The organism is Tenacibaculum sp. AWR4_210, from assembly GCF_056160945.1.
Genome location: NZ_JBSWYF010000005.1, coordinates 286,855 through 344,525 on the forward strand (window position 1 = coordinate 286,855; position 57,671 = coordinate 344,525).

Annotated in this window: 50 protein-coding genes and 1 pseudogene (2 of these 51 only partly in view); 36 read left to right on the top strand and 15 right to left on the bottom strand. The window is 40.1% G+C overall.

The genetic code is table 11. From position 1 onward, the window contains the following. On the bottom strand, positions 1-795 hold the 5' end (the start) of the coding sequence (locus tag ACXAG7_RS11295; protein ID WP_408045437.1) for a ferritin-like domain-containing protein. 1,242 nt of this gene lie to the left of the window's left edge; only the first 795 of its 2,037 coding nucleotides appear in the window; it begins with the start codon at positions 793-795; the stop codon falls past the left edge of the window. A gap of 1,133 nt (positions 796-1,928) precedes the next feature. On the opposite strand from ACXAG7_RS11295, the pseudogene ACXAG7_RS11300 reads away from it, so the two are divergent. The 6 genes and pseudogenes from ACXAG7_RS11300 (at position 1,929) to ACXAG7_RS11325 (ending at position 7,037) form a co-directional block, all read left to right on the top strand. Beyond that, positions 1,929-3,319: pseudogene (locus ACXAG7_RS11300) on the top strand (RtcB family protein). A gap of 93 nt (positions 3,320-3,412) precedes the next feature. After that, complete coding sequence (locus ACXAG7_RS11305; RefSeq protein ID WP_476666849.1) at positions 3,413-3,955, top strand: hypothetical protein; 543 nt, start codon at positions 3,413-3,415, stop codon at positions 3,953-3,955. A gap of 5 nt (positions 3,956-3,960) precedes the next feature. Further along, positions 3,961-4,650 (top strand): peptide chain release factor H, encoded by a 690-nt coding sequence (gene prfH, locus ACXAG7_RS11310; protein WP_476666850.1) that lies wholly within the window; start codon positions 3,961-3,963, stop codon positions 4,648-4,650. A 39-nt stretch (positions 4,651-4,689) separates the two neighbouring features. Continuing rightward, positions 4,690-5,220, top strand: a complete 531-nt coding sequence (locus ACXAG7_RS11315) for a tetratricopeptide repeat protein (RefSeq protein ID WP_408045433.1) — start codon at positions 4,690-4,692, stop codon at positions 5,218-5,220. A gap of 577 nt (positions 5,221-5,797) precedes the next feature. Then, positions 5,798-5,932: a hypothetical protein gene (locus ACXAG7_RS11320; protein WP_408045432.1), complete on the top strand. Its 135-nt coding sequence runs from the start codon at positions 5,798-5,800 to the stop codon at positions 5,930-5,932. A gap of 4 nt (positions 5,933-5,936) precedes the next feature. Next, a complete protein-coding gene (locus ACXAG7_RS11325) occupies positions 5,937-7,037 on the top strand; it encodes a slipin family protein (RefSeq protein ID WP_476666851.1) in 1,101 nt (366 codons plus the stop codon). A gap of 20 nt (positions 7,038-7,057) precedes the next feature. Here ACXAG7_RS11325 and ACXAG7_RS11330 read toward each other — a convergent pair whose 3' ends face one another. The 5 genes from ACXAG7_RS11330 to metG all read right to left on the bottom strand — a co-directional run bounded on the left by ACXAG7_RS11330 (position 7,058) and on the right by metG (position 15,998). After that, entirely contained in the window at positions 7,058-9,145 is a 2,088-nt protein-coding gene (locus ACXAG7_RS11330) for a PAS domain-containing sensor histidine kinase (protein WP_476666852.1), read from the bottom strand. Between the two features lie 131 nt (positions 9,146-9,276). Next, positions 9,277-11,403 (bottom strand): Tex family protein, encoded by a 2,127-nt coding sequence (locus ACXAG7_RS11335; protein WP_476666853.1) that lies wholly within the window; start codon positions 11,401-11,403, stop codon positions 9,277-9,279. Positions 11,404-11,476: 73 nt separating this feature from the next. After that, positions 11,477-12,925, bottom strand: a complete 1,449-nt coding sequence (locus ACXAG7_RS11340) for a hypothetical protein (RefSeq protein ID WP_476666854.1) — start codon at positions 12,923-12,925, stop codon at positions 11,477-11,479. Positions 12,926-12,981: 56 nt separating this feature from the next. Next, a complete protein-coding gene (locus ACXAG7_RS11345; RefSeq protein ID WP_408045695.1) occupies positions 12,982-13,884 on the bottom strand; it encodes a histone deacetylase family protein in 903 nt (300 codons plus the stop codon). A 59-nt stretch (positions 13,885-13,943) separates the two neighbouring features. After that, entirely contained in the window at positions 13,944-15,998 is a 2,055-nt protein-coding gene (gene metG, locus ACXAG7_RS11350; RefSeq protein ID WP_476666855.1) for a methionine--tRNA ligase, read from the bottom strand. 176 nt (positions 15,999-16,174) lie between these two features. Here metG and ACXAG7_RS11355 point away from each other — a divergent pair, with 176 nt between their 5' ends. Together ACXAG7_RS11355 and ACXAG7_RS11360 are read left to right on the top strand one after the other, a co-directional pair. Beyond that, positions 16,175-17,263 (top strand): S66 peptidase family protein, encoded by a 1,089-nt coding sequence (locus tag ACXAG7_RS11355; RefSeq protein WP_476666856.1) that lies wholly within the window; start codon positions 16,175-16,177, stop codon positions 17,261-17,263. Positions 17,264-17,266: 3 nt separating this feature from the next. Continuing rightward, positions 17,267-17,629: a YraN family protein gene (locus tag ACXAG7_RS11360; protein ID WP_476666857.1), complete on the top strand. Its 363-nt coding sequence runs from the start codon at positions 17,267-17,269 to the stop codon at positions 17,627-17,629. Positions 17,630-17,673: 44 nt separating this feature from the next. On the opposite strand, the gene ACXAG7_RS11365 is transcribed toward ACXAG7_RS11360, so the two are convergent. Together ACXAG7_RS11365 and ACXAG7_RS11370 are read right to left on the bottom strand one after the other, a co-directional pair. Next, positions 17,674-19,062, bottom strand: coding sequence for a TlpA family protein disulfide reductase (locus ACXAG7_RS11365; protein WP_408045425.1), 1,389 nt, complete (start codon positions 19,060-19,062; stop codon positions 17,674-17,676). Positions 19,063-19,258: 196 nt separating this feature from the next. Beyond that, a complete protein-coding gene (locus ACXAG7_RS11370; RefSeq protein ID WP_408045424.1) occupies positions 19,259-19,618 on the bottom strand; it encodes a hypothetical protein in 360 nt (119 codons plus the stop codon). 81 nt (positions 19,619-19,699) lie between these two features. Between ACXAG7_RS11370 and ACXAG7_RS11375 the strand changes: the two genes are divergently transcribed. Beyond that, positions 19,700-20,218 (top strand): CvpA family protein, encoded by a 519-nt coding sequence (locus tag ACXAG7_RS11375; RefSeq protein ID WP_408045423.1) that lies wholly within the window; start codon positions 19,700-19,702, stop codon positions 20,216-20,218. 27 nt (positions 20,219-20,245) lie between these two features. Here ACXAG7_RS11375 and ACXAG7_RS11380 read toward each other — a convergent pair whose 3' ends face one another. Then, positions 20,246-20,611 carry an SPOR domain-containing protein gene (locus ACXAG7_RS11380; RefSeq protein WP_408045422.1) on the bottom strand — a complete coding sequence of 122 codons (366 nt, stop codon included), beginning with the start codon at positions 20,609-20,611 and terminating at the stop codon, positions 20,246-20,248. A 215-nt stretch (positions 20,612-20,826) separates the two neighbouring features. Here ACXAG7_RS11380 and ACXAG7_RS11385 point away from each other — a divergent pair, with 215 nt between their 5' ends. From ACXAG7_RS11385 to ACXAG7_RS11455, 15 genes are all read left to right on the top strand, one after another. Then, positions 20,827-22,122, top strand: a complete 1,296-nt coding sequence (locus ACXAG7_RS11385) for a c-type cytochrome (protein WP_476666858.1) — start codon at positions 20,827-20,829, stop codon at positions 22,120-22,122. 31 nt (positions 22,123-22,153) lie between these two features. After that, positions 22,154-25,372 carry a TAT-variant-translocated molybdopterin oxidoreductase gene (locus tag ACXAG7_RS11390; RefSeq protein ID WP_476666859.1) on the top strand — a complete coding sequence of 1,073 codons (3,219 nt, stop codon included), beginning with the start codon at positions 22,154-22,156 and terminating at the stop codon, positions 25,370-25,372. A gap of 26 nt (positions 25,373-25,398) precedes the next feature. After that, on the top strand, positions 25,399-26,799 hold the full coding sequence (nrfD, locus tag ACXAG7_RS11395) for an NrfD/PsrC family molybdoenzyme membrane anchor subunit (protein WP_408045419.1): 1,401 nt from the start codon (positions 25,399-25,401) through the stop codon (positions 26,797-26,799). Beyond that, complete coding sequence (locus ACXAG7_RS11400; RefSeq protein WP_408045418.1) at positions 26,789-27,316, top strand: DUF3341 domain-containing protein; 528 nt, start codon at positions 26,789-26,791, stop codon at positions 27,314-27,316. The genes nrfD and ACXAG7_RS11400 overlap by 11 nt, the downstream gene beginning before the upstream one ends. 10 nt (positions 27,317-27,326) lie before the next feature. Further along, complete coding sequence (locus tag ACXAG7_RS11405; protein ID WP_408045417.1) at positions 27,327-27,872, top strand: c-type cytochrome; 546 nt, start codon at positions 27,327-27,329, stop codon at positions 27,870-27,872. Positions 27,873-27,896: 24 nt separating this feature from the next. After that, positions 27,897-29,522, top strand: a complete 1,626-nt coding sequence (locus ACXAG7_RS11410; RefSeq protein ID WP_408045416.1) for a quinol:cytochrome C oxidoreductase — start codon at positions 27,897-27,899, stop codon at positions 29,520-29,522. Positions 29,523-29,555: 33 nt separating this feature from the next. Beyond that, on the top strand, positions 29,556-30,566 hold the full coding sequence (locus tag ACXAG7_RS11415; protein ID WP_408045415.1) for a cytochrome c oxidase subunit II: 1,011 nt from the start codon (positions 29,556-29,558) through the stop codon (positions 30,564-30,566). Positions 30,567-30,596: 30 nt separating this feature from the next. Beyond that, on the top strand, positions 30,597-32,366 hold the full coding sequence (locus ACXAG7_RS11420) for a cytochrome c oxidase subunit I (protein WP_408045414.1): 1,770 nt from the start codon (positions 30,597-30,599) through the stop codon (positions 32,364-32,366). A 150-nt stretch (positions 32,367-32,516) separates the two neighbouring features. Further along, on the top strand, positions 32,517-33,548 hold the full coding sequence (gene ruvB, locus ACXAG7_RS11425) for a Holliday junction branch migration DNA helicase RuvB (RefSeq protein ID WP_408045413.1): 1,032 nt from the start codon (positions 32,517-32,519) through the stop codon (positions 33,546-33,548). A 15-nt stretch (positions 33,549-33,563) separates the two neighbouring features. Beyond that, positions 33,564-35,294, top strand: a complete 1,731-nt coding sequence (locus ACXAG7_RS11430) for a SulP family inorganic anion transporter (protein WP_476666860.1) — start codon at positions 33,564-33,566, stop codon at positions 35,292-35,294. Positions 35,295-35,308: 14 nt separating this feature from the next. Continuing rightward, positions 35,309-36,712: an MBL fold metallo-hydrolase gene (locus tag ACXAG7_RS11435; RefSeq protein WP_476666861.1), complete on the top strand. Its 1,404-nt coding sequence runs from the start codon at positions 35,309-35,311 to the stop codon at positions 36,710-36,712. A gap of 8 nt (positions 36,713-36,720) precedes the next feature. Further along, entirely contained in the window at positions 36,721-37,110 is a 390-nt protein-coding gene (locus ACXAG7_RS11440) for a rhodanese-like domain-containing protein (RefSeq protein WP_476666862.1), read from the top strand. Next, positions 37,103-37,369, top strand: a complete 267-nt coding sequence (locus ACXAG7_RS11445; protein ID WP_476666863.1) for a heavy-metal-associated domain-containing protein — start codon at positions 37,103-37,105, stop codon at positions 37,367-37,369. Before ACXAG7_RS11440 ends, ACXAG7_RS11445 begins: the two co-directional genes overlap by 8 nt. A gap of 175 nt (positions 37,370-37,544) precedes the next feature. After that, positions 37,545-38,027: an RNA polymerase sigma factor gene (locus ACXAG7_RS11450; protein WP_408045408.1), complete on the top strand. Its 483-nt coding sequence runs from the start codon at positions 37,545-37,547 to the stop codon at positions 38,025-38,027. Then, positions 38,011-38,634: a hypothetical protein gene (locus ACXAG7_RS11455; protein ID WP_408045407.1), complete on the top strand. Its 624-nt coding sequence runs from the start codon at positions 38,011-38,013 to the stop codon at positions 38,632-38,634. The genes ACXAG7_RS11450 and ACXAG7_RS11455 overlap by 17 nt, the downstream gene beginning before the upstream one ends. A gap of 54 nt (positions 38,635-38,688) precedes the next feature. Here ACXAG7_RS11455 and ACXAG7_RS11460 read toward each other — a convergent pair whose 3' ends face one another. After that, positions 38,689-39,876, bottom strand: coding sequence for a pyridoxal phosphate-dependent aminotransferase (locus ACXAG7_RS11460; RefSeq protein ID WP_476666864.1), 1,188 nt, complete (start codon positions 39,874-39,876; stop codon positions 38,689-38,691). 26 nt (positions 39,877-39,902) lie between these two features. Continuing rightward, a complete protein-coding gene (locus ACXAG7_RS11465) occupies positions 39,903-40,994 on the bottom strand; it encodes a fatty acid desaturase family protein (RefSeq protein WP_408045405.1) in 1,092 nt (363 codons plus the stop codon). Positions 40,995-41,138: 144 nt separating this feature from the next. Here ACXAG7_RS11465 and rsmG point away from each other — a divergent pair, with 144 nt between their 5' ends. Beyond that, a complete protein-coding gene (gene rsmG / locus ACXAG7_RS11470) occupies positions 41,139-41,768 on the top strand; it encodes a 16S rRNA (guanine(527)-N(7))-methyltransferase RsmG (RefSeq protein WP_408045404.1) in 630 nt (209 codons plus the stop codon). Between the two features lie 3 nt (positions 41,769-41,771). Then, a complete protein-coding gene (gene trhA, locus ACXAG7_RS11475; protein ID WP_408045403.1) occupies positions 41,772-42,395 on the top strand; it encodes a PAQR family membrane homeostasis protein TrhA in 624 nt (207 codons plus the stop codon). A gap of 51 nt (positions 42,396-42,446) precedes the next feature. On the opposite strand, the gene pruA is transcribed toward trhA, so the two are convergent. Continuing rightward, positions 42,447-44,072, bottom strand: a complete 1,626-nt coding sequence (gene pruA, locus ACXAG7_RS11480; RefSeq protein ID WP_408045402.1) for an L-glutamate gamma-semialdehyde dehydrogenase — start codon at positions 44,070-44,072, stop codon at positions 42,447-42,449. A gap of 141 nt (positions 44,073-44,213) precedes the next feature. Between pruA and ACXAG7_RS11485 the strand changes: the two genes are divergently transcribed. Genes ACXAG7_RS11485 through ACXAG7_RS11500 form a run of 4 tightly spaced genes read left to right on the top strand, consistent with a single transcriptional unit; the run spans position 44,214 to position 48,714 of the window. Then, the gene (locus tag ACXAG7_RS11485) at positions 44,214-44,912 is read left to right on the top strand and encodes an NRDE family protein (protein WP_476666865.1); all 699 of its coding nucleotides are present in this window, start codon (positions 44,214-44,216) and stop codon (positions 44,910-44,912) included. A 57-nt stretch (positions 44,913-44,969) separates the two neighbouring features. Further along, positions 44,970-45,641: a hypothetical protein gene (locus ACXAG7_RS11490; RefSeq protein WP_408045400.1), complete on the top strand. Its 672-nt coding sequence runs from the start codon at positions 44,970-44,972 to the stop codon at positions 45,639-45,641. A gap of 7 nt (positions 45,642-45,648) precedes the next feature. Continuing rightward, positions 45,649-47,367, top strand: coding sequence for a hypothetical protein (locus ACXAG7_RS11495; protein WP_476666866.1), 1,719 nt, complete (start codon positions 45,649-45,651; stop codon positions 47,365-47,367). Positions 47,368-47,370: 3 nt separating this feature from the next. Beyond that, positions 47,371-48,714, top strand: coding sequence for a hypothetical protein (locus ACXAG7_RS11500; RefSeq protein WP_476666867.1), 1,344 nt, complete (start codon positions 47,371-47,373; stop codon positions 48,712-48,714). On the opposite strand, the gene ACXAG7_RS11505 is transcribed toward ACXAG7_RS11500, so the two are convergent. From ACXAG7_RS11505 to ACXAG7_RS11515, 3 genes are read right to left on the bottom strand one after another with little or no spacing between them, the layout of a single operon-like run. Beyond that, positions 48,711-49,838, bottom strand: coding sequence for a DUF3667 domain-containing protein (locus ACXAG7_RS11505; protein ID WP_408045397.1), 1,128 nt, complete (start codon positions 49,836-49,838; stop codon positions 48,711-48,713). The two genes, ACXAG7_RS11500 and ACXAG7_RS11505, sit on opposite strands and share 4 nt — an antisense overlap. 2 nt (positions 49,839-49,840) lie before the next feature. Next, a complete protein-coding gene (gene apaG / locus ACXAG7_RS11510) occupies positions 49,841-50,227 on the bottom strand; it encodes a Co2+/Mg2+ efflux protein ApaG (protein ID WP_408045396.1) in 387 nt (128 codons plus the stop codon). Positions 50,228-50,278: 51 nt separating this feature from the next. Further along, positions 50,279-51,493: a type IX secretion system plug protein gene (locus ACXAG7_RS11515; RefSeq protein ID WP_476666868.1), complete on the bottom strand. Its 1,215-nt coding sequence runs from the start codon at positions 51,491-51,493 to the stop codon at positions 50,279-50,281. Positions 51,494-51,654: 161 nt separating this feature from the next. Here ACXAG7_RS11515 and ACXAG7_RS11520 point away from each other — a divergent pair, with 161 nt between their 5' ends. The 6 genes in view from ACXAG7_RS11520 to nqrF are tightly spaced (at most 50 nt apart) and all read left to right on the top strand, a layout consistent with a single transcriptional unit that may run on beyond the window. After that, on the top strand, positions 51,655-53,007 hold the full coding sequence (locus ACXAG7_RS11520; protein ID WP_476666869.1) for a Na(+)-translocating NADH-quinone reductase subunit A: 1,353 nt from the start codon (positions 51,655-51,657) through the stop codon (positions 53,005-53,007). 3 nt (positions 53,008-53,010) lie between these two features. Next, positions 53,011-54,207 (top strand): NADH:ubiquinone reductase (Na(+)-transporting) subunit B, encoded by a 1,197-nt coding sequence (locus tag ACXAG7_RS11525; RefSeq protein ID WP_408045393.1) that lies wholly within the window; start codon positions 53,011-53,013, stop codon positions 54,205-54,207. A 2-nt stretch (positions 54,208-54,209) separates the two neighbouring features. Next, positions 54,210-54,950 carry a Na(+)-translocating NADH-quinone reductase subunit C gene (locus ACXAG7_RS11530; RefSeq protein ID WP_408045392.1) on the top strand — a complete coding sequence of 247 codons (741 nt, stop codon included), beginning with the start codon at positions 54,210-54,212 and terminating at the stop codon, positions 54,948-54,950. A gap of 2 nt (positions 54,951-54,952) precedes the next feature. Continuing rightward, positions 54,953-55,597, top strand: coding sequence for an NADH:ubiquinone reductase (Na(+)-transporting) subunit D (locus ACXAG7_RS11535; RefSeq protein WP_408045391.1), 645 nt, complete (start codon positions 54,953-54,955; stop codon positions 55,595-55,597). A 50-nt stretch (positions 55,598-55,647) separates the two neighbouring features. Beyond that, positions 55,648-56,385: an NADH:ubiquinone reductase (Na(+)-transporting) subunit E gene (nqrE, locus tag ACXAG7_RS11540; RefSeq protein WP_408045390.1), complete on the top strand. Its 738-nt coding sequence runs from the start codon at positions 55,648-55,650 to the stop codon at positions 56,383-56,385. A 2-nt stretch (positions 56,386-56,387) separates the two neighbouring features. Then, positions 56,388-57,671: the 5' portion of an NADH:ubiquinone reductase (Na(+)-transporting) subunit F gene (nqrF, locus tag ACXAG7_RS11545; protein WP_408045694.1), read on the top strand. The gene runs 24 nt beyond the window's last position; the window shows 1,284 of its 1,308 coding nt (coding positions 1-1,284); its start codon is at positions 56,388-56,390; the stop codon falls past the right edge of the window.

Here is a 57,671-nt window from a genome sequence, read left to right on the forward strand (position 1 = left end):
TTGTTGTGCCTGCTTTTTTTCGTTCATCAAGATTCCCAGAAGCGAACTACCATCGTCATAGGTGATTTCCAAGTAACTCCAATAACAGAGGTACATATGACCTATTGACCCAAATAGAGGAAGGTCTTTTTCGGAGTATGCTGGTTGCCACCAGTCAAAGGGAGCTTCTTCGAAATACTTTGCTTCGGCACCTCCTGGGAGGTATTTTGGGTCGATGTGCTTTGCTGCTTCCGTTTCCGTTTCTTCAATCGCTAAAAACAATTCTATTTGTTCCCGATTCATGGCGGCGAGTTGTACGCTAAGCTTACTGTAAGCACCGTTACAGTCTTTAAAATCTAAGATGTGAGGTATTTGTGTGCCTTGGTAGCAGGTCCAGCCATAATGGTCACTTTGTAATGCAGGACTGGTGAAATTGGGAGTAAAACTCAGCATTGCTGACATATTAGCGGCCAATTGTAGGTGTAGCATTTCTTCGATGAAAACACTAAAAATTAAATTAAAAGCGCGAGCGTTGTAATCGCTGTCATCGGGGTTTGCCACCGGAGCAGCACCAGGCCAATAGCGGCCTTCATAAAAGTTACTGTCTTTGGAGGTAATTTGATGCATGCCCTGAATGGAATACATAGAGCACATGTACAAAGGGATGGTAAATAATTCGACGTTTAGAGCAGCCTGAGCAATGGCTCGTATACAAGAGAGATCTGCAGCTTTATAGGCCGAAGCTCTCTTTTTTATACGTTCTTTTTGAAACTGGAAGGAACGTAGTGATGTATGCAGTTTTTTTTCAGTAATCATAAGGAATTTGTTAGGTTTTTGTTCATTGTAGTGTTGAGGTATGGCTGTGAAACTGCCGGACTTTTTCCAGTTTTTTATGTAAAATAGTACTGAATAGAGATGGGGAATGTGGATAATGAAAGAAGGGTTTCATATTCTGGGGGGATTTTAATTGCGGTAAAATTTATTGTATTCGTACCCTAAAGGAAGTGGTGTGAGCAGTGGATTTTTTGTAAATCCATAAGGGGTCTTTCGTACTTCTGGGGAGGGCCTCTATGCAATTTACTGGAATTCCACGCACGGCGCAATAAGGAAAAACCCTTGATTCTGAAAAGGGGTTTTGCCTGAGAAACTTCGTTCTGTACTCCCTCGAATAAACAAAAGTTTTCAGTATTAGGAACTTATTAGAATTTTGTGCATCTTTGCCCCATTCATTAACCAAAGAAAGAATTTATACCAATGATCATACTAAAATATACATATCAGGACGCCATCATGCGATTTGATGAAGCATATTTTAGGTAGAATTTCATCATATAAAAGTCTTAAAGCGTCCAAATTTTTAATTTGGACGCTTTTTTTTTAAGAAATTTTTGAAACCTAATTGAAGGCTTACATCAGTTATAAAAGAAGAGAGTTGCCCTTAGGTCAACACTTTAGAGTTTCTGCAGTTTGCGGGGTGGGAGCGTATATGCTATTTTCAAAGTATAACTATTTGTAAATCAATAAAATAAGTGGATTTAAATTTGCGAATTATAAAAAAACAGGTCATCTTTGCACCGCAATAATGCAACAAAACAATTTAAAAACGAAGTACCTATGTTTCAAATGAATACAACTATTGGCATCTGTAGAAAAGATCTAGGATCGATAGCTCAGATACTTCGCGATTACTTTACTCATCAATAAGATAGCTACTATGCAAAGTAATCCGAAGAACTAAGGTTTCGGATTTTTGTATAGACACTACTGAGGTATCTTACCATTTTTCGAAACAATTTTTTGTTAATGTACGAGCAGTATATACCTGCAAAGGACAAGGCATGGCTAATAGTTTAGCAGGGTCGCATACGTCGGGGACTAGTCTAACTCGTACAGTATTGTAATGTATAACAGCAGCGCTATGAACTGCTGTGGAAAAACACGCCTATACCATGGGAAAAAGATTAAAAGGGAGAGACCTCATTCAGTTGGGGTTTCCACAAAACAACACGATTAATATAGCCTTAGGGCAACTAAACAGATATAAGAAAAAGGAAAAGAAAGCGCGCATTTTGGAAGAAGCGAAGGAAGTGCTTCTTGAGCCCGAACGATTTATGGGCGATGCGATATGGGGGAAAATTGCGGAAGGTTTGATAAAGCCTATCGAATTGCAGATGCACAAGTTAAACAGTACGAGAGCGCCGTTTAGCATCTACGGAGAGAATGAAATTGATGAACAGGCGAAGTTCCAGTTGTACGATGCCTTAAAACTGCCGATAGCAAAAGCAGGAGCGCTTATGCCCGATGCCCACGTCGGATACGGATTGCCTATTGGTGGTGTGTTGGCCACAGAGAATGCAGTAATTCCGTATGGTGTTGGCTTGGATATTGGCTGTCGCATGAGCTTGAGTGTTTTTCCGATGAAGGCGAGCTATTTGAAAGGGAAACAAGGACAATTTGAACACATTTTAAAAGAGCATACCAAATTTGGGATGTACGAGACCCATCGTAAAAAAATGGATCACGAATTGTTCGATCGCCCTGAGTTTCGAGAGGTTCCCTTATTAAAAAAGCTAAAGATGAAGGCCTATAACCAGTTGGGAACTTCTGGAGGTGGTAATCACTTTGTAGAGTTCGGTGTAGTGACCATTAGCGATTACGATGAACGCTTTGCTTTAGAACCGGGAGAATACGTCGGTTTGCTGAGTCACAGTGGTAGTAGAGGACTCGGGGCTAATATCGCTAAGCACTATAGCTATTTGGCAACGAAACAATGTCCATTGCCCAAACATGTACAGCATTTGGCGTGGTTGGACTTGGATTCGCACGACGGACAAGAGTATTGGATGGCTATGAATTTAGCAGGAGACTACGCAACCGCTTGCCATGAAAATATCCATACCAGAATTGAGAAATTACTGGGTTGCAGAGCCGTATCACGCATTGAAAACCATCACAATTTTGCGTGGAAAGAAATGCATAAGGGGTCGGAATTGATTGTGCACAGAAAGGGAGCAACACCGGCAGGGAAAGGCGTGCTGGGGATTATTCCCGGCTCTATGACTAGCCCTGGGTATATCGTACGCGGTTTGGGAAACAGCGAAAGTTTGTACTCGGCTTCTCACGGAGCTGGCCGTAAACACTCGCGTAGGAAGTGTAAAGAAACGTTTACAAAGAGCAGTGTAAAACAGCAGGTGACGCAACACGGAGTATCGGTAATCGGTGGAAGTGTTGAAGAACTCCGATGGCCTATAAAAACATTAAAAAAGTAATGAACAATCAGCGGGAATTAGTGGAGGTTCTCGGAACGTTTACACCAAAGATTGTTCGAATGGATGGCTAGTTGGGCGTTCCCTTTGGGGCGGGCTATTGGTAGTCGCTCTCGCTGAGGAGCTCCACAAAACCGCTATCCCTAACGCATAAAAAAGTAAAAATTATGGAAGAAATACAGATAAATACGAGACAAAGAGCTCTTTGGCCTGCTCACTTTATAGAAAAAGGCCTCGAAATTTTAAACGTTTTACAACAATGGGTCATAGTATCAGGAGGTTGGGCCTGGCATTTTATGTCTGCCGAAGATCACCCAGAATACAAACAGGCTCACGATCATAAAGACATCGACATTTTTGTCACTCCTGACAACCGAGCACTCGTTACACAGCTTTTGTGCGCTGCAGATTTTGAAAAGGTAATGACACCGTATGACCGCCTAGTGACAGACAGTAAATACAGGCGTTATGAAAAACGAGATTGGTTGGCAGACGGTACCCAGTATACTTTGGTCATTGACTTTTTTGAAATCGATGCAATACCAACGGTTCAAGTTGGTAATTGGACCTTGGTACACCCTGAAACGCTGCTAAACCTGTACCAAAGCGTACAGAGTAGCCATCAATGTTGGGCAGTGAGAAATGCGAGAGCGTTACAGGAAAATGATGAAATGATCGTTGGAAACCCGTTGTTAACACAATTGCCATAGTAATAATGGAATCAACAATAATTCAATTGACAGCCGCCCGTGGCCCTGTAGAGTGCATGTGGGTAGTTGCAAAAGTGTTAAAAGAACTCCTAAAAGAGCTAGGGACAAATGCTATCCGCTATGAGATAGTACAAAAACAAAATGGTATAGAGAACGGTACTGTGAAGTCAGTAATCCTTCGTTTAGAGGGAAATCAAGTCAAAAAAGTGGTTGCCCAATGGAAGGGAACTATTTGTTGGATTGGAAAGTCGACCTATAGAAAACACCATAAGAGAAAAAACTGGTACATCGCTTGTTTGGAACTCGAAACAACTCGTGTAGTTGCATGGAATGAACGGGAAGTGACGTTTCAAGCAACGCGTAGTTCGGGTCCTGGAGGACAACACGTAAACAAGGTAAGCTCGGCCGTTAGAGCTACCCATGGACCTACGGGAATCCAAGTGCTGGCCAGCGATAGCCGTTCCCAACACCAGAATAAGAAAATTGCACTGGAACGCCTTCGAAATAAGGTACAGTGTTACCTCAGTGAGCAACTGGAAAGTAGTTTGCAAACACAGTGGAAAAATCAAATTGATCTCCAACGAGGAAATCCGGTAAAGACCTTTACAGGAGGTGATTTTAAGTGCAAAAAAACAAACAAGTCTTTCAAACAACAGCGCGCTAAGCTGAAGAGAGATTTAAGAAATGAATTTTAATTAAAAAAGTACTCGTTGTGGTACATAAAGAGTAGTAGTATGTCAACCTTAGTAAATAATTATATCTATAAAGCATTAGATGCCTATCCTTACGATCTAGAAGCAGCAATGGAGGCCTTGGAGTACGCACTGGCGTATGACGACAAAAACTGGATGGCGCTCTTGCTAATGGGGCGCATTCAATTTGAGGTATTTCAGGATGCTGAGAAAGCCATCTCTTATTATCGAGAAGCCTTGGCAGTAAATATACATGCCGTACAGGTATATCCCTACTTTTTTAAGGTTTTGTTGCGACAGGAAGATTTCCAAGCCCTGGCTAGCTTGATCGATTTTGCCATGGGTATCAAAGGAATCGATAAGGCTGAAGTGTATAAGACAAAAGCCTTGGCATTTGAACGCCAACAGCGTTTTAAAAAGGCTTTAGCCGAATTAAAGCAGGCAAAGCTCCATTGTTATGACGAAGATAGTACCGAAGCAATAGCTCGTGAAATTTCGAGAGTAAAGGGGAAGCTGCCCAAGAAAAAGAAGAAGAAAAGTTTGGAAAAGAAAAAAAACACCAAGAAAAAGTAAACTATTTTCTACTGCGCATAATGATTGCGCAGTAGGGTGTGAAGTTTGCATAGAATTTGAAAAAGAAATAGCGTCGTAAGGGGAGAATTGCTAGAAAAAGAACCGTGACCCGTAAGTCACAAAATTATTAAAAAGAAAAACAGTTATTGAAAACTGTGAAAAATACTAAGGAAGTCCTGTTGAGTGTTTCTGTAAGGCACCATTGCATACTCGCATGCCGAGAGGTATTTGCGTTGTGTGTTCAGCTTGACTTAGAGGTTTGTTGTTTTCCAAAAAACAAACTCCACCAATTACGTAGGTTCAAATCCTACCCTCGAGCAATCGAGGTGGCAGAGCGGCTATGCAACGAATAGGAGATTCGTGATAACGGTGCAGGTTCGAGTCCTGCCTAGGCAAGGCCTAGTAACTCAATTGGAAGAGTCCTACTTTTTTATAGTAGTAGTGGAAAAAGGGCATCAACTTTTAAAACTGATGATTTCAAAAGGAAGGCGTGTTTCGTGAGTTTTTCGAAACACTAAACAAGAAGCCTTGAATATTGTAGCTAACGGTATGACAGGCAAAGAAGGAAAGCAAGTCAATGGCAGGAGCCTTAGGGAGCGTTGTTCACTTGCCAGAAAACGGAGTCCCTCGTATGGTTACCGCACTGTTCCGCTTGTTGTTTAGCACGAATGCGCATTTCTTTAGTAAAAGTAGAGAAGAAAAGAAAAAATAGAAGTATGAAAAGAATTAGGGTAAACAAAGGGTTTGTAGGTTTGGTATTTAAAAATGATGATTACCAACGCATAGTAACTGCAGGAAAACATTGGCTTAATTTTGGAGAAGAGGTGCGCTACTGTAACAAAGCTAAGCTTTTTGGGAGCGAAGTGGCCTTAGAGGTGTTTTTGGAAGATGAACACTTTCGAGCTCAAATAGAGTTGATAGAAGTTCCTGATGGATGTTTGACTTTAGTCTTCCAAAATGGAAACTACTGGTTAGCCTTGGATGCCGGGCGTCATGTGTTTTGGAAGGGCTTGGTACATAGAACCTATGTTACCTACGATATGAATAGCACCGCTAAGATTACCGAGGTAACAGGGAGTTTGTTAAAAACTATAGATATACAATACAGAATGCGAGTGTTTGAAGTTGCGAGTTACGAAAGGGGATTGTTGTTTATCAATGATGAATTCTGTGAGGAATTGGAGCCTGGAATACATCGGTTTTGGCAAAATGAAGCGGGAATTCGCGTACTGAAAACCGATGTGAGAACCCAGCAAATGGAAGTTTCAGGTCAGGAGTTGTTAACCAAAGACAAGGCGATGATTCGCGTAAACTTTTTTGTGAACTACCAAGTAGTCGCGCTCAAAACAGCCTTGTTGAAAAACAAAGAATTTGAACGTCAGTTATACGTGGCAGCCCAGTTGAAATTGAGAAGTTTTTTAGGGGGGTATACACTTGATGAGGTGCTCGAAAAGAAAGAAGAGTTGGGAGCCGAAGTTTTTGAAGCCCTTCGCGAAGTTGGCGATGCCTTAGGCGTGGAAATCATAGATACGGGTATCAGAGACGTTATTTTAACGGATGAAATGAAAGAAATCATGAATCAAGTGTTGGTGGCACAGAAAGCCGCTCAGGCTAACAGTATTACCCGACATGAAGAAACGGCGGCTACGAGGAGCTTGTTAAATACTGCCAAGCTTATGGAGGAGAATAGTATGTTGTTTGCCTTAAAAGAAATGGAGTACGTAGAAAAAATTGCCAGTAAGATTGGAGCTATTTCTGTAGCCGGAAACAGCAATGTACTCGCTCAATTAAAAGACGTGTTCACCGTAACGAAATAGCTCAGAAATGGGCTGTTTTTTTACTGTTTAGGAAGGGTGAAATAGAAGGTCGTTCCTTGTTGTGGTGTGGAGTCGAGCCAAATTTTTCCCTGATAACGGTCGATGATTTTTTTTACGATGGAGAGTCCTACACCGGTAGAGTCTTTGTGGTTTTCCAGCTGTTGGAAAATCTCAAAGATTTTCTTGTGGTATTTCGGAGCGATACCAATTCCGTTATCGGCAATACTAAACTGCCAATGCGCACCCATGTCTTGACAGTCTATTTCAACTTTTCCTTCTTGTTTATCACAGTATTTTATGGCATTGCTCAACAAATTTTGAAAGAGCTGATGCAGTCTAAAGCGATCTAGTTTTACTTGTGGTAGTTGGCTTTTGATTTCAATGTTTATATGGTCAGGAACATAGGCTGTTTTGATCACTTCGCGGACGAGTTTATCGAGATGGATATTTCTCGACTGTGTGTTGATTTGGTCGATACTGGCATATTGTAAGATTCCGCTAATGAGTTGATCCATTTTATCGGCCTGAGCAACGAGTAAAGCACTGTGTTCGCTAATTTGTTCGTTAGGATTACCTTCGTTTTCTTCCTGAATCCAGTGTGCGAGTGCATTGATGCTTCTCAAGGGCGATTTCAAATCGTGTGAAACAATATGGGCAAAATCTTTAAGTTCTTTATTACTCTTGGTTAAATCTTCCAACAACGCTCTGTTCTTTTCATCAGCCTCCTTGCGAAGAGCGATGTTTAAGGCACTTTTTAACTGGGTAGCAGCTAAACTGGCAATTGTTTCGAGTGTTTTTAAATGGTAGGCATTAAAATAATCTTTAGCGGGGTGTTCCGAATCGATGATTCCGATAACGGTACCATCGGCAATAATAGGAACAGCGATTTCCGAATAACGAATTTTATCGTCTACGATATACCGCGAATCTAATGTGGTGTCTGCGATGATTTCAGGAGTTCCTGATTTGGCAACTGATCCTACAATTCCATTGCCTATAGGTATTTCAAGTTCATTAGCAATTGTACGTACATCGCTTAACTTTTCACCATAGGCGGCAATTTGTTTGAGCGTTCCTTTTTCTTGGTCTACCAAATAGATTACAAAATCTTCAAAACCTAAGAGTTCGGTGGTATTGGTGGTAATTTCCCAAGCTATTTCGTATATGTTGGTCTTACCTAAAATTGAGCGCATTAAGGTGTTTAGCGCTTTGAGGAGATTTTGGTTTTGTAACTCCTCAGTAATATCTTCAATGACAGATACCTGAAAATGTTCTTTTTGGTAATTGTTTTTTACTATCGAACGGTTTGTTTTGGTCCAAAGTGATTTTCCTGAGGAGGTTCTATAACGCTGTAATTGCGTTGATTGGTCAATGGCACCTAAATTCAGTAATTGTGTTTGATAGTGGTTGGAGGCATCTTCTTCAATAACCAGCTCACTTAACGTAAGCTCAGAAAGTACAGCTTTAGAATATCCTAACAACTTTTCAAAGGCCTTGTTGGTTTGAATAATGCGATCGTCCTGGGTAAGTACTATTCCTAAGGAGCTGTTCTCAACGATGGCGTTGAGGTGGTCTCGTTGTTCTTGTATCAAGTATTGCTGTTTCATAGAAGGAGTGATATCCCTTATGATTCCTTGTGCAAGTGTGGCCTGTCCGTCGTCATCGTAGAGGATGTTGCTGTTGAGGTCAATCCAGCGCAGTTCTTTTTTGTAGTTGTATACGCGAGCACGGAAGTTTTTGAGTTTACCTTTTCGTTTAAACTTCTCAAAGGTCTTGATAGCAAAGGGAACATCATCAGGATGGATAGATCGCAAAACGTTAAATGAGGCTTGTAGGGTGGGTTGACCAAAAAAATGCTGGGCAGCCTCGTTCATTCGAATGACATTTCCTCTGAGATCTATGAGAACGTAGGGATCGATAATCGTTTCAAACAGGGTATCTAACTGCAGGTGCTGTTGCTGCACAATAGTGTTGAGTTTGTGCTTGGCCCTGTTGAGTTGCTTTTGTTTGTTGTCGAGCTCTGTGGCTTGATGCTGTAACAAAAGCAAAGCCTCCTCACGCGAAAGGTGTTCAAACCCGTTTGATGATTTTAATTCTACATATTCCATAATCCCCCGATTTAGTACAATTTGTAGTTTGTAGTAGCTAATAGACGTTAAAAGTACGACAATTTAATACAGTTCTCCGATACGTTAGCTTGGTTGCTTTTCAGTATCGTCGAACTGTAAATAAGTGTCGTTTATTGGAAATTCATACTCAGTTGGATGCGTTTACGTCCCAAATCAACTTCCAAAACTTTCACTTGAACGGTTTGATGTAGCTGGACGTGTTCGTTGATATCTTGTACAAAGGTGTTGGCCAAATTGGATACGTGTACCAAACCACTTTCTTTAATTCCGATATCCACAAAACAACCAAAGTTGGTGATGTTGTTTACGATTCCGGGCAATACCATGCCCGCTTTAAGATCTTCTATGGTTTTGATGTCATCGCTAAAACTAAAGGCTTTGGCTTTCTCTCGCGGATCCAGTCCTGGTTTTTCTAATTCCTTGACAATATCTTGTAGTGTAGGCAAGCCGTAACTCTCAGTTACGTACGATGATAATTTTAACTGCTTTAACAAGCTGCTGTTGCCGATTAGGTTTTTAACGTCTGTACCTAAATCTTTAGCCATTTGTTTGACTAAGGCGTAGCGTTCTGGATGGACAGCCGAATTGTCAAGCGGGTTAGTACCGTTTTTAATTCGTAAAAACCCAGCTGATTGTTCGAAGGCTTTACCTCCTAATCGAGGAACTTTTTTAATGGCTGTTCGGTTTAAAAAGGCCCCGTTTTCCGTTCGGTAGTTGACGATGTTTTCTGCGAGTTTAGGACCAATACCCGATACGTAACTCAAGAGTGAGGCACTGGCTGTATTGATATTCACCCCAACCTTGTTTACGCAATGTGCAACGACACTGTCCAGTGATTTTTGCAGGTTAGACTGATCGACGTCGTGCTGGTATTGCCCAACTCCAATAGACTTTGCTTCAATTTTTACCAACTCAGCTAAAGGATCTGCCAAACGCCTTCCAATAGAAACGGCACCGCGAACGGTAACGTCGTGGTCTGGAAATTCGTCGCGGGCAATTTTTGAGGCTGAATAAATTGAGGCTCCAGCTTCGCTCACGACAAAAATTTCGACTTCTTTAGGCAATTTGAGCCCTCTAACTAAGCGCTCGGTTTCTCTAGAGGCCGTACCATTTCCAATGGCGATGGCTGCAATCTCGAATTTTTTAACGAGGTGTTCTATGGTGTAGCCCGCTTCCGCGCTATTTTTTTGTGGTGGATGTGGAAATATGGTGGTGTTGTAGAGCAGGGCACCTTGCTCATTTAAGCAAACAACTTTACATCCCGTGCGAAATCCTGGATCAATAGCTAAAATGCGCTTTTCTCCGAGGGGAGCTCCTAGGAGCAGTTGTTTTAAGTTTTTTGCAAAGACTAAAATGGCTGCTTCATCGGCCTTTTCTTTGGCTAATTTTATAGCTTCCGTACTCAGTGAAGGAAGTAGCAATCGCTTGTAGGCATCATCGATAGCGAGTTGCACCTCGGCACCTGCTTCATTGTTTCCACGAATTATTTTTCGATCTAGTTTTTCCAATAAACGATCATCGTCAAGTGCTATCTTCACGCGAAGATATCCTTCTTTTTCGGCGCGCATTAAGGCGAGCATGCGATGCGAAGGAATGCGCTTTAAAGGTTCTGACCAATCGAAGTAATCTTTGTATTTCTGAGCGTTTTCATCGTCCTTTTGTTTCGCGATCACTTTTGTTGCAATTCCTGAAAACCTAGACAATTCAGTTCTAACCACTTCACGGACGTCACTGCGTTCATTGATCCACTCTGCAATAATATGTCTAGCCCCTTCTAGAGCTTGCTCAGTGCTGCTAATCGCACCTTTTACAAACCCTCCTGCAAGACTTTCAACATGGTCGTTTCGCTGTGCCATGAGTTGTTTTGCCAAGGGTTCTAAACCGTTGTTTCTCGCAGTTTCTGCTTTGGTTTTACGTTTTTTCTTAAATGGTAAATACAGGTCTTCCAAAGAACTTAAGCTGGTGGTTTCCGTGATCTTTTTCAGAAGTTCAGGACTGAGCTTTTCTTGTTCTTCAATGGCCTTTAAAATGGTTTGTTTTCGTTTTTCGAGCGCTTCAAATTGCTCTTTTAGTTGTACGATTAAACCAATTTCCACTTCGTCGAGATTTCCGGTGCGTTCTTTTCGATAACGGGCGATAAAAGGAACCGTACAATCTTCCTGTAGCAGTTCAACGGTATTTGCTATTGCTGTTTTCGCAATAGAACATTGTGAGCTTATATAACTGATAAGTTGCATACGTATGATAGGTATTTAGCCAAAAAAACTCACCTGATAGGAGGTGAGTTTGCTAAGATACTAAAACCGAAGTTTAGTAAGTGAACTTTTTAAGCATGTAGGTTTTTCGAGAGCTACGGTAGTCGCCTTTGATATAAAAATCTTGATATTTGAATATCGTTTTGGCTTTACTCGTGTACGTTGGCTGTTTTTTGATTTTTTCAAAAACGTTTTCCATGGGCTTGTCTTGGGCCAAATGCTCAAAGTTTTGATCAAATACACATTCTATACGTGTTGATTTAGTTTGTGTATAACGGTGGTAGGCCATAATGGTTGGGTTAAAGATAACCGTAGTAGCTCCGAATTGTCCTATCGGCATTCCAAAACCTGCCATCGGTACCCCAAAACCGCCACCTCTTTGTATCTTTTGAGCGCCTCCGATAGTAAACTGATAATTTCCTCTGATTTTAATTATGGAAACACCGATTTTTTCAGCCGTAATTTTACGCAAAAACTTTTTAGTTTTCTCAAACTCACGGTGACTGGCATAGGTTCCTCCTTTCTGGATAATTGGGCCATTTTTGAAAGGGATCTTATCTTTTTTAGTAAAGGAGTAGGTTTTGATGATGTTTTTTGTTTTTACATCTCTCAATTGCAACGTGAAAACTTCTTTATCGGCAGCTATCTGAGCGAGTAGATTGTCGTATAAAAACGAGTTGGTTTTTTTACGATTGGTTTTTATATTTTGGAGTGGAAGGTCAAAGCTCGTTTTACTCAGTTTCTTTGTAAGTAGGTCGAGTGTTATCATTTGTGTCTCCTTTTTATAGGTGTCAAAGGTGATGATGAGCTTGTCTCCTTGTACATACATTTTTACGGGTTCAGAGGCTGTTTCTATAGCATTCGGGGTATCCTTTTCAAATTTCGAAATAAATATGGACCCTTTATGTGAAATTGTATACAGTGTTTTAGCGATAGAAGTGGGTCTGCCCTTGTAGTTTAAAATGGACGTTCCTTGAAGGTTAATTTCTTTTTTTGAGGGAATTCCTTGGTTGTTGAACTCCGTTAAATAGAGTGCTCCAGTAGTTTTATTTCCAGTTAAGAAATAGAGCTTTTCGTTGTGGTTAAACGTTTGGAACAAGAGCTCTTTTTTAGCGAGCTCAAATTCATTCGCACTCGTTTTTTGGGTGTCGAAAGAGAACAAGATACTGCTAAATTCATCTCGATCCTTGTTGGATAAAAATATACGGTAATTATTGCCTTCGATTTGCGAGCCAATAAGCACCTTATACTTTCGTTGCTTGGTATTCGATTTTAATTGATCGATGCATTTAAAATTTTTGTCTAGCTTGTAGGCATAGGCATTTTTTGCATCCGCAATAATCATTCCTATTGCACCGGTTTTTTTGTGGACAATAGGCATGACGTCTTTGATGTTTGTACCGTTGGTTTTTAAAGAGTTTTTGAATTCTGCTAAGGTTGCTTGAGCAAAAAGTTGTGAGCAGCACAATAAGCCCAGTAGGCTGAGGAAAATAGTTTTTTTCATATTCAATTATTAATGTTTTTCTTTTTGTAATTACGAAAATACAATTTTTTTAACCGTTAGAAAAATAGCTCTTGGGCTACACGGTAGGTGTTGGCATGTGCATTGACGATGGTGTTGATGTTTTCTGAATACCCACCCCCCATGCTACACACCACGGGAATTTGGTGTTGTCGGCACAGTTCCAGTACAAAGTGATCTCGCTCTTTACATCCTTCTATGCTGAGGTTGAGCTTTCCAAGTTTGTCACTAGCGAGTACATCTACTCCTGACTGGTAGAAGATGAAATCGGGTTGCTGCTCTTGGAGTAAGCGGGGCAGTGTATTTTTTAAGGTAGTGAGATAGCTGTGGTCTTCCGTACCCGTAGCTAAGGCAATATCTAAATCCGATTGTTCTTTATGGAAGGGATAGTTGCTTTTGCCGTGCATGGAAAAGGTGAAGACACTGGGATCGTCTTGAAAAATTTCAGCAGTTCCATTACCTTGATGGACGTCTAAATCCACGATGAGTATCTTTTTTGCTTGGCCTTGAGCTTGTAAATAACGAGCTCCTATGGCTTGGTCGTTGAGCATGCAAAAGCCTTCTCCGCGATCGCTAAAGGCATGATGAGTTCCGCCTGCGATGTTCATGGCAATTCCGTATTCCAGGGCGTATTGCGTGGCTTTCATGGTACCATCTGCAATGACCATTTCACGCGCTACCAATTGTTCCGTCAAAGGAAAACCAATTTTGCGTTCTTCTTTTTTGGAGAGGGTAATGTTTAGTAGGTCATAAAAATATTCCGGTGTATGTACACTAAAAAAGTGTTTGGTATTCGGTATTTCGGGAACAAAGAAATTATCAGGGGCACAGGTACCTTCAAAAAGCAATTGCTGTGGCAGCAAATCGTACTTGTCCATCGGAAATCGATGTTTGGGAGGTAAGGGGTGTTTGTAAATTTCGTGATAGGCTATTTTTAACATGTGCTCGGTAGGGATAAAATTAAAAAAAGCCTCCATAATAGAGGCTTTTGCTAATGTGTTTAGGATACGATAGATCCGTTAATGACCTTGCCTGTTGGCTCCATAAAGGCGAGTTTTCCTTCAGGAGTATCCGTCATTAAAATCATACCTTGGCTTTCTACGCCTCGTAATTTTCTCGGCGCCAAGTTGCACAATACTGTTACTTGTTGGCCAATAATGTCTTCGGGTTTAAAGCTTTCGGCAATTCCCGAAACTATGGTGCGGGTGTCTATGCCAACATCTACCGTTAATTTGAGTAGTTTTTTTGTCTTTGCTACTTTTTCGGCTTCAATAATGGTTCCAACACGGAGGTCCATTTTGGTGAAGTCGTCAAACTCAATAGTATCCTTTTGGGGTTCTACTTGTTTGTTTGCCGCCTCATTGGCCTTTTTAGTGGCTTCTAGCTTATCTAACTGTGCTTGAATAGCGTTGTCTTCTATTTTTGAGAAAAGCAATTCTGATTTGTTAATTTGATGACCAGCAGCTAATAGTACTGATTTGTCAGCAACGTCGTTCCACGTCAAGCTCGGATCAAGAGCCAACATGTTTTTGAGCTTCGTTGAAGTAAATGGTAAAAACGGTTCTGATAACACAGCAAGTCCAGCTGCGATCTGCGAGGCTACATACATAATGGTTTGTACGCGTGCTTCATCAGTTTTAATGACCTTCCACGGCTCTTCGTCTGCAAGGTATTTGTTACCCAAACGGGCTAAGTTCATCATTTCTTGCGAAGCTTCTCTGAAGCGATAGCGCTGAATAGATTTAGCGATGCTGTGTGGGAATTCTTTGAGTTGTGCTAATACGTCTTCGTCCAATTCAGTGAATTCATTCGGTGTCGGAATTACCCCTTTGTAGTATTTGTTTGACAATACCACGATGCGGTTGATAAAGTTACCGAAAACAGCTACTAGCTCATTGTTGTTCTTCGCTTGGAAATCTTTCCAAGTAAAATCGTTGTCCTTGCTTTCTGGTGCATTTGCCGTTAAGGTATAACGCAAAACATCTTGTTGATTCGGGAAGTCTTGTAGGTATTCGTGTAACCATACAGCCCAATTTTTAGAAGTTGAAAGCTTGTTTCCTTCTAGGTTTAAAAACTCATTGGCAGGAACGTTTTCTGGTAGTATATATTCTCCATGAGCTTTGAGCATGGCAGGGAAAATGATACAGTGGAATACGATATTGTCTTTACCGATAAAGTGTACCAGCTGGGTATCTTCACTTTTCCAGTAATCTTCCCAGTTTTTACCTTCACGTGCTGCCCATTCTTTGGTTGCAGAAATATAGCCGATAGGAGCGTCAAACCATACGTATAATACTTTTCCGTCAGCACCCTCAACAGGTACAGGAATTCCCCAGTCCAAATCACGAGTTACGGCGCGCGGGCGCAATCCGTCATCTATCCATGATTTTACCTGACCGAGTACATTGGGTTTCCAGTCATTTTTATGACCTTCTAAAATCCACTCCTTTAAAAAAGCTTCGTGCTTGTCTAAGGGTAAGAACCAGTGTTTGGTTTCTTTGAGTGTTGGTACGTTGCCGGTAATTGCAGATTTTGGATTAATCAAATCAGTGGCATTGTGGCTCGTTCCACATTTCTCACACTGATCACCGTAACTTTCTTCGTTCCCACATTTAGGACAGGTACCGATAACAAAACGATCTGCCAAATATTGATTGGCTTCTTCGTCGTATAATTGTGCTGTTACCTCTTCGATAAATTCACCGTCCTCGTAAAGTTTTTTAAAGAAATCAGAGGCAGTATCATGGTGAATTGGTGCAGAAGTTCTAGAATAATTGTCAAATGAAATTCCGAAGTCCTGAAAAGAATCTTTGATAATAGCGTGGTATTTATCAATGATGTCCTGCGGACTTACACCTTCTTTTTTAGCGCGCATGGGAATAGCAACTCCGTGCTCGTCAGAGCCACAAATATAAGCTACGTCATTTCCAGTGGCTCTCAAAAAACGAGCATAGATGTCACCAGGAACGTAAACTCCGGCTAAATGACCAATATGTATAGGACCGTTGGTGTACGGTAAAGCTGCTGTTATTGTATATCTTTTAGGTGTGTTCATGTATTTTACGCTAAAAATTAAAGCGCAAAAGTACGAAAAACCAATTTTTTATACTCAGAGTTTTTAGATACATTTACTTTGGTGCACTGAACACCTTTCGAGACGTGTAGTCGAAAAGGGGAGCAGTTCGTATATTTGGTGTACAAACCCGTTATTAACATAATTTGAAGACTCCCATGAAATACTTGTTGTTTTTTTCACTTTTAGGATTTATTTTTTCTGCCCCCAATCCACAAAAACAAATGGAGTTTGAAGCCGATCAACTGTCCGCGACCAGTGAGACTTCAATGGAGACGCTCGTAATGACGAAACACAAAAAACAAAAAATGGGAATATTGACAGATACTACTGCGGTTATACCACCGTATTTAAAACAAGGAGATACCATAGCTTTAGTAGCACCTGCTGGAATTTTGAAAAATAGGAAAGCTGTCATTGACAAAGCTGTAAAGCTCGCGAATTCATGGGGCTTGGAAGTGCAGTTGGGAAAACACCTATTTGATCAAGGCAATCATTTTGCCGGGACCGACGAGGCGAGAGCTCAGGATTTCCAAGCCGCTTTAGACAATCCGAATATCAAAGCCATATGGTGTGCAAGAGGAGGGTATGGTTCCGTGCGAATTTTGGACCTACTCGATTATTCGACCTTTAAAAAACATCCGAAATGGATTATTGGATATTCCGACATTACAGCGTTCCACAATCATATTCACAACATGGATATTGCTAGTTTACACGCAATGATGGGAACCAGTTTGCAGGATGCTCCAGAAACTATTCAAGAAACCATTCAAAGTTGTAAAGACGCCCTGTTCGGAAACTCGATATCGTATCAAATTCCATCGTCTCCCTATAACAGAACAGGAACCGCCCAAGGAGTACTCGTGGGGGGAAACATCGCTATTTTAGCTTCGATGCTCGGTTCGTCAAGTCAACTTGATACAGAGGGCAAAATTCTCTTTATAGAAGAGATTGGCGAGTACAAGTACGCCATAGATCGCATGTTGCAAAGTTTAAAACGAGCTGGATATTTTAAAGGATTGAAAGCGGTTGTCGTAGGAGGTATGACGAAAATCAAGAAGAATTCTACACCCTGGGGGAGCCGTATTGAACGGTTGATTTTGGAGGTAGTTCCTGCTGATATTCCAGTACTCTTCGATTTTCCAGCAGGTCATGATAAGGATAACCGAGCTTTGTATTTTGGAAAGCGCATGTCACTAACGGTAGCAGCATCAGGGAAATTATCAACACTTAAATTTGAGTAAGGGATGTATACTGCAAATATTCTAGGTAAAGAAGGAGAAGATTTTGCCTTGCAGTATTTGCTAGCTAAAGGATTTACACTACGCGTAAAAAATTATCGATTTCGAAAAGCAGAAGTTGACTTATTGATGATGGACGGAGAGGAACTGGTGGCCGTTGAAGTGAAAACTAGGTCGTCTGAACTTTTTGGGGCTCCACAAAATTTTTTATCCGCACAGCAGCAACGACGAATTGGACAAGCAGTGAATGCTTATGTCGAGGAGCACGACTTGTGCTATGAGGTGCGTTTCGATATCGTAGCACTGTGTAAAGAAGCTACGGACTGGACCGTTGAACACATAAGGAATGCCTTTTACTATATAGACTAAAAGAAAAAAAGCCGGTACTGATGTACCGGCTTTTTAGTGAGTTATTATTTTTCCTCTTCTTTACCGAGGTTTTCAATAAACTTTTTCAAGTCTTCGATTTTGTTTGGAACACCGATGATTTTTTTGTCTTTATCTAAAACGAAATAAGTTGGTGTCGCATCGATTTTGTAGGTTTTGATTACCGGGTGCTCTAAGGGACCATCTGCGTGAGTTCCCATAATATTGTGCCATCCGTCTAATCGCTTTGCAAAGGCAGGGAAGTTTTTATCGTTTTCTTCCATGGCAAAAGAGATTACCGATAGTTTGTCAATTCCTTTAGAGAAGCTGTGTACTTCTGGAACTTCCTTAACACAGTGAGGACAGGTAGTACTCCAAAAGATCATTAAATAGTAGTCACCGTCATTTAATCCGGACAAGCTGTATTCTTGGTCTCCTTCCTTCCAATTGAAATCAGGAGCAACACGCCCAACTGAAACCAATAACTCGTCTAATTTCTTCTTCTTGAATTCAGCATCAGCATTTGACAAATCATCGTAGTACTCGCTAAACAACCAATCGACGATTTCAGAATTTCTCTTATCGGTAAATGTGATGATTAAAAATTCTAGAATTTCCTTTTTAACTTTTTTGTTAGAAATAACATCCATCACTTTGTCAATTGACTTCTTGTGCAATCCTTGTTGTGTTACTTGGTCATCTGAAAAGTTCAAATAGAATACAAAGTCATTAACGCGATCTACTAGAAAAGAAGAATTGTACAATACCTCGTCGTCAAAATCTACGTATTTGAAGAAATTGTCAACAGTTGCTTCTAGGTATTCTGGCATTTCGTCAATTACTCCTGAAGAGTTGTAGCGCTGCGAGGCCTTGATGAAATTGTAGGCCAACATTCCTTCCGACTTATTTTCGTACGATTCTTGTAGGTCTTCTTGTTGACTTACTAATTTCTTGTACGCTTTTTTAACGTCTTTCGAAGGATTCTTCAAATATTCCAATTGTTGAGCATCAATCTGCTTTTGCAAATTTTCATAAGCTTCGTTGTATTCGTTAAAAACCTTGTTCTCGCGCGAGCTGGTATAAACGATAGATTCTTCTGGATATTTTGGATTGAAGATAAACTCGATGTTTTCCTTATTGAAAATAAAATCTACAAATCCAGCTCCTTTATTTCTGTAGGTAACTCTGTAGGCTCCTGGCTCTGCATTGTTCGGCAATTCAAAAGAGAATTTACCTAATATCTGTTTGTCAGCACCAACGCTGATTGTATCGAATTTAATAGTTGTGTTTGTGATGTACTTTGGTTTTACACCTTGTAACTTGTGAAGCATTACCCAATCACTCTTCTCAGGAGGAGTCATGGTTCCTTTAATCGAATACTGTGCTTGTACCACTGAAGTAGCAAGAACGAGTAAGCATACTAATTTTTTCATCATAATGTGTTGATAAAGTTAATTTTAAGGGTTTTGTTTTGCTGTTTTGTTTACCTACTTTCAAGAAGTGTACCAAAATTATAATTTCTTTATTTTCTGCTAATTCAAACAACAAAAAATCACTCAGTAAATATATAACAGTTTGTTAGAATAACAAGGGTATTTGCTTTATAATTCCAACAATACCCTCGAGAGATTTTTAATTTTCGAAGAATCCTAACTCCGTAAAATAATGTACGATAGCTTCTTTCATAAGCACCGTTTGTTCACCAGGTTTTAAATTGGGAAGTTCGTTTAAAGTTTTGTAATGCGGCCATCCGTCGGGGTCAAAATAGTCAAATTCGTAGTAACCATAAGGTTCTAGTAACTTGCATATGGCGATGTGCATCAGGTTTATTTTTTCGTCTTTTTTGAATTTTTGAGCGCCTTTTCCCAGCTCCTGAACGCCTACTAGGTAGATAACGCTATCGATATCGAGGGTGTCACCGTCTGCAAATTGTTCCGAAAGTTTGTGAACGACGGTTTCCCACTTTTGTTTTATGTCTGTTTTTTGATCCATGTCTGTGTAAAATGGCAAAGATACAAATGAGTTAACTATATTTGTCCTTATCGGTCAAAGTAACCGTTTAATTCAAAAATTATGCACACATTTGATATTATTATTGCGGCATTGCTCTTGTTTGGCTTTGTCAGAGGTTTGATGAAGGGGCTCTTTGTGGAAGTGGCCTCGTTGGTGGCATTGATCGCAGGAGTATATGGGGCCATTCACTTCTCGTATTTTATGGGCGATTGGCTAAAGACAAGTGTGAGCTGGGATGAGAAATACATTTCGCTAGCGGCTTTTGCAGGAACTTTTATCATTATCATTATCGCGGTGGCTCTGCTGGGTAAACTGCTGACAAAAATTGCCGATTGGAGTGCCTTAGGCTTGCTCAATAAAATTTTAGGAGGTGTTTTTGGCCTGCTGAAAATTGGCCTGATTTTGAGTGTACTCTTTATCTTTTTTAGTAAGATGAACAATACGATTCCCTTTGTGACGAAGGAGCACTTGGAAGAGTCAATTTTATACGGCCCGGTAAAAGAGATAGCGCCGACTATTTTTCCGTCGATCATCAAAGGAGATCGAATAGAACTGCCAGATACCGATCTTACAGAATAAAAAAAAGAAGTGCCTAGCACTTCTTTTTTATTGTAAGGGAACTACGATAGCTCCGTCAAATTTTTCGCGTATCTCATTGAGTGCTCTGTCGGCGTCCAAGCGCGTTTTGTAATGACCGACTTGAATTTTCCACTCTGGAGCATCGTATGCTAAATAGGTTGCCGTTCCCGGAAATTCAACTTGAAAACGGTAACGCGTGCTCTTGGCGCGTTTTTCCAATCCATTGTATAATTGGATGCGGAATCCCTCTTTATGGGTTTTGTTATAGCTGCGTTTTTTCTCGATGAGTTTCGCTATTGCTTGCGTGTTTTTATAGCTTGCCTGACTTTGGGCAAAGAGCGCACTCGTACCCAAGAAAACGAGTAAAAATACGAGGTAATGCTTTAATTTCATGGTTTCTTAAACTTTTTACAAAAGTAACGACTTACACAGGAATAGATTGTTGGTGATAGTTATTTAGAATTAGTATAAATTACCAATTAGGAAAGTCTTAACATTTCACAATTTAGAGAGAAGTAGTACTTTTGTGCAACTTTCTGTAGCCTGTTTTTTTGGCTGGTTTGCAGAAGGAATTGTACCAAAATAGATACAAATTTATATTTTAAAGTATGAAAAGTGTGAAACATCACAGTAAATTAACTCGAACACTCTTACAGAGTTTAGCTTTCTTTTTAGTCTTTTTAGTGAGTTCTTCTGTCTATTCACAAGATGTGGATATGGCACGTCAAAAGGAAGGAAAAAAATTATTTAAATCGCTTTGTTCTTCTTGTCACAAGCTCAATAAGAGGGTAGTAGGACCTGCTTTGGGAGGTGTAGAAGAGAGAAGAGAGAACGACTGGTTAAAAGCATGGATTAGAGATAACAATGCGTTAAGAGCTAGTGGAGATAAAGATGCGATTGCCATCTACGAGGAGTACAAACAGTCAAACATGACGGCGTTTCCTACGTTGACGGACAAGAATATCGATGATATTTTATACTATACCACCGTAGGTGAGATTAAACCTAAGGGTGAAAAATCTAATGGTGGTGTTTCAGTAGCTCCTGTGAAGGATGCTGCTCCTAAGTGGTTGATTTACATTTTGGCAGCGGCAATTGTTGTAGCGTTCTTGATTATTGGTAGTTTGTTAAAGACCATCAGTGAGTTGAAAGGTGCGCCAAAAACGCCAGGCTTGTTAGGGCAAGCAGCAGAGTTGTGGAAGGGGATTAAGCAAAATACGTTTTTACACGTGTTGTTCGCTATTTTCGGTGCTTTGGTAGCAGCGTATTTCTTATTCGGAACCTTGTTTAAGGTTGGTGTAGATGAGGGGTATCAGCCAATTCAGCCAATAGCGTTCTCACATAAAATTCACGCTGGAGATAACAAGATTGACTGTCAGTACTGTCACTCTGCAGCGAAGCACAGCAAGCACTCAGGAATTCCTTCTGCGAATGTTTGTATGAACTGTCACAAAAATATTTCTGAAGTAGCAGATGATACCCGTGTTGTCATGGAAGATCGCGTGCTAGGGAAGAAAGAATTAGATAAGGAAATCGCTAAGATTTACGAAGCAGTAGGATGGGATGCAGATAACCTGGAGTATACAGGAAAAACCAAGCCTATCAAATGGGTTAGAGTTCACAATTTACCAGATTTCGCATACTTTAACCACTCTCAGCACGTAACTGTAGCAGGAGTTAAATGTCAAAAGTGTCACGGTCCAGTAGAAACTATGGAAGAAGTATACCAGTTCTCTCCTTTGACTATGGGATGGTGTATTGACTGTCACAAGGAAACTAAAGTTGACTTGAAAGGAAATGAGTACTACGCTAAAATTCACAAAGAATTGGCTGCTAAGTACGGGGTAGAGCAAGTAACAATTGCGCAGTTAGGAGGAAAAGAGTGTGGTAAGTGCCACTATTAATCAATTAGAAAGTAGAAAAACACGTATATAAATGGCTTCAAACAAAAAATACTGGCAAAGTGTTGAGGAACTAAAAGGTAGTTCTATTGTTGAAACGCTACGTAACAATGAGTTTGTACAGGATATCCCTACAGACGAGTTTTTAGGTGATAAAGAGACTTTAGAAACATCGTCAACTTCACGTAGAGATTTCTTAAAATATGTTGGATTTACCACGGCAGCAGCTTCGTTGGCAGCTTGTGAAGGTCCCGTAAGAAAGTCAATCCCTTATGTAGTACAACCTAATGATATCGTTGTAGGAGTTGCAGATTGGTATGCTACTACAATGGCAGATGGGTTTGATTTCGCAAACGTATTAGTAAAAACAAGAGAAGGGCGTCCTATTTTAGTGATGCCAAACAAAGAGGCAGGAGCAGATATCAACGCGAGAACGGTGGCATCTATTTTGTCTTTATACGATGAGAAATTACGCTTAAAAGAGCCTGTAAAAGCTGGTGAGAACACCACTTGGGAGGCTGCTGATAAGGCGATCATTGCTCAATTAGAGTCTTTTAAAGAGACGAACCAACCTGTGGTTTTATTAACAGGTACCTTGGCGAGTCCTTCTACTGAGAAGGTAATCGCTGATTTTATCGCAAAATATCCAAATGTAAAGCACGTAACTTATGACGCTGTTTCTGAGAATGCAACGTTAGAAGCGTTTGAAGCAATGTACGGAAAGCGCGCTTTGCCAAAGTACGATTTTAGCGATGCAAAAGTAATTGCTTCGGTAGGAGCAGACTTCTTAGGAGATTGGCAAGGTGGTTTTGAAAAGAGCTACTTAGACGGAAGAAGAGTGAAGTCTGGTAAAATGTCTTACCACGTGCAGTTAGAGGCTAACATGTCGTTAACAGGTGCAAATGCAGACAGGCGTATCGTTTTAAAGCCTTCACACCAAGTGTACGCTTTAATTACCTTATACAACGAGATTACAGGAGCTAACTTAGCAACCAAAGCAACGAAAGCTGATAAGCAAATCAAAGCGTTGGCTGTTGAGTTAAAGAAAGCTGGATCAAAAGGAGTAGTAGTTACCGGATTGAATGACAAAAACGCACAGTTACTTGCTTTTGCAATTAACAAGGCGTTACAAAGTGATATCATCGACGTAAATACGCCGTTGTACACGCGTCAAGGTAACGATACAGAGGTAGCGCAGTTAGTAGCTGATATGAATGCTGGAAAAGTTGCTGGTTTAATCACTTATAACGTGAATCCAGTATATACGCTACCAAATGCAACTGAGTTTGTTGCAGGACTTAAGAAATTAAAATTGTCAGTTGCTTTAGCAACACAAAACGACGATACGGCGGTTGCCATGAACTATAGCTTACCAACACCTCACTATTTAGAATCTTGGGGAGATGTAATGGTAGAAGAAGGTTCATACGGTTTAATGCAGCCAACAATCCAACCTATTTTCAATACACGTCAACTTCAGGATATCTTATTAAAGTGGTCAGGTAGTACTGTAAACTACTACGATACTTTAAAAGAATTCTGGGCAACCAATGTTTTAGGAGGTAAATCTTGGAACCAAGCCTTGCACGACGGAGTATTCAAAGTAGCATTACCAGAAGTAGAAGCACCGGCAGAATTACCTGTTGTTGATATCGCACAAGTGGCATCAGCGTTAGTAGCTGCAAACAAGGAGTCTGACTTCGAATTGAACTTATTTACGTCAGTAGCTTTAGGAGATGGTAAACAAGCAAACAACCCATGGTTGCAAGAATTACCAGATCCGTTAACAAGAGCTTCTTGGGATAACTACCTAACCATGTCGAAGAAAGATGCAGATGAGTTAGGTTTTGATAATCCAGTAAAAGATAACGGAGCCATTGACGGAAACTACGCGGAGCTTACTGTAAACGGTGTTACTGTTACGGTACCGGTAATCGTTCAACCAGGTCAGGCGCCAGGATCATTCGGAATGGCACTTGGATACGGTAGAACACACGGATTAAAGAAAGAAATGCAGGTAGGTGTTAATGCATACCCGCTTTATAAAGATGGTAAGAACGTTCAATACAACGTTAGTATCAAAAAGGTTTCAGGATGGCATAAGTTTGCTTGTATTCAGGTACAAAGTACTCTAGCAGGTCGTCACGATATCTTGAGAGAAGCATCGTTAAAAGATGTAAACAATACTTCATTAGATCCTAAGCACACTTGGAACAAGCCGTTCATGGTGTCTTATGACCACAAAGAAGTTGAAGGAAGTACGATTGACTTATGGGACGAGCACGATCGTTCTATCGGACACCACTTCAAATTATCGATTGATTTAACTTCATGTACTGGTTGTGGTGCCTGTGTAGTAGCGTGTCACGCTGAAAACAACGTACCAGTTGTAGGTAAAGATGAAGTTCGTGTAGGTAGAGATATGCACTGGTTGCGTATCGATCGTTACTACTCATCAACAGTACAGGACGATATGACGCTTGACGAGTTTAAAGCGGCTTACAAGGAAAAATTAAGAGAGAAATACGCAACCTTAGCTACTGCTGAAAAGTACAAAGATTTAGATATCGAAGCTAAAGTTGAAAAGGAAATGTCTAGCATTGCTGATCAGGAGCTTGAAAGAAAGTATACTGAAGATGTGTTAGGATTGAGTAAAGGTGATTTATTTGAAGCCTTGGAAAACCCAGCTGATAATCCTCAGGTAGCTTTCCAACCAATGATGTGTCAGCACTGTAACCATGCTCCATGTGAGACGGTATGTCCAGTAGCAGCTACATCACACGGTCGTCAAGGGCAAAACCAAATGGCATACAACCGTTGTGTAGGAACGCGTTACTGTGCGAACAACTGTCCGTATAGAGTTCGTCGTTTCAACTGGTTTAACTATGCTAATAACGATGAGTTTGATTTCAACATGAACAACGAATACGGTAAAATGGTATTGAACCCAGACGTTGTTGTTCGTTCTCGTGGAGTTATGGAAAAATGTTCTTTCTGTATCCAGTCAACTCAAGAAGTAATCTTAAGAGCTAAGAGAGAAAATAGAGCCGTAAGAAAAGACGAGTTTAACGATGCTTGTGCTTGTTCTGCAGCTTGTTCTTCAGGAGCTATGGTATTTGGAGATGTTAACAATCCGGAAGATCCAGTAACTCCATTAGTAGAGGATAAGAGAGCTTTCCACGTGTTAGACTACATCGGTTCGCAACCAAACGTAGTGTATCAAGTGAAAGTAAGAAATACAAACGAAGCTTAATAATAAAATAAACAAGTATATAGATTATGTCGTCTCATTACGAATCATCTTATAGAGAACCTTTAGTGTTAGGTGACAAGAGTTACCACGATATCACAGAGGATATTGCAAGGCCTATTGAAGGTAAAGCAAACAAAAATTGGTATATAGCATTCTATATCTCTTTAGTGGCAATGCTTTGGGGATTTGGATGTATCTTTTACACCGTTGGAAAAGGTATCGGTGTATGGGGATTGAGTAAAAACATCGGATGGGCCTGGGATATCACCAACTTCGTATGGTGGGTAGGTATCGGTCACGCCGGAACCCTGATTTCAGCGGTATTGTTGTTATTCCGTCAAAAGTGGAGAATGGCAATTAACCGTTCTGCCGAGGCGATGACTATCTTCGCCGTATTCCAGGCAGGGTTGTTCCCAATCATTCACATGGGACGTCCTTGGAATGGTTATTGGGTATTGCCTATTCCTAACCAATTCGGATCGTTATGGGTTAACTTTAACTCGCCATTATTATGGGACGTATTCGCGATTTCTACCTATTTATCGGTATCATTAGTATTCTGGTGGACTGGTTTATTACCTGATTTCGCAATGATCCGTGATAGAGCAGTGAAGCCTTTCCAAAAGAAAATTTACGCTTTATTATCATTCGGATGGTCTGGTAGAGCTAAAGACTGGCAACGTTTCGAAGAAGTATCATTGGTATTAGCAGGTTTAGCAACGCCATTGGTATTATCGGTACACACCATTGTATCGTTTGACTTCGCAACTTCTGTAAACCCAGGATGGCACTCGACTATCTTCCCTCCTTACTTCGTTGCTGGGGCGATCTTCTCAGGATTCGCAATGGTACAAACCTTATTAGGAGTAATGCGTAAGGTAACCAATATGGAAGCCTATATTACGCGTTTACACGTGGAATACATGAACATCGTAATCATCTTAACAGGTGGTATCGTAGCCGTAGCTTATGCAACTGAATTCTTCATCGCTTGGTATACAGGATCTCCTTATGAGAACTATACCTACTTATCGTTTGGTGCAGAAGCAGGTGCGTACGGATGGGCATTCTGGTCATTAATGATCTTTAATATTATGATTCCACAAGTTTTGTGGTTCAAGAAAATGAGAAGAAGCTTTATCGTTTCTTTCTTAGTTTCGATCGCGATCAACATCGGTATGTGGTTTGAGCGTTTTGACATTATCGCAATTGTATTAAGTAAGGGACAATTACCTTCGACTTGGTGGCGTTTTGAGCCTACTTTCGTCGATGTAGGTATCTTCATAGGAACTATCGGATTCTTCTTTGTATTATTCTTATTATACGCAAGAACATTCCCGGTAATAGCACAGGCTGAAGTAAAGACTATTTTGAAATCTTCAGGAGAGAATTTTAAAAAAATAAGAGAGGAAAACAATGAGCACTAATAAAGTAATTCACGCATTATACAATGATGATGACATCTTAATGGATGCTGTTAAAAAGGTAAGAGCAGAACATCATCATATTGAAGAGGTTTTTACACCTTTTCCAGTACACGGATTAGATAAGGCTTTAGGTTTAGCACCTACGCGTTTAGCGATTACTGCCTTCTTATATGGAATTACTGGTACCGCAGTGTCAACTTGGTTGACTTGGTATACCATGATTGCTGACTGGCCTCAAGATATCGGTGGTAAGCCGAGTTTCTCTTGGCTAGAGAACATGCCAGCATTTGTTCCAATCTTATTCGAATTAACGGTTTTCTTCGCAGCCCACTTAATGGTAATCACCTTCTTTATGAGAAGTAGATTATGGCCGTTTAAAGAAGCGGAAAACCCAGATCCAAGAACTACAGATGATCACTTCTTAATGGAAATTCCAGTAGAAGGGAATGAAGACGAGTTAAAAGCTTTATTAGAAAGCACAGGAGCTGTAGAAATTAACGTAGTAGAAAAGCATTAATAAGGAAGATATGAAAAGTTTAAAATTTGTTTTAGCTTTAGTAGTGATTGCAAGTAGTATTTCTTGTAATAACAAAAGAAAACCACAGGTACAGTATATGCCTGATATGTATGTTTCTGTTCCTTATGATGCCAACGGACCTACGTCTGCAGGTGGTAAAATTGTAGATAGATTACCAGTTGCTGGTACAGTTAGCAGAAACGGTATTGTCGCTTATGATATTCCGAATACCAATGAGGGGTACGAAAAGGCAAAAGCTGAGTTAAAGAACCCATTAGCTAAGGACGAAAAGAACTTGGAAAAAGGGAAGGAACTTTATACTATTTATTGTGCGGCATGTCACGGTAAAAAAGGAGATGGAAACGGAGTATTATCTCAAAGAGATAAATTCAGTGGTATCCCTAATTACAAGGACAGAGATTTAACTGAAGGAAACATTTACCACGTTATCATGTACGGTAAAAACCTTATGGGATCTCATGCTTCTCAACTTAGCTATAAAGAGCGTTGGCAAGTAGTACAATACGTTGAGAAATTAAGAAGCGAATTAAAATAAGTCTATAATAGATAGTTTAAAGATATGTATCAGTTTACAGGAAAATTAAAAATATTTGCACTTGCTCTAATGGTTTTAGGGGTGTTGGGTACGGTTTATAACTTCGCAACCACTCCAAAAAACTTCCAGGAAGTTGAAAAGATATTGAATGATCAAGCTGCGCATCACGGAGGTCACGGAACAGCTCATGCTGCACCTGAACACAAAGAAGAGGCGCACGAGGAAGCTGCTCACAAAGAAGAAACTCACAAAGAGGAGGCGACGCACGAAACTGCTGCGCACGACACTAAGGAGGAGCATGCTGATGTAGCACATGATAGTACTAAGGTTGCAGAAACGGCACATGCAGAGGCTGCAACTACAGAGCACGCTGCAGATACTACTGCTGCTGCTCATCATACAGAAGATGCTCATGCAACTGCTGATAAGGCAGAAGTAAAGCACGCAGCTGTTGCTGCTCACGCTACGCATGACGACGCGCACGAAAAACACGTGGAACACGTAGAGCACGTAATGCACCAAATGCAAAACAGACCTTGGTCTGCATTTTACGTAGCGATGTTATTCTTTTTAGGAATTTCATTGTTGGTAATGGCATTTTACGCAGCACAACGCGTTGCACATGCGGGATGGTCAGTAGTGTTATTTAGAGTAATGGAAGCAATCACCAACAACATTCACTACGTGAGTGCAATCATGGTGGTATTCATTATCTTAACCGCGATGCACATGAACCACTTATTCCCATGGATGGGTGAAGGTGTTGTAGATCCATTAAGCGATAACTACGATCCAATTATCGATCGTAAGAGCTGGTGGATGAATGTTCCAGGATGGACGATTAGAAGTATTTTCTACATCGCTGTTTGGAATGCATTGCGTTTTATTATCAGAAAGAAATCAATTCAACAAGATAACGGAGACTTAAAATTACACAAGCAAATCTATAACATGAGTGTTGGGTTTGCAGCGTTCTTCATGGTTTCTGAATCAATGATGTCTTGGGATTGGATTATGGGGATTGACCCTCACTGGTTCTCTACCTTATTCGGATGGTATGTATTGGCTACGTTGTTAGTGTCAGCATTAACAGTGATCGCGTTAGTAACTATTTACTTGCGTTCAAAAGGAGCTTTACCATTTGTAAACGATAGTCACATCCACGATTTGGCGAAGTTTATGTTCGGGTTCTCTGTATTCTGGACGTATTTATGGTTCGCTCAGTTCATGTTAATTTGGTATGCTGATATGCCAGAAGAAACTACGTACTACGCACAGCGTTTTAACGAGTACCAATTACCGTTTATCGGAATGGTAGTATTGAACTTTATCTTCCCAGTATTATTATTAATCAACAGTGACTTTAAGAGCATTCCTTGGTTGGTAATTTTAGGAGGAGTAGTTATCTTAATCGGACACTACATTGATTTATTCGTGATGATCATGCCTGGAACTGTAGGAGGTCAATGGGGATTCGGAATTGGTGAATTAAGTGCGATATTATTCTTTATCGGATTGTTTATCTTTGCAACGTTTAGTGCTTTCGCGAAAGCAGCTCCACTAGCAAAAGGAAATCCGTTTATTCACGAAAGTGAAACACACCATTACTATAATATCGAACACAGAGGAGAAGATAGTAATCATCATTAATTAATAAATTAAAACAATAATAGTTTAGATATTATGCTCGCTTTATTTTACATTTTTATAGCAGTTGCATTGGGAGTAAGCTTTTGGCAGATTACCCGTATTATGAATTTCCGTTCGGTAATTGCTACTGATAAAGACAATGACACACAGGGAAAGTTAGCCATAGGATTCCTAGCATTCCTTTATGCAATGATGATTTACTGTTTAATTGCAATGAATGTTTACTTGTTGCCAGAATCTGCTTCTATTGAAGGAGAACACGACGATAGGTTATTCAATATTACCTTTATCTTAATTGGGGTAGTGCAGTTTGGTATGCAGTTTTTAATCTTTTTCTTCTCGTACAAGTACCGAGGAAACAAAGACAAGAAAGCTTTATTCTATGCAGATAGTCACAAATTAGAGTTGTTGTGGACAACCATTCCTGCGGTTACGATTGTATTGTTAATCGGTTACGGTTTATGGCAGTGGAACAACATCATGTACGTTGGTGATGATGAAAACCCAATTGTTATCGAAGTATACTCACAACAGTTCCGTTGGGATGCTCGTTATGCAGGTGCTGATAACGAATTAGGATTAGGAAACGTGAACTTTATCAAAGGAGTGAATACTATGGGTGTTGACATGTCTGACCCAAAAGCTCAAGATGATAAACAAGTAACGGAATTATACTTACCTAAAGGAAAGAAGATCTTATTCAAGTTCCGTTCGCAAGATGTGTTGCACTCTGCGTATATGCCTCACTTTAGAGCGCAAATGAACTGTGTTCCTGGTATGGTAACTCAATTCGCATTTACACCGAAATACACTACGGAAGAAATGCGTCAGAATCCTGAAGTAATCGCTAAAACTAACGGAATTAATAAAATACGTGCCGCTAAAGGTGAAGAAGAGTTATACGAGTTTAACTACTTATTACTTTGTAATAAAATTTGTGGAGCTTCTCACTACAACATGCAGATGAAAATTACTGTTGTAGAAGAGGATCAATACAACAAGTGGTTAGCTGATCAGAAAACCTTAGCGCAAGTAATTAAATAAGATATTTTTAAAATATATAAAGTATAGATTATGTCAGATCATCATCACAAGGAAACATTTGTAACGAAATACATTTTCAGTACAGATCACAAAATGATCTCGAAGCAGTTCTTGGTAACAGGAATGTTCATGGGTATCATTGGGGTATTTATGTCTATGTTATTCCGTTTGCAAATTGCATGGCCAGAGACTTCGTTCTCTATTATCGAGGCCTTTTTAGGTAGCCACCAAACAGACGGGGTTATGGACCCTGATATGTATTTGGCTTTAGTTACGATTCACGGTACCATCATGGTATTCTTCGTATTGACAGCCGGGTTGAGTGGAACCTTTTCAAACTTATTGATTCCATTACAGATTGGAGCACGTGATATGGCTTCAGGATTTTTAAACATGGTTTCTTATTGGTTGTTCTTCTTATCTTCTGTAGTTATGGTTGTTTCTCTTTTCGTAGAGGCAGGACCAGCATCAGCAGGATGGACAATCTACCCACCATTATCTGCATTGCCACAAGCAATTCCAGGTTCTGGTACGGGAATGACGTTATGGTTAGTATCGATGGCGATCTTTATCGCATCTTCGTTAATCGGATCGTTGAACTATATCGTAACTGTATTGAACTTACGTACAAAAGGAATGAAAATGACGAGATTGCCTTTGACTATGTGGGCGTTCTTTATCACAGCTATCATCGGTGTGATTTCATTCCCAGTATTATTGTCGGCAGCCTTGTTATTGATCTTCGATAGAAGTTTTGGAACTTCGTTCTATTTATCGGATATCTTTATCTCGGGAGAGGTATTGCACTACCAAGGTGGATCACCAGTATTATTTGAACACTTATTCTGGTTCTTAGGACACCCAGAAGTATATATTATCTTATTACCTGCTCTTGGGTTAACGTCAGAGATTATTTCGACCAATGCGCGTAAACCAATTTTCGGTTACCGTGCGATGATCGGTTCTATTATGGCTATTGCCTTCCTTTCTACGATTGTATGGGGTCACCACATGTTCGTATCTGGAATGAACCCATTCTTAGGATCAGTGTTTACCTTTACTACGGTATTAATTGCAATTCCTTCGGCAGTAAAAGCATTTAACTATGTGACTACCTTATGGAAAGGTAATTTGCAAATGAACCCAGCTATGTTGTTCTCTATCGGATTAGTATCGACGTTCGTAACAGGAGGATTGACAGGATTGGTATTAGGAGATTCTGCATTGGATATCAACGTACACGATACGTATTTCGTAGTGGCACACTTCCACTTAGTAATGGGAGTATCTGCATTGTTCGGAATGTTCGCAGGTATCTATCACTGGTTCCCTAAAATGTACGGTCGTATGATGAACAAGACTATGGGATACTGGCACTTCTGGATCACGATTATCTCTGCATATGGAGTATTTTTCCCAATGCACTTTATCGGATTAGCTGGTTTACCACGTCGTTATTATACCAATACGAACTTCCCAATGTTTGACGACTTAGCGGATATCAACGTGTTCATGACAGTAATGGCGATTATCGGTGGATTTGCTCAAATCATTTTCTTAGCAAACTACTTTATCTCTATCTACCGCGGACAAAAGGCTACCCAAAACCCTTGGAATGCCAATACTCTTGAATGGACTACTCCAGTAGAGCACATTCACGGAAACTGGCCTGGGCCAATTCCTGAAGTTCACAGATGGGCTTACGATTACAGTAAGACTGACGAGAGCGGAGAGTATGTACACGGTAAAGATTTCGTATTACAGACTACACCGTTATTAGAAGGCGAAGAGCCATCTTAATAACCACACTATATTAGAAAAAGCCTTTCCTTGTGAAAGGCTTTTTTTTTGTGCTATCTTGTGGGGTAGCGAATGCTAAACAATAGCACCGGTTCATTCGTAACTTATATTACAGAGTGAACTTATTATTTACAGTATATTTGTAATTGTATGAATGAGCATTTAAATCCAGAAAAAGACCATTATTCTAACGAAGAACTCGATGTAGAAAAGAAGTTGCGTCCGCTGTCCTTTGATGATTTTACAGGACAAGATCAGGCTATTGAGAATTTGAAGATTTTCGTTGAGGCTGCCAATCAGCGTGATGAAGCCTTAGATCATACCCTATTCCACGGACCACCGGGATTAGGTAAAACGACCCTAGCGCATATTTTGGCAAATGAGTTGAACGCAGGAATTAAAGTTACTTCAGGTCCTGTGTTGGACAAACCTGGTGATTTAGCAGGCCTCTTGACGAATTTGGAGGAACGTGATGTTTTGTTTATCGACGAGATTCACCGTTTGAGCCCTATAGTAGAAGAGTACTTGTATTCGGCAATGGAGGACTTTAAAATTGATATAATGATAGAGTCTGGCCCCAATGCCAGAACCGTTCAGATTAACTTGGAACCTTTTACGTTGGTGGGTGCAACAACGCGCTCGGGATTGCTGACAGCTCCCATGCGGGCTCGTTTTGGTATCAGTAGTCGTTTGCATTATTATTCGACAGAGTTATTGAGTACCATTATTCAACGAAGTGCACAAATTTTACGAGTGCCTATTTCTATGGAAGCAGCCATTGAAATTGCTGGACGAAGTAGAGGAACTCCGCGTATTGCCAATGCATTGCTTCGCAGGGTGCGTGATTTTGCACAAATTAAAGGAGATGGTCGCATTACCATAGAAATCGCTAAATACGCTTTAAAAGCATTGAATGTAGATGCCCATGGTTTGGATGAAATGGATAATAAAATATTGACCACCATCATTGAAAAGTTTAAGGGCGGCCCCGTAGGTCTTACTACTCTCGCAACTGCAGTTGCCGAGAATGCGGAAACCATAGAAGAGGTTTATGAACCGTTTTTAATTCAACAAGGATTTATAATGAGGACGCCGAGAGGTAGGGAAGTGACAGATTTGGCTTATCAGCACCTCGGAAAAATCAGAGGTGTTTCAGGAGCTGGACAAGGAGAATTATTTTAATAGATACCTTAGAAAATGAATAAGATTCAAAACTTGATACCTATACTCGATTGGCTGCCTAAGTACAAAAGGTCGCAATTGCTCGGAGACATCCTAGCAGGTATTACCGTAGGAATTGTTCTTATTCCCCAAGGAATAGCCTATGCACTTATCGCGGGCTTACCACCGATTTACGGATTGTATGCAGCCTTGATGCCTCAATTGGTATACGCTGTTTTTGGATCGTCTAGACAGGTGGCCATTGGGCCCGTCGCCATGGATTCACTCATCGTTGCAACAGGAGTGTCTACCTTAGCACTGGCAGGATCGGAAAGTTATATTGCCATTAGTATTTTGTTGGCCTTGCTCGTCGGAAGCATACAGTTTGCGATGGGGGTATTTCAACTGGGTTTCGTGGTTAACTTTTTGTCGAGACCGGTGATCACAGGGTTTACTTCGGCTGTAGCGCTGATTATTGGACTCAATCAATTTAGGAATCTGTTCGGAGTCGATTTTGTTCAAAGCGATCAAATTCACGTTCTCCTACAAGATATCAGCACGAGAATCGGTGAATTGCATGTGCCGACCACAGTAATTGGCTTGGTAGCCTGTGGAATTATCGTATTCTTTAGACGTTTAAATAGAAAAATTCCCAATGCCCTTATTGTCGTGGTGTTTGGGATCGTAACGGTACGTTATTTCGGTGCGAATTGGGAGGGGATTGCCATCGTTAAAGAAATTCCATCGGGATTGCCTGGTTTTGCGATGCCGGTTATTGATATTGCCTTAATTCGCGAATTGATGCCCATTGCATTGACCTTAGTGATGGTAGGGTACCTAGAAACGATTTCTATTGGGAAAACCCTAGAATCTAAACAAGATGAATACAGAATACGTCCCAATCAAGAACTGATTGCATTAGGACTGAGTAATATTGTAGGCTCACTCTTTAAAGCCTACCCGTCGGCATCTAGTTTTTCTCGTTCTGCTATCAATGCAGAATCGGGCGGGAAAACAGGAATAGCGGCGTTGACCGCTGCCATATTAGTGGTCTTGACCTTACTGTTTTTGACACCGGTATTTTACCACCTCCCGAAAACAGTACTCGCTTCGATTATCGTCGTTGCGGTTTTTAACTTAATCAATGTAAAAGAAGCTAGGCGCTTGTGGAGGGCCGATAACCTCGATTTTTGGTTGTTGTTGGCCACCTTTTTAGCCACGCTTTTTTTGGGTATTGAGTACGGTATCATTACCGGAGTTGGACTGTCGTTGGTCTTATTGATCTTCAGAACTTCCCGACCTTATGTTACCGAATTGGGCAAAGTACCAGAATCTGACTTTTTTAGAAATAAAAATAGATTTAAGGAGGTTATTTTGGAACCTGAAATTTTGGTGTTCCGTTTTGACGCACAGTTGTTTTACGCCAATGCCAGTTATTTCAGAGATCGACTCGACGAAATGGTGTTGGATAAAGGAAAGCAATTGCAATTAATTGTACTCGATGCAGAGAGTATTAATAGGGTAGATAGTAGTGGTGTTGAAATGTTGAAAGACAGAATTCGCTATTATCGAAAACGCGGGGTTACGTTCTATTTTGCAGGCGTAAAAGGTCCCGTAAGAGATGCTTTGTTCAGAGGAGGACTTTTGGAAGAAGTGAGCTTAGATCACTTTTTTATGAGAGCGAATGGAGCAGTACTATTTTTTAAAACAGGAGATAATATTAATCAAAGAAAATACGCTCAGTACATTCATCAGGCGTATCAATAAGTGAAAAGTGAATTATGAAGATAGAACAAATTTATACAGGTTGTCTAGCGCAGGGAGCTTATTACGTAGAGAGTAATGGTGAAGTAGCCATCATTGATCCTTTACGTGAAGTTCAATCCTACATAGATACTGCCGAAAAGAACAACGGAACTATAAAATACATATTCGAAACCCATTTTCATGCCGATTTCGTAAGTGGACATGTTACCTTGGCTGAAAAAACTGGGGCTACCATCGTTTACGGACCTACGGCGGCACCTAAGTACGATGCACATATCGCTACTGATGGCGAGGTGTTTCAGCTAGGAGATATCAGTATTACCGTGTTGCATACGCCAGGTCATACCATGGAGAGTACCACCTATTTGTTGAAGGATGCCGAAGGAAATAATCATGCGATTTTTAGTGGGGACACCCTGTTTTTAGGAGATGTTGGACGTCCGGATTTAGCACAGAAGGCAGCGAGCATGACTCAAGAAGAATTAGCTGGGTTATTGTACGACAGTCTGCGTACTAAAATCATGACGCTAGAAGATGATGTTGTGGTTTATCCAGCACATGGTGCTGGTTCTGCTTGTGGGAAGAACCTAAGTAAAGAAACAGTGGGGACCATAGGAGAACAGAAAAAAACAAACTACGCGTTGCGCAAAGACATGACCAAAGAAGAGTTTGTAGTAGAGGTTACAGAGGGCTTGTTACCTCCACCTGCTTACTTTCCACTCAATGTTAAAATGAATAAAGAAGGCTATCAGTCTATCGACGATGTTTTAAAAGCTGGATCCAAGGCGTTATCTGTTGCTGAGTTTGAAAAAGTAGCCAATGAGAATAGCGCAGTTATCCTCGATGTACGCCATCAATCGGAATTTATTAAAGGATTTGTACCTCAAGCGATATTTATTGGCTTAAAAGGAACCTTTGCCCCTTGGGTTGGTGCGTTGATCAAAGACGTTTCGCAACCGATTGTGTTAATTACACCGGTAGGAGAAGAGGAAGCGACAATTACCCGCCTTTCACGCGTTGGTTTTGACAACGTTTTAGGGTATTTAGACGGTAGTTTTGAGAGTTGGGCTGCTGCCGGAAAAGAGATAGACTCACTGGAATCAGTTTCTGCCGAAACCATGGCCGCAGATCATGGAAAACTACCCATATTTGACGTTCGAAAGCCTGGTGAATACGAAAATGAACACGTAGTGGATGTACCTAATACACCGCTAGACTTTATCAACGATCACCTAAGGGAATTTCCGGAAAACCAACCGTTTTACGTGCACTGTGCCGGAGGGTACCGTTCGGTAATTGCAGCTTCAATACTTAAGGCGAGGGGAATTCACGGCGTGATTGATGTTGCGGGTGGATACAAAGCCATCAAAGAAACCGCTGTGACCAGAACGGCAACAGTATGTCCGAATTCACAATAAATTTAGAAATGAAGTTTAGACAATTCATAGCAGTAATCCTTCTGCAGTTAGGTTTGTTCAGTTGTACTGGGCAGCAAGCAGGAGTTCGTGAGGTAAGTGTCACTGCCTTGGCAGAACAATTACAGAAAGTAAAATCGATGCAACTCGTCGATGTTAGAACGCCACAGGAATGGGCAGCTGGAGGTATTGACGGAGCTCTTCAAATAGAAGTCACCGCTGACGATTTTGAACAGAAGGCACTGCAACTTCTCGATAAAGAGCAACCAGTGTACCTGTATTGTCGATCTGGTGGACGTAGTATGAAAGCAGCGAAAATACTAGCTTCAAAAGGTTTTGAAGTTTACAATGTTGCTGGTGGTTATACAAAATGGAAACAAAAAAACGCGACACATGAATAGTGAAATATACATAGAAAATTTAAAGTGTGGCGGCTGCGCTGCTACCATTACCAAAGGATTGCAATCTATTGATGGAGTGCAGGCTGTCTCTATTTCAGTAGAAGACGCAAAGGTAGTCTTAGATGCAGAAGCTGCATCGCTCCCAGCAGTAAAAGCAAAATTATCGAGTATGGGATATCCGGAAGTCGGAGATAAAAATACTGTCCTGCACAAAGCGAAATCTTTTGTCAGTTGTGCGGCTGGAAAAATGAATAGTTAACAATTAACTAGAAAAAAGGGAGGTTTTTTATACCTCCCTTTTTTTGTGCCTTACTCCCAGTGTTATCGGGTAAAGGGATGGTAATAGCAAAGCGGTGAATGGAGGTGGATTGAAAAAAATCACTAGTTGTTGTAATATTTTTAAAACTGAGATTACTAACTGATAAAACCAAATTTTGAGTAACGATTTTTATACGACATCGATAGTGCCCTATGCGGGAATCATTATCAAAATCTGCCGAGCGTACACGGATTCTCAGGAAGATTTTGAAGACTTTTATCAGGAAGCTTGTTTGCAAATTTGGAAGAGTAGAACAGCTTTCCAAGAGAAATCAAAGTGGTCTACCTGGGTATATCGAATTACCTTGAACGTGTGTCTAACACTTCGTAAAAAGCAGAATAGAAAACCGTATAACAACGATGTGATTCCGGAACTTTCAGAGCAGAATACCGCATTTGAAAACGAGCATTTAAATTTGTTATACGGAGCTATCAAGCAATTGTCGGAGGTTGATAGAGCGATTATTTTACTGTATTTAGAAGAAAATCCTTACAAAGAAATTGCTGTAATTATTGGAACTAGCGCTAACAATATTGCAGTTCGTATCAACAGAATAAAAAAACAATTAAAGACTTTATTAGATGGAAAAATCAATTGAGAAAATATGGAACGAAGCCTTTGTTGAAGAGCAGGCGTTGATCGCTCCAAAAGTAAACGATTTGTACAATAAAAAATCCAAATCCCTTATTCATAAAATACAACGCACCTACGAAATAGATAACAAAGGCTTGATTCCTATGGCGATTTTAGTAGCCGGAGGGATGGCCGCATTTTCCGAAGCCATTATCGGTTTTTACGGCGCTTTTTTGATCTTGTGCTTGTATTTTTTTAACAGGCGGTTGCTCAAGCAATTCGATATGATTGACGTAAAATCAGACAACCTTACTTATTTAAAGAACTACAAGAAGGTCATGATGTCGATTATAAAAGCGACTAAAAAGATGTTTATGTACGCCCTTCCTGTGGCCGTATTGTCCATCTTTGTTTTGGCCCATAGCATTAGTGAGCAGAGCTTTTTATCTAAATTTATCACCCGAGATATGAACTTCCTGCAAATTGTGGGTATCGGAGTAGTGTTAGGGGTTTTGATCTCTATTTTTTGCACCTTGGTGTATATGATTTCGACTAAAATACTATACGCAACACTCGTTTCAAAGCTCGATGCGATTATTGCCGAATTGGAAGAACTCAGAGAAGACTTATAAAAAAAGGGATGCTTACAGCATCCCTTTTTAGTATGTGAAATTTGAATGTTGGGGTTATCCCACAACTTCTTGTATGCGTTTTACAGCTTCTCGCAATTGTTCTTCTGAAGCAGCGTACGATAAGCGGATACAGTTAGGAGCTCCAAAGGCTTCTCCAGTAACGGTAGCTACATTCGCTTCTTCCAATAATAACATTGAAAAGTCGTTGGCATTGGCAATGGTTTTATTGCGGATGGTTCTTCCGAAGAAACCAGAAATATCTGGGAAAATGTAGAAGGCTCCCTCCGGAACGTTGAGTTTAAACCCGTCAATAGCTCCTAAGAGTTCCAACATCATATCTCTTCGTTTCTTAAACTCATCGACCATGTATTGTACGGCACTTGGTTCAGCAGAAACCGCTGTGATAGCTGCGCGTTGCGCTATACAGTTTGTTCCCGAAGTAATTTGTCCTTGCATTTTGGTACAAGCTTTGGCAATCCATGCAGGAGCACCGATAAACCCAATTCTCCATCCTGTCATGGCAAATGCTTTTGCTAAACCATTTACGGTAATGGTACGGTCGTACATGCTTTCGATGGCAGCAAAACTAAACAACGGACTACCGTAGTTGATGTGTTCGTAAATCTCATCAGACAAGATGTAAATCTGCGGGTGTTTTTCTAATACCGCCGCAAGTGCTCTGTATTCAGCCTCGCTGTAAATAGTACCACTCGGGTTGTTTGGCGAGTTAAAAAAGATCATCTTCGTCTTAGGAGTAATCGCTGCCTCTAACTGTTCAGGAGTAATTTTGAAATCGTTCTCGATACTCGATGGGATTTCCACAAATTTTGCTTCACAAAGGGTAGCGATAGCAGAATAACTCACCCAATATGGAGCCGGAAGTAATACTTCATCTCCTGGGTTTAACAATACCTGCGCTACGTTGGCAATAGACTGCTTAGCTCCGGTAGAAACTACAATTTGATTTGGGGCGTAGTTCAAGTTGTTGTCGCGCTTAAACTTCGTGCAAATCGCCTCTTTTAACTCTGCGTAACCATCTACGGGAGTGTATGAGTTGTAGTCCTGTTGGATAGCTTCTATTGCTGCGTCCTTGATAAAGTCAGGAGTGTTAAAATCAGGTTCTCCTAAACTCAAGCTGATGATGTCTTTTCCTTCAGCCTTTAATTCTCTCGCTTTAGCAGCCATGGCTAAAGTTTGTGAAACAGGTAAACTGTTAATTCTGTTTGATAATGCGTTTGACATTGTTTGTTATTAATTGTGTTGTTGATTTATGCCAATTGAGGTTTTTTTCCCAATTCGGCAAGGTGTTTGAAGTGCTCGATAATAGCCCTTCTCGTCGTTTTATATTCGTTGTATGGCAAGTTGAACTCTTCAGCAGTTTCCTTGACAATTTTCGCTAATTTCTTGTAGTGAATATGTGAAATATGCGGAAAAATATGATGCTCAACCTGGTGGTTTAACCCTCCGGTGTAGAAATTGATTAACCAGTTTTTAGGAGCGAAGTTCGCCGTGGTGTACAATTGGTGAATTGCCCAAGTATTTTTCATATTCCCATTTTCGTCTGGAAGAGGCATTTCAGTTTTTGGTACTACGTGCGCCAATTGGAAAATAACACTTAAAATAATTCCAGCGGTATAGTGCATTACAAAAAAGCCGATGAGTACTTTCCACCATGCAATGTTGAGTACAGCAATCGGTAGTACGAGCCAAAGTGCGTAGTACACGAGTTTAGAAATGACCAATTTGGTCCATTCCGTAGCTGGGCTCGGAAAACTTCCGTACGAAAGTTTGCGCTTCAAATAGCTGCGCATCTGTTTAAAATCAGTAGTAATGGCCCAGTTAATGGTTAAAAGTCCGTAGAGAAATACGGAATAGTACTTTTGAAACTTGTGTATCCACAACCATTTAGCGTGCTTTGAAAAACGGATAATTCTACCAGCGTCAATATCTTCGTCATGGTCTTGGATATTGGTGTAGGTATGGTGGAGTACATTGTGCTGTACCTTCCAGTTGTACACGTTTCCAGCGAGGATATAAATACTACTTCCCATTAATTTGTTTACCCATTTGTTGCTCGAAAAAGATTCGTGGTTGGCATCGTGCATTACGTTCATTCCAACTCCAGCCATACCAACTCCCATGACTACAGTTAATAGTAGCTTAACCCATTGTGATAAGTCTATGGTGAGGATGATGATAAAGGGGATGAGGAAAAGCCCAAACATTACGATGGCCTTCGAGTACAACTTCCAATTTCCTGTTCGTTTTAAATTATTCTCTTTAAAGTAATTATTCACTCGTTTGTTAAGTGTCCTAAAAAACTTTTGCTTGTCTATGCGTGAGAAGTTTATTGTCTTCATTTGTCGTTTGTTATGAAAAGCAAAAATAAACGTTTTTGCCAGATGGCTAGTGCCTTCCCAGTACTTTTTAACATTTATAAGTTCTTTTGCTTAAAAATTAACAATACGAATTTGTTTTTTATTTTTGCAGTGAAAAATCGAGGCATGGAGATCATTAAAAAATACTTTCCGAATTTATCGGAACAACAACTGGAGCAATTTGCGAAATTACAAGAACTTTACCAGGATTGGAACTTGAAAATCAACGTGGTTTCACGTAAGGATATTGACGAGCTGTACTTACGACACGTACTGCACTCGTTGGGAATTGCAAAGGTGATGCAGTTTGCTCCGGGGAGTAGCATTATGGATGTAGGAACGGGAGGAGGATTTCCAGGAATTCCCTTGGCAATCATGTTTCCTGAGTGTAAGTTTCACTTAGTAGACTCTATCGGGAAGAAAATTAAAGTAGTTAATGAAGTTGCTGAAGGCTTAGGGCTAGAAAACGTAAAAACAACCCATGGTAGGGTTGAGGAAGTTCCGGAAACCTATGATTTTATCGTAAGTAGAGCCGTTGCCCAAATGGAAACTTTTCACCGTTGGATCAAAAATAAGGTACACAAAAAACATCAAAACGAGTTAAAAAATGGTATCTTGTATCTCAAGGGTGGAGATTTATCAGAAGAGTTAGCAAAGTTTCCGAAAGCCGTTATTTACGATTTACCGTCGTATTTTGAAGAGGATTTCTTTGAAACGAAAAAGGTAGTTTACCTACCCGTCAAATACAAAGGATAGCTTATGAGTACACAAACAGCAGTTGAAGAAAAGTTAAACGCTTGGTCTCACGGAGTGGGAGCAGTGTTGGGAATAGTGGGCTTGTTTGTGTTATTAGCCAACAGTGATCACAAGCCTTGGAGTTTGTTTAGCATATGGGTATACGGAGTGTCTATGATTGTATTGTTTACGGCATCGACGCTGTACCATGCGGTTCAATCAGAAGCGCGCAAACACCTATTTCGCATTGTAGATCACCTGAGTATCTACCTGTTGATTGCAGGAACCTATACGCCAGTGCTACTCTTACTCCTATTACACAGTAAGGGATGGACTCTGTTTTACGGAGTGTGGGGGATTGCGCTAGTCGGAATAGTACTAAAGCTCTTTTTTACGGGTAAATTTGAGGTAGTTTCAACATTGCTATACCTGGTTATGGGATGGTTGATAGTATTTGATTTTGAAGCATTGGTGAATGCTATTCACCCTGATGGACTGGCCCTATTAATTGCAGGTGGTATTTTTTACACGGTGGGGATCGTATTCTACGCGATTAAAAAAATCCCTTACCACCATGTAATTTGGCACTTCTTTGTTTTAGGAGGAGCCGCTTGCCATTACTTTATGATATTAAATTACGTGATATAAAAAAAACCAAGCATTTAGCTTGGTTTTTTTTATGATTGATTAAGTCGTTACTTATCCTAAGAAAGGGTAACGGTAATCCGTTGGAGAAACAAAAGTTTCTTTGATTAATCTCGGAGATACCCAACGCAATAAGTTTTGAGCAGATCCTGCCTTATCATTCGTTCCTGAAGCACGTGCTCCACCAAATGGTTGCTGTCCTACAACAGCTCCTGTTGGCTTGTCGTTGATATAGAAGTTACCAGCACAGTTTTCCAATGCTTTTGTCGCTTCTGCAATAGCGTAACGGTCTGTAGAGAATACAGCTCCTGTCAATGCGTACTCAGAGGTTCCATCTACTAATTCTAAGGTTGCTGACCAATCGGCATCTTCGTATACGTAAATAGTAACTACAGGACCGAACAATTCAGTTTCCATAGTAGTGTACTTTGGATTCGTAGTTAAGATAACAGTTGGCTCTACAAAGTAACCTTTTGATTTGTCGTAGTTACCTCCAGCGATGATCTCAGCATCAGCATCGTTTTTCGCTTGGTCAATATACTTCGCTAATTTGTCAAACGACCCTTCGTGAATTACAGCAGTAATGAAGTTACTCATATCTTCTGGTGATCCCATTTTGAAAGAAGCGATATCTTCTTTTACAAAATCTAATACCTCAGTAGCTATTGATTTTGGTAAGTACACTCTTGAAGCAGCTGAACACTTTTGTCCTTGGAATTCAAAAGCACCGCGAGAAATACCTGTTGCTACTTGACGTGGATTTGCAGAAGGATGTGCAACGATAAAGTCTTTTCCTCCAGTTTCTCCTACGATACGTGGATATGTTTTGTAAGTGTGGATGTTTTCACCTATTTTTTTCCAAAGTTCTTTGAATACATAAGTCGATCCAGTGAAGTGGATTCCTGCGAAATCTGGAGACGATAATACAACGTCGGTGATTTCAACGGGATCTCCGTAAATTACGTTGATAACTCCGTCAGGAACTCCTGCTTCTTTAAAGATGTCAACAATTACTTTCGCTGAGTAAATTTGACTATCCGAAGGCTTCCAAACAACTACGTTCCCCATCATGGCAGCAGATGCTGGTAAATTCGCAGCAATAGCCGTAAAGTTAAATGGAGTAATAGCGTATACAAATCCTTCTAAAGGACGGTATGATACACGGTTCCAAATACCGTCGTCAGAATTTGGTTGCTCGTTGTAGATGTCAGACATGTACTCTACGTTGAAACGCAAAAAGTCAATTAACTCACAGGCAGCGTCAATCTCTGCTTGGTGAATGGTTTTTGACTGGGCAATCATGGTTGCAGCATTAATTTTTGCACGGTAAGGTCCGGCAATTAATTCGGCAGCGCGCAAGAAAATTGCAGCTCTTTGCTCCCATGGCATTTGCGCCCAAGCAGCACGAGCTTCTAAGGCATTGGCGATAGCTTTTTCAGCATGGCTCTTGTCTCCTACGTGGTACTGACCAACTACGTGTTGGTGATCGTGTGGAGGCGTCATGTTACGCGTGTTTCCAGTGCGTACTTCTTCTGAACCGATGTACATTGGTACATCAACAGATCCGTTGAAGTATTCTTTGTACTGTTTTGCAACAGCTTCTCTCTCTGGTGAACCCGGAGCATACCCTTTTACCGGCTCATTAATGGCAGTGGGTACTTGAAAAAAACCTTTTCCCATTTTTGTATGTTGTTTGTTATTAAATTTATTTCTTTGTACGAAAGTCTAGTGTCATCTAGACTAGTAGCCCACAAAGTTACACTTATTTTTAGTAAATATGAGTCGGTTTTTACGTCTTATTTATACAAATGATAATACCTTATGTGTACAGTAACCTATTTACCTTTAGAAAATAACGATTTTATATTGACTTCTAACCGCGATGAAGATCCTCATCGAGTAACTGTTCCGCCAAAACAGTATACAGAAAACGGGATTGCAATAGAGTATCCAAAAGATAAAGTTGCCGGAGGTACTTGGATTGGTTTACGCAGGGATCAACGATTGATTTGCCTATTAAATGGAGGCTTTGTTAAGCATCAAAGAGCCCAATCGTACCGTATGAGTCGTGGGTTGGTGGTAAAACAGTTGCTTACAGCAGTAGATGCCGTTGCAGCTGTTGAAGCTTTTGATTTTGAAGGTATTGAGCCTTTTACCATCGTGCTCGTCGATTGGCAAATGACGAGAAAAGCCTACGAATTGGTGTGGGATGGTGAGCAAAAGCACTTTTCTAAATTAGAAGACGAGCCTCGTATTTGGTCATCCGCTACGTTGTATACACACGAAATGAAAACGCTACGAGAGCAGTGGTTTGCTACTTGGTTAGCAGGTCGTACGAGCTTTGAAAAATCCGAAATTTTTGCCTTTCATCGAGATCGAAGTTTAGGAACTCCAGAGACAGCCGTATGTATGAAGCGAACTCAAGTTCAGACAGTAAGTACCACAGTTGTAACGAAAAAAGGTACTCAGGCACTGATGGAATACCACCCTATTGAAAAACTAGCGGATAGCTGTTATTAGAATGCAATTTTTAAGTGTTTCATAGCTCAAATTAGTATATTTGCACAAAATTGTGATATGAGCAAATTACGCTATTTCTTTTTAGTTATTGCTTCTACCTTACTTTTAACCAGTTGTTTTGAGTTTGTAGAAGAAATAAAGCTGCGCGAAGACGGTTCCGGGCAAGCTACATTTACTTTAAACTTGAGCAGGAGCAAAACCAAGTTAGCTTCCATTATGTTGCTCGATAGTGTCAATGGGTATAAGGTTCCTTCAAAGATCGATATCCGAGAAGGAGTCCGTAAGATGTTGACGAAAATAAAGGCGACGAAAGGAATCTCTAATGTCAAGCACGAATTGGATTTTGAAGAGTTTATTCTCAGTGTTTCTTGCGACTTTCAAAGTGTAGAAAACCTCAATCAAGTACTCATCAATTTTAGCTCTAAAAAGCAAATCGCTCAGTTGAAAAAACACCGACACTTTTCGTTTGATAAGGGAAAGCGACTCTTCAAAAGAAGTCATCATTTCGATATCGCACGTGAGTTTCGCAAAGCTAAAAAAGACGATCAACAAATTTTTGAATCGGCGAGCTTTACAGGGGTCTATCGTTTTGACGAGGCTGTTGCGAAGGCTTCGAATTCATTAGCGAAGATAGCTAAGAGCAAGAAAGCAGTGCTCCTGCGTGTAAAGGCGGCTGATATCATATCAAATAAGCAAACAATAAAAAACACTATACAACTTCAGAATTAATTAAACAATGAAAAAAATTATTGCTACACTACTGTGTTTACAAACCCTTAGTATTGCTACTGCGCAACAACTCGAAAATAAAGTGCCTAAGGAGGCAGACGTGGTGGTTAGCTCCAATGCAGACAATGTATTTGAGTTGATCAAAATGTCGGATATTGATTCGAGTATCATCGGGGAATCTTTATTGAAAAAGATGAATAGAAAAAGAAAAGACGACGCGTTTAGTTCTGTAGGAGATATGGGCGTAAACATAAACGCTAATGCGTATTATTTTTACAAAAAGACCGATAGTGTTGGATACCATGGGTTTATGGTGGAACTCAAAGACCGAGCTGTTTATGAAAGCACCGTAAAAACTAATAAATACAAAACCATTGAACAGGAGAGAGGGTTTAGTTATGTACAAGGCTACAGTAACTTCACTATCTGGAATGACGGAATGTTATTAAACCTGTCAGGCGACAGAAATCGCGATTACTTTAAGAAGCACAAAGCGCGTTTCGAAAAATTAAAGGAAGAGAAGGAATCGAACTACCGTTTGCAAAAGCGCTTAACAAAGACTTGGGTCAAAGAAGAAGCTATGCGCGTGATGAACCTACACAGAAATCAGTCGATTGCCGTGAATTCTGAATTCAAGAAAGCTGTAAAGAAAGGTGCTGCCATGACATTTTGGATGGGACACTACGGAAGTTTTATGGGGAAAATGATGGAGTCGTATGGGGGAATGAATGAATTCAGTACGATGTTTGGAATGATCGATACTAAAAATCCAAATATCTACGGGATTGAGTCGATTTCAGCGAATTTATTTTTCGAAGAAAACCAAGCCAAAGTACTCATGGAAACTAAGGTGAGTCCATCGTTCCAAAAGAGCTTTAAAAAGATCTATGGGAAGCGTATGGATAAAAACCTTTTAAAAGGGTTTGACGGTACCAACGTGATGGCTTATTGGGGAATGTCTGTGGACACAGAAGCTGCCCTAAATGAGTATCCTTTGATGTTGAATAGTATTTACGGAGCTATGTTCCCGAAGTTCAAGGAAGAAATTGATGTTGCCGGAGGAATGGTTGCTATGTTGTTGGATGAAAAGGCGATTTCAGAATTGATTACCGGAGATGCTTTGTTTGTATTAAACGATTTCAAAAAGGAGAAAGTAAGCTATACCACGTATAAGTACAACGAGGATTACGAGCGTACCAAGGTTACCAAAACTAAAGATGCCTTTGTTCCTGATTTTACGGTGATGGTAGGTTCGAAAAGACAAGATATGTTGGCAAAACTCTTAGGAATTGGGCAAAAGTACAAGTTGGTGTCTAAGGAGGCAAAGGTGTATAAAGTAGATCTTCCGAAGTCAGAATTACCGATTGATTTATACGTTGTTTTAAAGAACGAGGTATTGTATGTAACCAGTTCAAAAACGAGAGCTTTTGCTATTGAAAGAGGTGTTAGCTACAACAGCGGAAAGCACGGAAAGGTTTTGCGTAAAAACGCAACAGTTGTTTATTTGAATCCTAATAGAGTGTTATCGGCAGTACCGAAGAACATGATCGGTAAGTCGAATGCGAAGTATTTAAAATTCTCGGAAGAGCACGTACAATCAATCACCTTGAAATCGGAGCGATTTAGAGGAAATACAATGAAAGCAGCCTTGAGTTTGAATACGACGGGTAAAGAAGAAAATACGTTGAAGTTATTACTGAAAATGATTAATACTTTTGGAAAATAATCAATGGTAAAAAAAATAAGTTATACAATAGTTACTGTACTATTGATATGCACAGCGGTTGGGTATTTTAGATATTACCCAACCGTTGATGTTTCTGGACAAATTCCGAAAGGAGCTACGGAGGTAGTGAAAGTAAATCTAAGGCAGTTAGAATGGGCTTTTGTAAAAGAGGCCTTGCAACATCCTTCGCAGTTCATGAAGTCAGGAGAGCAAGCCGAGAAAGGCGATCCTAAGACTCCCAGTTCGTTTGAATTGTTGAGGAAAGCGATTGATATACCGGCAAATTTGATGTTTTATCGCGGAGCTAACGATTCGTTTTGGTTGAGTACAGCCATCGCAATAAAGGATGCTGATCGCTTTGAGGAATTTACAGCTCAATTACCAAAGTACGAGGGTGTTTCGGGGTATCAATGCTTCAAGTTTAATGCGTTATTTGTGATACGAGCAAAGGCAACCTGTCACGTTGTATATACTTTTCGTAAAAGCGGTTGGCAAACAGAGGTAGCGAGGTTTTTGACGGCAAAAGAGTACGAGCATGATGAGCATAGCGCATGGCTTACACCGATCCTAGAAAAATCGAGTATACTGAGTTTTACCAGCACTGATGGTGGTCATGGAAAGCTGCAAATACAAGGGAATTCCCTGGTTGTAGAAGGTAATCTTGGGAGGTATGGAGCTTTGTTTTTACAAGGAAACAATGCGTTGTCAACAGAGGCTATAGCGAGTATTTCGGGGAAAATAGATACGGGTGTTTTGTCGAGTATGCTCGATAACAATAGCAAACAACGCTTGAAGAAAGTTACGGGCTTGGACGCAGATTCACTGATGTTTCACTGGACAGGGGCACTGTCGGGGAATCTCGCTAAATTCGAAAAAAAGCGTGATACCATTGTGAGCTATGAATACGATGATGACTTTAATAAGGTAGCGGTAAAAAAGGTAGTGGAACGATGGTTACCCAGTGGTGCTTTACAACTCCAAGGAACTGGTTTATCAGGGTATTTGGAGCGTCAGGGAGCGATTAAAACGGTCGAAGGTGAAACGAGGTTTGTTTGGAGTCCCTTGTTTAAAACCACTGCAGTGACAACAGCTGCTGGGCTGAGGTTTCAAGTAGGGGAAGTTATGGCTCCACAAGAGGGTACAGAAGTAGATCGAAAAGATTGGGTATTTAACTTCACGTATAAGGCAGACCCACAAGGAGTGATGCAAGGACTAATCGCTAAACCATGGTGGCAGCATTTAGACTCTTTTGAGTGCCGTATCACTACAACAAATACTATTCGTTGTGAGCTGCAATTCGATACGCAATCACAAGGGATTATAGGACTGTTACGAACGAGTTTTTAAAATAGCGCGAATACGATGGTTGATAAAACAGCTACTCCCATGCTCGTGAGAATCAGGAAAAAAGTATTCGCCATGCAATACTTTACCAAGGTTCTAAAAAAGCTTTGATTATAAAACTTTTTCATGGCTAAAAACAAATAGATTCCAAACAGACCAACAAAAACAATCGCTGTGTCTGCAATGTCGGTACTGCTAAAGATATCGATTAAAAAGAACAGACTCAACAGCAAAAAGAAAACCGTTTGGATGTGAAATACAAAAATTAAATGTTCGATATACGTGAATGCACGACGGATATAAATAATTTTGAGGCTCAGGGTGAAGAGCGGCAGTAAGATAAATAAGGCAATGGACCCTAGAGAAACCATTTGCTGAATAAATTTGTCGCGTTCTTCTTTGCTCTTTGCAATTTTGTTGATGACTACTGCCCGAGAGTACCAAAAGTTATTGGAAAAGTTTTTCTCTACACCGAGTATGCTTAACGCCTTGCTCGTGTTGTGCTCTGGGTAGAGTTTGTTGTATTGTAAAAAGTATTGTACGTATTCGTTGCTGAAAGAACTTTCCGCATTTTTGGGGCGGATTCTGTTCGAGATAAGTCCTAAAGTATCGGTGTTTTGACGAGTGGTTAGGCTGTCTTTAACCAAGCCTTTTTGCACTTTTATACGGTGTATAATTTGTTGGGTAATGGAATCTTTGTTCTGATTTTTTTGAGGGGTTTCAAAGTCGAGCTCCAACAAGTTTACTTGTTCTTCATCTTCTTGGACATATCCTTGGAGCTTGTCTATTTTTTTATACGTTTCATTCAAACTCACTAGTAAGAAAAACAAAATCGAAACCGAAAGGTAAAATCGAAAGGGGTTGGAATAGCGATTGCGCTTCCCAGAAATATAATTGGCAGAAACTTGACCGGGTCGGATGAGTAAGGGAATCAACGTTCTCCAAAATTTCGCATCCCACGAGAAAAATCCTCGAAACATCTCGGCGGTAAAATTGATAAAGGTAATTTTGCTCCCTTTGTTGTCTTGTCCACACTCTGGGCAAAATTTTTCATCCCTTGTAAATGGGTAGCCACAGTTTAAGCAGTTGGGGTCTTTTACAACCAATGCTTTCTTCTTTTTGAGCATGCTTAGTTTAAAGTAGGTGTAGTTGTTAGTTGAAAAGTTGGGATTTCAACATGGAATTCCTCTGAAGTTTCCGTGTCAATCATTTTGTATTTTCCGCCCATAGCACCAATAGGAGACAGTAAAAAACAATTGGATTTGTAGTGGTAGCTCTCTGAGGGTTTGATAATGGGGGTTTGCCCCACAACTCCCTCTCCATGTACGTAATCCGTGTAATTGAGTGCGTCGTATATAGACCAAAAACGTTCTAGTAATTGCACGCTGTGTTCAGAGCGATTTTCAATGCTGATAAAATAGCTAAATGCGTAACAAGTAACGTGGCCGCGATGTACGACTCCGTTATACGTTGTTTTTACTGAAATTTTAATGCCTTTCGTCACTTGCTGAAACATGAACTAAAAATACTATAAAATTCAGCTTTTTACAAGTTTCAGGCGAATTTATTAGTTGTTTTGGTTAAAAAAACCATAGCCAACTCCAATTACACGATCGTAAAAGCCACCGATTGGACGGTAGTAGATGATTGCAGTGTATTCATTTTCAGTTTGAAAGAACGATCCGTCTACGCTGTGTAAAGAGAGGTTCCCATCGCGCACTAAAGCGTAGCCGTAATTGTAAAATCCTTGTTTTAGTACCAATTTTGCTTCATAGGCCTTGGCTTCCTCGTTATAGGTCATTAAATTTTCTTCATTGAGGTCGAAATTGTTAAACCCACCGTAAACGTATACGCTTGCTTTTGAGTATGGTTCTGGGATGGCCAAGGAAAAATGCACGACTGAGTAATCGGCTTCTGTGCTCGGCTCTTTGGTATCCAAGGTATGGATTATGTAGTGCCCGTTAATATCTGGATTGTAGCGGTAAGGAAGTTTGGCGCGAGGCTCGTTGCTAAACAAGTAGGTATTGTACAAATCGTCGCGCACTACATTTGCAATGTTTAGACTGGTACTGCGAATGTACTTGGTGTCAAAATTTAAAAACTCGTTGTTTCCCTTAAAATTGGTGAGTTGTGTGTGGTTGTAAATCAGTTGGTTGGGCTGTATGAAAACGGGAGGGATGTCGTTGATAGCGGTGTTCCAATTACCGTTTTGAATGAGCGTGGCTTTAATTTCTTGATTTGGATTGTTCAAAATTATTTTGGGGTGATTGACCTTGAACTGTACCGTTTGGTCTTGATCGTTTAACTGATTTCTACTTCTGTAAACAGCGACTCCCACGGTGCTGAGGTCCTCGTAAAACACACAACGTCTTTGGAATACCTCATTGTAATCGTCATCTAAGATAGTGATGAGGTAATTACCGCTTTTGGTTATTTGGGTATTGGCATTCGGAAACCTTACGGAGTAATGAGTATATCCCTGTAAAGTATTGAAGGAGTTCGTCATTTGTTGAATATTATTCTGATCAAATCCTTCGATGTACTGATTACTACTCATGGCGCTGGGTTCCCACTGATAAGTCATGTGGGTTATTTGATAGTAATATTCTTTACTATCGGCCTCCAAATCGTCAAAAGAGAGCTCTAAAATTTCTCCTAAACGAACAATAGGATGAAAATTTTTAGGATTATTTAGGGGTCGAAGTTGGATGCTTTTAACCTGTTGAGCATGCGATTGGTATGCGCAAAAAACACTGACTACAAAAAATAAAATTCGCTTCATAATGAACAAAAATATCAAAATATACGCCAAAAAGCTCTTTTTTATTTAGAATAGATATAAATAAACTGGATAATAGAAGATAAAAAAGGTTTTACTCTTAAGTGGTTTTCAAAATTTTTAAATTTGCGTGTTTTTTAAGAAAATCAAATTAATCAGTTACTATGTCAAAAGACATCCGTATAAAAAAAGGCTTGGATATCAAGCTTGTTGGTGAAGCAGAACAGGTAACTACCGAACTTTCTTTAGGTAGTGTTTTTGCCATTAGACCAGACGATTTTCACGGCGTAACTCCTAAAATTTTAGCAAAAGAAGGAACAGAAGTAAAAGCAGGTGAGGCACTTTTTTATGACAAAAGTGACGAGCGCATTTTATTTCCTAGTCCGGTAAGTGGTAAAGTTTCGGAAATCGTTCGTGGAGCAAGAAGAAAAGTATTAGCTATTAAAATCGCTGCTGATGGAAAGCAGGACTACAAGGATTTTGGTAAAAAAGAAGTAAACACCATGTCAGGAGAAGAGGTGAAAAATCACCTTTTTACTTCGGGTTGTTGGCCGTTTATCAAGCAACGTCCTTACGATGTTGTTGCCAATCCAAATCAAGCACCTAAAGCGATTTTTGTTTCAGCCTACGCAAGTGCTCCTCTCGCAGGGGACTACGACTACTCACTTAAGGGGAAGGAAGCTGAATTACAGGCAGGATTAACTGCACTTACAAAATTAACGGAAGGTAAAGTACACGTTTCTGTTGCGAAAGATTCAACACTATCGCCGTTTAAAGACGCGAAGGGAGTGGAATTACACCGCGTTTCAGGACCACACCCAGTTGGAAATGTAAGTACGCAGATTGCTCAAATCGATCCGATTAACAAAGGAGAGGTAGTTTGGGTAGTAACGCCACAGGACGTAGCGATTATCGGTGAATTATTACTTACTGGTAAGTTCAACGCAACGAGAACTGTAGCCTTGACAGGATCTAAATTCGGAAAGCCTCAGTATGTGACTGCTTTAGCAGGAGCGCAAATTGCTGACGTAGTAAAAGGAAATTTAGAAGCTGAGGGAGCGCGTGTTATCAGTGGAAATGTATTGAGCGGATTACAAGTAGCACAAGATGATTTCTTAGGATTTTACGACAATCAAATTACGGCAATTCCAGAAGGAGATGATTATGAATTCTTCGGGTGGAACAAGCCGATTTTTAACAAGATATCTACTTCTCGTGCTTTGACATTCTCTTGGTTAAATCCAAAGAAAAAGTACGACTTGAACACCAACACTAACGGTGAGCACAGAGCTTTCGTAGTAACGGGGTCATATGAAGAGGTATTCCCATTAGATATTTACCCAATGCAATTATTGAAAGCGTGTATGTATAAAGACCTCGACGAAATGGAAGGGTTAGGAGCTTACGAAATTGCACCAGAGGATTTTGCCTTAACAGAATTTATTTGTGTATCAAAACAACCTCATCAGAAAATCGTTCGTGAAGGATTGGATTTAATGAGAGCTGAATTAGGATAAGACATGAGCTTAAAACAAAACTTACATAATTTAAAAGAAAAATATAAAGGGACGAAAATGGCCCCTGCATTTAATGCAATCCATACCTTTTTATATTTGCCAAATGAGACGACTCACGGAGGAACTCATATCAAGGCAGCAGATGATTTAAAACGTACGATGAATATCGTAATTATGGCATTGGTTCCATGTTTGATTTTTGGAATGTTCAATGCTGGTTACCAACATCACGCGGCAATTAATGGTTTTTCAGAAGGAATGTCTTTCTTTAGTGGAGACTTCTGGAACTTGGATAACTTTTTTATTGGATTCAAAAAAATCTTACCACTTGTTATCGTTTCGTATTTAGTGGGATTGGTTATCGAATTTATTTTTGCTGTAATCAAAGGACACGAAGTTGAAGAAGGATACTTAGTAACGGGAATGTTAGTACCGTTAATCGTTCCTGTTGATTTACCGCTTTGGATGTTAGCTGTAGCCGTAGCTTTCGGTGTAGTTATCGGAAAAGAAGTGTTCGGAGGAACCGGGATGAACATCTTAAACCCGGCATTGACTATCCGTGCTTTCTTATTCTTCGCATATCCTACTTGGATGTCTGGAGATAAGGTTTGGGTACATGATGCAGTAAACCATGCAGATGCTATCTCTGGAGAAACAATGTTAGGTAGCTTAGCGCAAAATGCTACACCTAGCTTCTCTGTTTCAGACATGTTCTTCGGGTTTATTCCTGGATCTGTTGGAGAAACATCTACCTTTTTAATCCTTTTAGGAGCCTTATTCTTAATCTTTACAAAAATCGGAAGCTGGAGAATTATGTTGTCTTCGGTAATCGGTGCTTTGGTTATGGGATTCATCTTCAACCAAGTAGTTGCGACAGGATGGATTACAGAATCGAGTAAGTTCTTTGGATTGATGAGCTTGGATTTCTGGAAACATTTATTAATCGGAGGATTTGCTTTTGGAGCTGTATACATGGCTACTGACCCAGTAAGTGCTGCGCAGACAAATAAAGGAAAGTGGATTTACGGATTCTTGATCGGATTTATTTCTATCATGATTCGCGTATTCAACCCTGCCTACCCAGAAGGAGTAATGTTAGCCATTTTATTGATGAATGTGTTTGCTCCAACCATCGACCATTACGTAGTGCAAGGAAACGTAAAAAGAAGATTAAAACGTTTAAAAGCTAAAACTGCTTAATTATGAGTAAGAAGACAGACAGTAATGTATATACAATACTTTTCGCCATTGGAATGGTGTTAGTAGTAGGAGCGTTGTTAGCTTTTACAGCGTCTTCATTACGCCCGTTAATCGATGCCAACAAGCGTATTGAAAAGCAACAAAATATTTTGTATGCTATGGGAGTAAATGAAAATGATGAAACAGGTGTCGTATTTGTTTCTAAAGATAAGGTTGCAGAAGTGTTTGCAAAGAACATCAAAAAACAATTGGTAATTGAAGGGGCTAATACCTCTGAAGATGCCTCAGCGTATTTAATCGATGTTAAAAAAGAACAAGCACTAGCAAAAGAAGGTAAGACGAGAAAATTACCTTTGTTTATCGGTGAAAAAGACGGTAAGACCTTTTATATCGCTCCAATCCGTGGAAAGGGATTATGGGATGCTATTTGGGGATATGTTGCTATGGACAAAAACATGGTAGTTCAAGGAGTATTCTTCGATCACAAAGGAGAAACACCAGGTTTAGGTGCTAACATCAAGCAACGTTTCTTTATGGATGACTTTACAGGTGAAGACTTGATGAGCAACGGTAGTTTCAAAGGAATTACTGTAGCAAAAGGAAACGGTGATCCAAAAAATGAAGATAAAACAGATAATGAAGTTGACGCTATTGCTGGAGCAACCATTACCGGTGACGGAGTATCAGCAATGATTAAGTCGGAATTAGCACTTTACGTGCCTTACTTTAAAACTTTAAAATAATTATGGGACTATTATCAAAAAAAGACGCCGCTTTAATAACAGATCCATTAGCAGATAACAACCCTATTACTATTCAGGTATTAGGTATCTGTTCTGCATTGGCAATTACCGCTGAGTTAAAAGCAGCTATCGTAATGTCTATCTCGGTATTATTCGTTTTAGGTGTAGGTAACGTAGTGATCTCATTGATGAGGAATATCATTCCTTCTAAAATTAGAATTATTGTACAGTTAATCGTGGTTGCTGCTTTGGTAATCATTGTTGACCAGGTATTGAAAGCTTTTGCTTATGAATTGAGTAAAACGTTATCGGTATTCGTCGGTTTAATTATTACCAACTGTATCATTATGGGACGTTTTGAGGCTTTTGCTTTAGGAAACGGACCTTGGAAATCATTCTTAGACGGAATTGGAAACGCTTTAGGATATGCAGTAATCTTGATTATTGTAGGATTTTTTAGAGAGTTATTAGGTTCAGGAACCTTATTGGGGATGAAAGTGTTAGGAGATCCTATTGAGAAAACTGGATTGTATGCTCTTGGGTATGAAAACAACGGATTTATGTTGTTATCTCCAATGGCCTTAATCGTGGTAGGAATCATTATTTGGGTGCAACGTTCTAGAAACAAAGCATTAATCGAAGACTAAACTGTAAACACAGATCAACAATCTTCCAGATTGTTGAAAATTGAAAGAATATGGAACATATAGAATTATTTTTCAAGTCGATCTTTATAGATAACATGGTATTCGCAACCTTCTTAGGGATGTGTTCGTACTTAGCGGTATCTAAAAAAGTATCGACGGCTGTAGGACTTGGAGCGGCTGTAATATTCGTATTGGCAGTAACCGTTCCGGTAAACTGGTTATTAGATCAGTACATCTTAAAACCAGGTGCACTAGTATGGCTTGGAGCTGAATACGCAGATTACGATTTAAGCTTCTTATCATTTATCATGTTTATCGCAACCATTGCAACCATGGTACAATTGGTAGAAATCATCGTAGAAAAATTTGCTCCTGCTTTGTATAACTCCTTAGGTATTTTCTTACCGCTTATCGCAGTAAACTGTGCGATTTTAGGAGGATCTTTATTTATGCAATCACGTGAGATTCCTACTTTAGGATTGTCTTTCGTATACGGTATTGGATCGGGAATCGGTTGGTTCTTGGCTATCTTAGCCATTGCCGCTATTCGTGAAAAAATCCGTTACTCACAAGTGCCACCAGCATTACGTGGGTTAGGAATTACGTTTATTATTACTGGATTAATGGCTATCGGATTCATGAGTTTTGGTGGTATGTTAACAGGTGGTGATGACAGTAAGAAAGAGGAGAAAACAGCAGCTACCGAAGTGAAGGTAGAGAAGAAAGTTGAAACTCCTAAGAAAGAAACTGAGGAAGTAGCATCTAACACTAAAGAAATAGCAGAATAATGATAGTATTACAAGCAAGTACAGGAGGAACTGTCCTAATTACAGTGTTAGCATTTTTAACTGTAATTTTATTATTGGTCGCTTTGTTATTATTTGTAAAGCAAAAGTTAGCACCATCTGGACCAGTTAAAATCACCATTAACGGTGATAAGACAATCGAAGTACCTTCTGGAGGTACCTTATTGTCTACCTTAGGAAATGAAAAGATATTTTTACCATCAGCTTGTGGTGGAGGTGGATCTTGTATTCAGTGTGAGTGCCACGTGCACGCTGGAGGTGGTGAAGCACTTCCTACTGAAACACCACACTTTACGCGTAAAGACTTACAACACGGAGCGCGTTTAGCATGTCAAGTAAAGGTAAAACAAGATATGGATATCTCAATTCCAGAAGAAATTTTCGGAATTAAAAAATGGGAAGCTGTTGTTGTACGTAATTACAACGTAGCATCATTTATTAAAGAGTTCGTAGTTGAGATTCCTGAAGATATGAACTACAAGGCAGGTGGGTATATCCAAATCGAAATCCCTCCATGTGAGGTAAAGTTCGACGATATGGACATTACTGCTCACCCTGAAGAGCACGACGATCCTAAGAAATTCCAAATGGAATGGGATAAGTTTAAGCTTTGGCCTTTAGTGATGAAAAATCCAGAAACTGTGGAAAGAGCGTATTCGATGGCTTCTTACCCAGCTGAAGGTCGTGAAATTATGTTGAACGTACGTATCGCTACTCCTCCATTTGACAGAGCTAAAGGAGGATGGATGGATGTGAATCCAGGAATCGCTTCTTCGTATGTATTCTCGAGAAAGAAAGGTGATAAGGTAACCATTTCTGGTCCTTATGGAGAGTTCTTTATCAATGAGTCAGAAGCTGAAATGTTATACGTAGGTGGTGGAGCAGGTATGGCGCCAATGCGTTCGCACTTATACCACTTGTTCAAAACCTTAAAAACAGGAAGAAAAGTATCGTATTGGTACGGTGGGCGTTCTAAGCGCGAATTGTTCTATTTAGAGCACTTCTGGGCCTTAGAAAAGGAATTCCCTAACTTCCGTTTCCACATCGCTTTATCAGAGCCTTTACCAGAAGATAACTGGAAGGTAAAAGATACGATCGATGCAGAAGGTGATGGATTCGTAGGATTCGTTCACAACTGTGTTATCGATAACTATTTGAAGTTACACGATGCACCAGAAGATATCGAATTGTACTTCTGTGGACCTCCATTAATGAACAAAGCCGTTGAAAAGATGGGACAAGATTTTGGAATCCCTGATGAGAATATC

Bases quoted from the DNA above. Each gene is read 5' to 3' on its own strand.
- ACXAG7_RS11495 (WP_476666866.1), top strand. From the start codon at position 45,649: ATGAAAAAAATTATTGCTACACTACTGTGTTTACAAACCCTTAGTATT.
- ACXAG7_RS11430 (WP_476666860.1), top strand. From the start codon at position 33,564: ATGAATAAGATTCAAAACTTGATACCTATACTCGATTGGCTGCCTAAG.
- ACXAG7_RS11435 (WP_476666861.1), top strand. From the start codon at position 35,309: ATGAAGATAGAACAAATTTATACAGGTTGTCTAGCGCAGGGAGCTTAT.
- ACXAG7_RS11355 (WP_476666856.1), top strand. From the start codon at position 16,175: ATGAAATACTTGTTGTTTTTTTCACTTTTAGGATTTATTTTTTCTGCC.
- ACXAG7_RS11455 (WP_408045407.1), top strand. From the start codon at position 38,011: ATGGAAAAATCAATTGAGAAAATATGGAACGAAGCCTTTGTTGAAGAG.
- ACXAG7_RS11485 (WP_476666865.1), top strand. From the start codon at position 44,214: ATGTGTACAGTAACCTATTTACCTTTAGAAAATAACGATTTTATATTG.
- ACXAG7_RS11525 (WP_408045393.1), top strand. From the start codon at position 53,011: ATGAGCTTAAAACAAAACTTACATAATTTAAAAGAAAAATATAAAGGG.
- ACXAG7_RS11320 (WP_408045432.1), top strand. From the start codon at position 5,798: ATGGCAGGAGCCTTAGGGAGCGTTGTTCACTTGCCAGAAAACGGAGTC.
- nqrE (WP_408045390.1), top strand. From the start codon at position 55,648: ATGGAACATATAGAATTATTTTTCAAGTCGATCTTTATAGATAACATG.
- ACXAG7_RS11370 (WP_408045424.1), bottom strand. From the start codon at position 19,618: ATGGATCAAAAAACAGACATAAAACAAAAGTGGGAAACCGTCGTTCAC.
- ACXAG7_RS11530 (WP_408045392.1), top strand. From the start codon at position 54,210: ATGAGTAAGAAGACAGACAGTAATGTATATACAATACTTTTCGCCATT.
- ruvB (WP_408045413.1), top strand. From the start codon at position 32,517: ATGAATGAGCATTTAAATCCAGAAAAAGACCATTATTCTAACGAAGAA.
- ACXAG7_RS11465 (WP_408045405.1), bottom strand. From the start codon at position 40,994: ATGAAGACAATAAACTTCTCACGCATAGACAAGCAAAAGTTTTTTAGG.
- ACXAG7_RS11535 (WP_408045391.1), top strand. From the start codon at position 54,953: ATGGGACTATTATCAAAAAAAGACGCCGCTTTAATAACAGATCCATTA.
- ACXAG7_RS11380 (WP_408045422.1), bottom strand. From the start codon at position 20,611: ATGAAATTAAAGCATTACCTCGTATTTTTACTCGTTTTCTTGGGTACG.
- ACXAG7_RS11345 (WP_408045695.1), bottom strand. From the start codon at position 13,884: ATGTTAAAAATAGCCTATCACGAAATTTACAAACACCCCTTACCTCCC.
- ACXAG7_RS11330 (WP_476666852.1), bottom strand. From the start codon at position 9,145: ATGGAATATGTAGAATTAAAATCATCAAACGGGTTTGAACACCTTTCG.
- ACXAG7_RS11340 (WP_476666854.1), bottom strand. From the start codon at position 12,925: ATGAAAAAAACTATTTTCCTCAGCCTACTGGGCTTATTGTGCTGCTCA.
- ACXAG7_RS11385 (WP_476666858.1), top strand. From the start codon at position 20,827: ATGAAAAGTGTGAAACATCACAGTAAATTAACTCGAACACTCTTACAG.
- ACXAG7_RS11375 (WP_408045423.1), top strand. From the start codon at position 19,700: ATGCACACATTTGATATTATTATTGCGGCATTGCTCTTGTTTGGCTTT.
- metG (WP_476666855.1), bottom strand. From the start codon at position 15,998: ATGAACACACCTAAAAGATATACAATAACAGCAGCTTTACCGTACACC.
- prfH (WP_476666850.1), top strand. From the start codon at position 3,961: ATGGAATCAACAATAATTCAATTGACAGCCGCCCGTGGCCCTGTAGAG.
- ACXAG7_RS11405 (WP_408045417.1), top strand. From the start codon at position 27,327: ATGAAAAGTTTAAAATTTGTTTTAGCTTTAGTAGTGATTGCAAGTAGT.
- ACXAG7_RS11440 (WP_476666862.1), top strand. From the start codon at position 36,721: ATGAAGTTTAGACAATTCATAGCAGTAATCCTTCTGCAGTTAGGTTTG.
- pruA (WP_408045402.1), bottom strand. From the start codon at position 44,072: ATGGGAAAAGGTTTTTTTCAAGTACCCACTGCCATTAATGAGCCGGTA.
- rsmG (WP_408045404.1), top strand. From the start codon at position 41,139: ATGGAGATCATTAAAAAATACTTTCCGAATTTATCGGAACAACAACTG.
- ACXAG7_RS11505 (WP_408045397.1), bottom strand. From the start codon at position 49,838: ATGCTCAAAAAGAAGAAAGCATTGGTTGTAAAAGACCCCAACTGCTTA.
- trhA (WP_408045403.1), top strand. From the start codon at position 41,772: ATGAGTACACAAACAGCAGTTGAAGAAAAGTTAAACGCTTGGTCTCAC.
- ACXAG7_RS11490 (WP_408045400.1), top strand. From the start codon at position 44,970: ATGAGCAAATTACGCTATTTCTTTTTAGTTATTGCTTCTACCTTACTT.
- ACXAG7_RS11410 (WP_408045416.1), top strand. From the start codon at position 27,897: ATGTATCAGTTTACAGGAAAATTAAAAATATTTGCACTTGCTCTAATG.
- ACXAG7_RS11325 (WP_476666851.1), top strand. From the start codon at position 5,937: ATGAAAAGAATTAGGGTAAACAAAGGGTTTGTAGGTTTGGTATTTAAA.
- ACXAG7_RS11445 (WP_476666863.1), top strand. From the start codon at position 37,103: ATGAATAGTGAAATATACATAGAAAATTTAAAGTGTGGCGGCTGCGCT.
- ACXAG7_RS11335 (WP_476666853.1), bottom strand. From the start codon at position 11,403: ATGCAACTTATCAGTTATATAAGCTCACAATGTTCTATTGCGAAAACA.
- ACXAG7_RS11305 (WP_476666849.1), top strand. From the start codon at position 3,413: ATGGAAGAAATACAGATAAATACGAGACAAAGAGCTCTTTGGCCTGCT.
- ACXAG7_RS11400 (WP_408045418.1), top strand. From the start codon at position 26,789: ATGAGCACTAATAAAGTAATTCACGCATTATACAATGATGATGACATC.
- ACXAG7_RS11500 (WP_476666867.1), top strand. From the start codon at position 47,371: ATGGTAAAAAAAATAAGTTATACAATAGTTACTGTACTATTGATATGC.
- ACXAG7_RS11460 (WP_476666864.1), bottom strand. From the start codon at position 39,876: ATGTCAAACGCATTATCAAACAGAATTAACAGTTTACCTGTTTCACAA.
- ACXAG7_RS11360 (WP_476666857.1), top strand. From the start codon at position 17,267: ATGTATACTGCAAATATTCTAGGTAAAGAAGGAGAAGATTTTGCCTTG.
- ACXAG7_RS11520 (WP_476666869.1), top strand. From the start codon at position 51,655: ATGTCAAAAGACATCCGTATAAAAAAAGGCTTGGATATCAAGCTTGTT.
- nrfD (WP_408045419.1), top strand. From the start codon at position 25,399: ATGTCGTCTCATTACGAATCATCTTATAGAGAACCTTTAGTGTTAGGT.
- ACXAG7_RS11420 (WP_408045414.1), top strand. From the start codon at position 30,597: ATGTCAGATCATCATCACAAGGAAACATTTGTAACGAAATACATTTTC.
- ACXAG7_RS11365 (WP_408045425.1), bottom strand. From the start codon at position 19,062: ATGATGAAAAAATTAGTATGCTTACTCGTTCTTGCTACTTCAGTGGTA.
- ACXAG7_RS11315 (WP_408045433.1), top strand. From the start codon at position 4,690: ATGTCAACCTTAGTAAATAATTATATCTATAAAGCATTAGATGCCTAT.
- ACXAG7_RS11390 (WP_476666859.1), top strand. From the start codon at position 22,154: ATGGCTTCAAACAAAAAATACTGGCAAAGTGTTGAGGAACTAAAAGGT.
- ACXAG7_RS11415 (WP_408045415.1), top strand. From the start codon at position 29,556: ATGCTCGCTTTATTTTACATTTTTATAGCAGTTGCATTGGGAGTAAGC.
- apaG (WP_408045396.1), bottom strand. From the start codon at position 50,227: ATGTTTCAGCAAGTGACGAAAGGCATTAAAATTTCAGTAAAAACAACG.
- ACXAG7_RS11515 (WP_476666868.1), bottom strand. From the start codon at position 51,493: ATGAAGCGAATTTTATTTTTTGTAGTCAGTGTTTTTTGCGCATACCAA.